Source organism: Nocardioides sp. (assembly GCF_047602075.1).
Lineage (GTDB): Bacteria > Actinomycetota > Actinomycetes > Propionibacteriales > Nocardioidaceae > Nocardioides.
Genome location: NZ_JASGIF010000001.1, coordinates 106026 through 163696, shown reverse-complemented (window position 1 = coordinate 163696; position 57671 = coordinate 106026). Strand labels below are relative to the sequence as shown.

Sequence of the window (57671 nt, the reverse complement as noted above, 5' to 3'; positions counted from 1 at the left end):
ACAGGCCCCGGAGACTGGCGCCGTTGCGACGCAGGAAGGCAGCGATGATCGAGACGATCAACGCGGCTTCGAGCCCCTCCCGGAGGCCGATCACGAACGTGGGTAGCATGCATCCGCTCTCGCCATTGCGGCCGGGCGGCCGCAATCGTCAGGCCCTTAGGCAAGCCTAACCTTCACAGAGCACACTAGCCTACCCGCGGACCGTCCCTGAACCGGCCCGCGGCTGCTGTGAGCGCGCTCACCCGAGAGGTGACCGTCGCTCCCTGGTCAGCAGCGAACGAGCAGCTCACCGTGGAGCACGGCGAACCACCCGTCGGGCTCATCGGCCCAGGCGCGCCAGCCGTCGGCCATCTCCTGCAGCTGGGTAGGCGTCGCACGGCCGGTCTCGAGCAGCTGGTTGCCGAAGGCCGAGTCGAGCAGCCGATCCGCCCACAGGCCGCCCCACCAGGCCCGGTCTGCCGGAGTGGCGAAGGTCCAGGTCGACGAGCTGACCGTGACGTCGTCCAAGCCGGCGGAGTGCGCCCAGGCGAGCAGTCGGCGCCCGGCGTCCGGCTCACCGCCGTTGGCGCGGGCGAGGCCGCGATACAACGCCAGCCATCGATCCAGCTCGGGCGAGACGGGATGCCAGACGAAGGCGGCATAGTCGGAGTCCCGGACCGCGACCACGCCACCCGGTCGGGTGACCCGGGCCAGTTCTCGCAGGGCGCGGACCGGGTCGGCGACGTGCTGCAGCACCTGGTGGGCGTGCACCACGTCGAAGGAGGCGTCGTCGAAGGGTAGGTCGTGTACGTCGCCCCGTCGCACCACAACCTGCTGGAGCCCACGTCGCTCCAACTCAGCTCGCGTCAGCTCGACCGCCTCGGCGGTGTGCTCGAGCGCGGTCACCGGCCCGGGAGCGACCAGTTCGGCCAGATCGGCCGTGATCGTCCCCGGACCGGAGCCCACGTCGAGCAGAGCCTGGCCCGGCTCCAGGTGCGGCAACAGATAGGCGGCAGAGTTGTCAGCCGTCCGCCAGCGGTGTGAGCGCAACACGCTCTCGGCGTGGCCGTGCGTGTAGCGATGCTCCCCCGTCACGACCGGCCTCCCTCGTCTCGCGCCGCAGTCTCAGCGAGTCGCGGTGCCCTCGACGTAGTCGGAGTCGTGGCTCTTCACCCAGGCCATCAGCTTGCGCAGCTCGCGGCCGGTCGCCTCGATCGGGTGCGCCTCGGCCTTGGCGCGCAGCGCCTTGAACTCCGGTGCGCCGGCGTCCTGGTCGTCGATGAACCGCTGGGCGAACGTGCCGTCCTGGATCTCGGCCAGGATCCGCTGCATGTTCTCCTTCACGTGCTCGTCGAGCACGCGGGGGCCGGAGACGTAGTCGCCGTACTCCGCGGTGTCAGAGACCGACCAGCGCTGCTTGGCAATGCCGCCTTCGTACATCAAGTCCACGATCAGCTTGAGCTCGTGGAGGCACTCGAAGTAGGCGACCTCGGGCTGGTAGCCAGCCTCGGTCAGCACTTCGAAGCCGTACATGATCAGCTGCGAGGCACCCCCGCACAGGACGCTCTGCTCACCGAACAGGTCGGTCTCGGTCTCCTCCTTGAACGTCGTCTTGATGCCGCCCGCACGCAGCCCACCGATGCCCTTGGCATACGACAACGCCAGCGGCCAGGCCTGGCCCGTCTCGTCCTTCTCCACCGCCACCAGCACCGGCACACCACGGCCGTCGACATACTCCCGTCGGACCAGGTGACCCGGACCCTTGGGGGCGACCATGAACACGTCCACTCCGGCGGGCGGGGTGATGTAGCCGAACCGGATGTTGAAGCCGTGACCGAAGACCAGCGCCTTGCCCGGCGCGAGGTTCGGCTCGACTGACTCCGCGTAGAGACTGCGCTGGACGTGGTCGGGCGCCAAGATCACGATCACGTCTGCCTCGGCACTGGCTTCGGCCGGCGTCAGCACGCGCAACCCCTCGGCCTCCGCCTTCGCGCGCGACTTCGAACCCTCGGGCAGCCCGACTCGGACATCGACGCCCGAGTCGCGCAGTGACAGCGCGTGGGCATGCCCCTGGCTGCCATACCCGAGGACGGCGACCCGCTTGCCCTGGATCAGGGACAGGTCGGCATCGTCGTCATAGAACATCTCGGCCACGGTGAAACTCTCTTTCTGATACGTGTCCCGCCGTCGGGCGGCGGGATTCTGGAGGGGTCAGGCGCTGGTGGTGGCCACCGGCACGGGTCGGAGGGAGCGCTCGCTGATGGACCGCGGACCGCGGCCGATGGTCACCATCCCGGACTGGACCAGCTCGCGGATGCCGAACGGCTCGATCACGCGGAGGAAGTCGGCGAGCTTGTCGGTGTTGCCGGTGACCTCGATCGTCACCGCGTCCGGCGCCACGTCGACGACTCTGGCCTTGAACAGCTGGACGGCGTCGAGGACCTTGCCCCGGCTGTCGGCGTCGGCCTTGACCTTGACCAGCAGGAGCTCACGGCTCACCGACTGGGCGGGGTCCATCTCCACGATCTTGATCACCTCGACCAGCTTATTCAGCTGCTTGGTGACCTGCTCCAACGGCAGGTCTTCGACGCCGACCACGATGGTCATCCGGGAGATCCCGGGATGCTCGGTCGGGCCGACCGCGAGGCTGTCGATGTTGAAGCCGCGCCGGCTGAACAGGCCGGCGATCCGGGCCAGCACGCCGGGCTTGTTCTCGACCAGCACCGACAGGGTGTGTTTGCTCACCGGTGGTCCTCCCCCGTCCTCACAGGTCGTCCTTGTCGAACTCCGGGGCCAGGTCCCGGGCGTACTTGATGTCGTCGTTGCTGGCGCCGGCGGCCACCATCGGCCAGACCATCGAGTCGCGGTGCACGCGGAAGTCGACCACGACGGGCACGTCGTTGATCTCCATCGCCTTCTCGATGGTGGCGTCCACGTCGTCGGGCGAGTCGCAGGACAGCCCGACACATCCGTAGGCCTCGGCCAGCTTGACGAAGTCGGGGATCCGGCCCGGGGTGTGCGCATGCTGCAGTGTGGTGTTGGAGTAGCGCTCGTTGTAGAACAACGTCTGCCACTGGCGCACCATGCCGAGCGCCTCGTTGTTGATGATGGCGACCTTGACCGGGATGTTCTCGATGGTGCAGGTGGCCAGCTCCTGGTTGGTCATCTGGAAGCAGCCGTCACCGTCGATCGCCCAGACCGTGGAGCCGGGCATGCCGACCTTGGCGCCCATCGCGGCGGGCACGGCGTATCCCATGGTGCCGAGGCCTCCCGAGTTGATCCAGGTGCGTGGGTGCTCGTAGCCGACGTAGTGGGCCGCCCACATCTGGTGCTGGCCGACGCCTGCGACATAGACGGCCTCCGGCCCGACGATCCGGCCCAACTGCTCCAAGACATGCTGTGGGGCCAGGCTGCCGTCCGCCGGGACGTCGTACCCGAGCGGGTAGCGCTGGCGCACACCGACCAGGAACTCCACCCAGGCCTCGTAGTCGCCGGTGTTGCCGGTGGCCGCCTCGGCCTCGAGTGCGACCACGAGCTCGGCGATGACCTCCTTGGCATCGCCCACGATCGGGACGTCGACATAGCGGTTCTTGCCGATCTCGGCGGGGTCGATGTCGGCGTGGATGACCCGGGCGTGGGGGGCGAACGAGTCGAGGTTGCCGGTGACCCGATCGTCGAAGCGGGCGCCCAGGCTGATGATCAGGTCGCTGCGCTGCAGGCCGGCCACCGCGGCGACAGTGCCGTGCATGCCGGGCATGCCGAGGTGCTGGGAGTGGCTGTCGGGGAAGGCACCCCGGGCCATCAACGTGGTGACGACCGGGATGCCGGTGAGCTCGGCCAGCCGCAGCAGCTCCGGCGAGGCGCCGGCCCGGACCGTCCCGCCACCGACATAGAGGACGGGGCGTCGAGACTCCAAGATCAGTCGGGCTGCTTCGCGGACCTGCTTGCTGTGCGGTCGCGTCACGGGGCGATAGCCGGGCAGGCTGAGCTCGGTCGGCCAGTCGAACGTGGTCATCGCCTGCAGCGCGGACTTCGCCACGTCGACCAGCACCGGCCCGGGCCGCCCGGTGGCGGCGATGTGGAATGCCTGGGCGACGGTGCGCGGGATCTCGGCCGGGTCGGTGACCAGATAGCTGTGCTTGGTGATCGGCATCGTGATGCCGCGGATGTCGGCCTCCTGGAAGGCGTCGGTGCCGATCATGGCCGCGCCGACCTGGCCGGTCACCGCCACCATCGGGACCGAGTCCATGTAGGCGTCCGCGAGCGGGGTGACCAGGTTGGTGGCGCCGGGGCCTGAGGTCGCCATGCAGACCCCGACCCGGCCGGTAGCCGAGGCGTAGCCCGACGCCGCGTGGCCGGCACCCTGCTCGTGCCGCACGAGGACGTGCCGGATCTTGCGGGAGTCCATCAGTGGGTCGTACGCCGGGAGGATCGCGCCTCCCGGGATCCCGAAGATGTCGCTGACCCCGGCATGCTCCAGGGACCTGACCAGGCTTTGCGCGCCGGTGATCTGGTCGGCGGCGTCCTGCTCGCTCATCTCTTCTTCCTGTCCTCAGTGGTGCGGCGGTTCGTTGACATCAGCCCAACAAAAAACCCCTCGGCCCCGGGCGGGCGACGAGGGGTGACGCGCAAGCGCGGGAGGGATCTCCCTAACTCACGCGTCGAAGGCGTACGAGGATCTGTGCGCGCATGGACCTACGGTCCCTGTCGGACTCCGGTGGCGTCAAGCCAGTCTGCCACCCGTCTCGAATCATGGGACTCGCGTCTCAGAACGTGTTGGGGGAGCTGGCGCTGAGAGGTCCCGAGTCACTGCAACCCAATCTTGTCCGCCTGACCCCTTTCAGTCGGGGCAACGAAGGTCTATCGTCCCGCCGAGAGGCGTGGTTCCTCGGGCGGCTGCGCTCTCTTCCCATTTTTCGCCCGCCGATTCCTCAGGGAGGAGCCTCGTGCAGCCACGACGACTCAAGTCACGAGCCTGGGCCGGCCTGGTCGCGGTCACCGCCGCAGCCACCGCACTGAGCATCGCCAGTCCCGCGGCCACCGCCGCCGAGAAGAAGGCCGAGAAGGCCCCGATGCTCAACGCCCCCAAGCGGGTGGATGTCCGCGGTCTCGACATCCAGCGCCGCGAGCAGGCGAAGGACGCCCGGGTGGCGTTCTTCGTCCAGTTCGCCGGCGAAGGCGCGGCGGACGCCGCGCGTCGTACCGGAAGCAGCAAGGCGGCCAAGGACCGCCGGGGCGCGGTCTCGTCGCAGGCCAAGACCGCGCTCGCCACCGCTCGCAAGAGCGACTCGAAGGCCACCTCGCTCTTCGTGGTGTCCAACGCACTCCCCGGCATGGGCGTGCGGACCACGACCGACGGCGCCTCGGCGCTGGCGGCGATGTCGGGGGTGGTGAAGGTCTCGCGGATCATCCCCAAGACGGCCACCAACGCGAACACCGCCCAGCTCGTCAAGGCGCTCGACGCCTGGAAGTACGCCGGCGGCACCGGCGAGGGCGTCCGCATCGGGATCATCGACACCGGCATCGACTACACTCACGCCGACTTCGGCGGACCCGGCACCACCGAGGCGTACGACGACGCGCAGGCCAACTCGGCCGACCCCGACTGGCGCGATGCGCTGCCAGCGAAGGGCAAGGCGAAGATCCGAGGCGGCCATGACTTCGTGGGTGACGCCTACGACGCCGACGACCCCACCTCCGTCCCCCAGCCGGACGAGAACCCGTTGGACTGCAACGAGCACGGGACGCACGTGGCGGGCACGGCGGCGGGCTACGGCGTGAAGGCCAACGGCTCGACGTTCAACGGCGACTACGCCGACCTCAGCGGTGACGACTTGATGGACATGGAGGTCGGCCCAGGTATGGCTCCGGAGGCGGAGCTCTACGGTCTGAAGGTGTTCGGCTGCGACGGCACCACCGACGAGGTGATCCCGGCGCTGGACTGGGCCCTGGACCCCAACGGTGACGGCAACTTCGACGACCACCTCGACATGATCAACATGTCCCTCGGCGCGGACTACGGCAACGAGGACGACCCCGAGAACGCCGTGGTGAACAAGCTCGCCAAGTTCGGCGTGCTGCCCGTCATCTCGATGGGCAACAACGGCGACCTCACCGACACCGGCGGCGCGCCCGGCAACGCGATCTCGGCGCTGGCGGTGGCCAGCTCGGTCGACTCCTACCAGTTGCGCGACGGTCTCACCGTGAACGCACCGGGCGATGTGGCCGGCACCAGCGCCGGCCAGATGTCGGTCGCCTACGACTGGGCAGACGAGGCTCCGGTGACCGGTGACGTGGTCGCCATCTCTGAGGCTAACGCGGACGGCTGCGACGTGCTGAGCGGCGACGATGCTGCGACGGTCGCGGGCAAGGTCGCCTGGCTGATCTGGGACGACGACGACGCCACCCGGCGCTGCGGCTCTGCTGCTCGAGCGGCCAATGTGAAGAGCGCCGGCGCGATCGGCGCGATCTTCACCTCGGGTCTGAACGTCTTCGGCGCCGGCATCACCGGTGACGCGGACATCCCGGTCTTCCAGCTTCCGAAGTCCGAGACCGACAAGCTGCAGCCGGCCGTGACGGCTGGCACGCTGAACGTCACCTTCGACGGCGCCCTCCAGGCGAGCATCCGTGACGTCAACCCAGGGATCAGCGACACCCTGTCCAGCTTCAGTTCCCGCGGACCACGCGGGTCGATCGGGGTGGTCAAGCCCGATGTGACGGCTCCGGGCGACACCATCGCCTCGGCCGGGATGGGTTCGGGCGACAAGGTTCTGGTGATCTCGGGCACCTCGATGGCCTCGCCGCTGACGGCCGGCATCGCCGCGATCGTGAAGGCCAAGCACCCCAGCTGGACTCCGTTGATGGTCAAGGCCGCGGTGATGAACAACGCGACCCACGACGTGTGGACCGGTGAGAACCAGAGCGGCACCCGCTACGCCCCGGCCAGGGTCGGATCGGGTCGGGTGGATGCCCTCGCGGCCTCCGATGCCAGCGTGCTGGCCTACGTCAACAGCCCCGCGAACGCCGTCTCGGCATCGTTCGGGCCGGTTCCGGTCCCGGTGACCGCGGGCAAGGTCAGCAGGACCAAGAAGCTGGTCGTCAAGAACACCGGCGCCGATGCGGTGACGGTCAACCTGGCCTACCAGTCGGTGAACTCCTCCCCCGGTGTGAGCTACAGCGTCTCGCCGAAGAAGCTGGTCGTGGGTGCGGGTGCCGAGAAGACGGCGACCATCACGATGACGATCCAGCCGAGGGCGTTGCGGCACACCCTCGACAAGACGATGGACCGCGAGCAGGTGGTCGACATCTTCGGTGCCTCGGTTCCGCGGCAGTTCGTGACCGACTCGTCGGGTCGCGTGGTGGTCACGCCGGTCGACGGATCCGACCTGCGGGTGCCGGTCTACGGCGGCGCGAAGCCCGTCTCGACGACCAAGGCCAAGGTCACCCGCGGCAGGCACAAGGCGGTCAAGGTGACCGGTGCCGGAGTGAAGCAAGGCAGCGGTGCCAGTGCCTTCCGGTCGCTGATGTCGGTGATGCAGCTCGGCGCCAAGAGCGGCAAGCTGCCCACGTGTGGCGCCGGAGAGGACCCGATCGGCTGCACCTCCTCGGCGACCGAGCGCGCTGGCGACATCAAGGAGGTCGGCGCGGGAGCCACCAAGAAGTGGCTGTGGTTCGGTGTCTCCACGCGAAGTGACTGGCCCAACATCGGCAGCGTGTTGAGCCCGGATGTCTACTACGACGTCAACGGTGACGGCACTCCTGACTTCGACACCTATGTCGGGCTCAGGCCGGGCACAGATGTCCCGTTGGCCTTCACCTTCGATATGGAAAGCGGCGACCTGGTGGACGCCGAGCCGATCAACTTCAACTTCGGCGACGTGGACACCAACGTGTTCGACAACAACGTGGTGTTGCTGCCGGTGTGGAAGGACGCGATCGGCCTGAAGGGCAAGAAGAAGGCCCAGGTGAGGTATTCCGTCGGCATGTGGTACGGCTACACCGGCGACTACATCGACTGGGTCGACGTGCCCGGCAAGTTCAACGCCGGCAAGCCGGCTGTCGCCACCGGCAGCCCGCTCTGGCTCGACAGGCGCGGCAAGATCAAGCTGACGTCGGCCACGCCGAAGGCGAAGGCGCTGGTGTTCCATCTGCACGGTGCCAGCGGCAAGCGGAGTCAGGTGCTGACCGTTCCGAAGAAGTGACGGCCTAGCGGCAAGCAGGCAGCGAGCCTCGACGCGTCAGCGTCGAGGCTCGCTGTTCGTGCGGTCGGTCAATGCCGAGAGCGGCTGCACCTGGCCACCGTCGTCGTCGAAGTTGTCCGGGGACAGCCACGCGTCGTACGCCGCCCGCAGCCGTGGCCATTCCGTGTCGATGATGGAGAACCAGTCGGTGTCGCGGTTGCGGCCCTTGACGACCAGGGCCTGCCGGAACCTGCCTTCGTAGCTGAAGCCGAGTCGGCGCGCGGCGGCTCGGGAGGGCTCGTTGAGGCTGTCGCACTTCCACTCCAGCCGTCGGTAGCCGAGCTCGTCGAAGACGTACGTCGCGATGAGCACCAGCGCCTCTGTGGCTGCCCTGGTCCGCTGCAGTTGTCGCGACCACATGATGCCGCCGATCTCCAGGCATCCGTTGGCCGCGTCGAGGCGCATCAGGGAGACCAGTCCTTGCGCGTGCTGGTGGCCCTCGGGGAGGACCACGAAGGTCACCCCCGGGGTCTGGTCCGACAACGAGTCCACCAGGGCGGTCACCTCGGACCGCTCCACCGGCCGGGGCACCGAGCGATAGGTCCACAACGACTCGTCCTCCTCGGTGCAGACCGAGCCCAGCAGCCCGTCCACGTGCGCCGGGCCAACCGGCTCCAGCCGGACGTAACGGCCGGTCAGGGACACGCACGCCGGAGCGGACCGAGCCACCCAGCCCTCGACCGGGTCCCCCACGGGCTGACCCAGCTCGTTGGCCCAGCTCACCCGAGCCCGGCCAACTCGTCACGCACCGCTGCCATCCCCTGATGCACCTCGGTGAAGCTCGTGGAGAGCGGCGACAACCCGATCCGCAGTCCGTGCGGGTCGCGGTAGTCGGGGATCACGTCCTGCTTCCAAAGCCGGGCGGTGACCTCACGCATCCCGGGATGCAGCAAGGTGACGTGGCCACCCCGGGTCGCCTCGTCGGCGGGCGAGCCCACCGTGACACCCAACGGCGCAAGCCAGGCCTGTGCCAGCTCGAGCGCATAGCCGGTGAGCCGCAGCGACTTGGCCCGGATGGCGTCCATGCCGACCTCCTCGATCAGGTCGAGCATGTCCTGCATCGGCAGCATCCCGGTGATCGGCGGGGTGCCGGAGAGCAGGCTGCGGATCCCGGGCGAGGGATGGAAGCCGGGGCCCATCAAGAACGGGTCCCGGTGCCCCATCCAACCGGTGATCGGTTGGGCGAGCAGGGCGTGGTGACGCGCGGCGACGTACCCGAAGGCTGGCGAGCCGGGCCCGCCGTTGAGGTACTTGTAGGTGCAGCCGACGGCCAGGTCGGCCGCCCACTCGTCGAGGGCGAGCGGCACCGAGCCGACCGAGTGGGACAGGTCCCAGAGGACGAGCGCACCCGCTTCGTGGGCGAGCCTGGTCAGCCCCGGGCCGTCGGCGACGAATCCCGAGCGGTAGGCGACGTGGCTGAGCCAGACCAGCGCGGTCTGCGGACCCAGCGCCGGTGCGAGCAGGTCGGCCGTCACTCCGGCTGCCGGGTCGACCTCCACCCAGCGCACGGTGAGGCCCCGTTCGGCGGCGATCCCTTCGGCGAGGTAGCGGTCGGTGGGGAAGTTGTCGGTGTCGATGACGATCTCCCGACGGGCGGGGTCCGCCCGCACCTGCGCGTCGACGGCCGCCCGGGCGGTCTTGTAGAGCAGCACGGTCGTGGAGTCGCCGACCGCGGTCTGGCCGGGCGCCGCACCGAGCACCACGCGACCGAGCCGGTCGCCGAGCACCAAGGGCTGCTCGTACCACTGCTCGTCCCAGCCGCGGATCAGCCGGCCGCCCCAGTCGTCCGCGACGAATCGGGCGAGTCGGTCGGCCGTCGCGCGCACCGGTCTGCCCAACGAGTTGCCGTCGAAGTAGACCAGCGGGGTCTCGGCACCGACGAACCGATCGCGGTAGGACCCCAGTGGGTCGGTCGCGTCGAGTCGGTGAGCCGTCTCCGGGGTGGTGTTGTCCTCGGTCACGGCCCATGTCTATCGCAGGACCGGACTCTCCGCGAACCGTGCCTCGAGCGCGTCGACGAATGCGGATGCGGTCCCGATCGGCGCCGCGCTGGCCAGACCGCATCGGGAGGCCTGGTCGCGGATCCGGTCGGCGAAGACTCCCGGCGCGACCAGGTGGGGGACGACCAGGGCATCGGGCCGGGCGAGCGCTAGCAGGGGAAGGTCGGCGAGATTGGTGACGGCGTACGCCGATCCGGGGCGCTCGGCGGCCCACTCGGCCACGAAGTCGGCCACGTGTGCGCGCGCCTCGGGCCGCGACGAGCCCGCGGTCACGACAGCGATCGGCGTGTGGGCCGTGCCGCCTGTCGCCGCGATGATCTCGTCGAGGGCCGCATGCAGCCAGCGACCCGAGCCGACGACCCCGCGGTCGGTGACGGTGACTGCGGAGGGGACCTGCGCGAGCAGTCCCGGAAGGTCGACCCGAGCGTGGTAGCCGGGTGCGAGCAGCAGTCCCAACGCGGTGACGTCTTCCTCGACGTCTGCCAGCCAGGTCGCAGCCCGGGGCAGGTCGTGCTCGAGGAAGGCGACCTCACAAGCGGGGCCGCGATCGGTGACCGCGGCCGCAAGGGTTCGGACGAACGTCGCGTGCCGGGGGTCCGGCGAGCCGTGCGCGAGCAACAGGTGGCGAGTCACGCCGACCAGACCTCGGAGGGCACCGTGGCGAGCTCCACCACGTCGCCGATCACGATCACCGCCGGGTTGGCCACGGACCGCTCCGCGGCGATCTCGGCGATGGTGGCCAGGGTGCCGGTGGTCACCCGCTGGTCGGGCAAGGTGCCGCGCTCCACCACGGCCACCGGCTCGTCGGGGCGACGACCGTGACCGACCAGCTCGGCGGCGATCTCGCCGAGCCGAGCCACTCCCATCAAGAACAGCAGCGTCCCTTCCAGGGCCGCCAGGGTGGCGAAGTCCAAGGGCCCGTCGTGGCCGGAGATCACCGTGAACCTGCTGGTCACGCCGCGCGCCGTGACCGGGATGCCTGCGGCGGCAGGCACTGCAAGGGCGCTGGTGACACCGGGCACGACCTCGACATCGATCCCGGCTGCACGGCAGGCCCCCGCCTCCTCGCTGCCCCGTCCCAAGACGTAGGGGTCGCCGCCCTTGAGCCTGACCACCCGCAGCCCAGCCGAGGCTCGGTCGACGAGCACCCGGTTGATGTCCTCCTGGGCCAGCAGGTGCCGACCGGGTGCCTTGCCTGCCTCGACGACCTCGACGTCCGGGTCGAGCTCGTCGAGCAGCGCCCTCGGCGCGAGTCGGTCGACTACAACGACGTCGGCCTGAGCCAGCAGCTGACGCCCCCGCAGGGTGATCAGGCCCGCGGCACCGGGTCCGCCGCCGACGAGCGCGACGTGACCCTGCCCGGTGCGCGCGCGGCGCAGCGGCAACTCACCGCTGGCCAGCCGCTCCGCCACGGCGTTGCGCAGTCGGGCCGCTCGGCGTGGGTCGTCGCCCGCGTTGACACCGACGACGACGTCTCCGACGCGAGCGACCGCCGGCGTGCGCGCCGTGCCCTCTCCAGCCCTGTCCGCACGGACGCACCAGACCCTGCGCTCCTCCGCGGCCGTCGACACCGCCTCGTCACAGAGTCGGTCGCCGGTGGCGGTGTGCACCAGCCAGGCCTGGTCCAGGTCTGTGGGCTCGAACTCGCGCAGGTGCAGCACCAGGCGACCAGCCTCGGCGTGCTCCCAGATGTCCTCGCAGGCATACGGCGCGATCACGTGCACGTCGGCCCCGGCCTCGAGCCAGGCATCGAGCCGGCGGGCGGTCACCGGGCCGCCACCCACGGCGACCACGCGTCGACCGTGCAGATCGAGCAGCAGGGGGGTCAGGTCGGTCACAGATGGATTCCGCACTCGGTCTTCTGGGCTCCCGACCAGCGTCCGGCTCGCTCGTCCTCGCCCTCGCTGACCGGGCGGGTGCACGGCCAGCAGCCGATCGAGGCGTAGCCGATCTGCTTGAGCGGGTTGACGATGATGCCGTGCTGGGCGGCGTAGAGCTCGACGTCGGCCGAGGTCCACCGAGCGATCGGGTTGACCTTCACCTTGCGTCGCCGGGGGTCCCAGGCCACCACGGGGGTCTGCGCGCGAGTGGCGCTCTCGTCGCGGCGCAGGCCGGTGACCCAGGCGCGGTACGGCGCGAGCAGGCGGCCGAGCGGCTCCACCTTGCGGATCGCGCAGCACAGGTCGGGATCGCGCTCCCAGAGTGCCGGGCCGAGCTCCCGCTCCTGGTGCTCGAGGCTGACCGCCGGCCTGGCCGAGATCACGTTGATCGGCAGAGTGGCGGCGATGGCGTCTCGGGTGCCGAGGGTCTCGACGAAGTGCAGGCCGGTGTCCAAGAAGCCCACGTCGACGCCAGGAGCGGCTCGACCGGCCAGGTTGGCGACCACGCCGTCGGCCATCGAGGCGAGCACGACCAGCCGGCTGTCGAAGGTCAGCCGGGCCCAGGCGAGCACGTCCTCGGCGGAGGCCTCCTCGAGCCGGTGACCGGCGTCGGTGGCGAGCTGCTCGAGCGCGTCGTCGTCGAGTGAGGCGGCTTCGGTGACGACCAGGCCGTAGGCGTCCTCGAGGTCGCGGGCGTCCTTGATCGTGGTGGCGTCGGGTGCGGTCCTCATGCCAGATCCGCCTCCTCGGCGCGGCGGGCCCAGGCAGCGAACGTCTCGTCGTCGGCGCGCTGCTCGTCGTAGCGGCGGGCCAGCCTCTCGACGTAGTCCGGCAGGTCGGCGCTGGTCACCTTCAGCCCCCGCGGCTTGCGGCCGACCTGGTCGTCGGGGCCGAGCTCGCCGCCGAGGTGCACCTGGAAGCCCTCCACCTGGTTGCCGTGATCGTCGGTCACGATCTGTCCCTTCAAGCCGATGTCGGCGACCTGGATCCGGGCGCAGGAGTTGGGGCAGCCGTTGACGTGCAGGCTGAGCGGGTTGGCGAAGTCGGGCAGCCGCTCCTCCAGCTGCAACACCGCGCGGCCCGCCACCTCCTTGGTCTCGGTGATGGCAAGCTTGCAAAACTCCAGCCCAGTGCAGGCCATCGTGCCGCGACGCCACTCGCTCGGCGTCGGATCGAGACCGAGCTTCCGCAGACCGGTGCACACCTGGTCGACCTTGTCCTCGGGCACGTCGAGGACCAGCAGCTTCTGGTGGGTGGTCAAGCGGATCCGGTCGCTGCCGACCGACTCGGCAAGGTCGGCCAGTCCGGCCAGGATCTTGCCGCTCACCCTGCCGACGACCGGAGCCGCGCCGACGTAGAAGCGACCGTCCCGCTGCTGGTGCACGCCGACGTGGTCGCGCCGGCCGCTCGGCGGCGGCGGTGCGGGACCGTCGGTGAGCCGACGATGCAGGTATTCGTTCTCGAGGACCTCGCGGAATCGCTCGGCACCCCAGTCGGCCATCAGGAACTTCAGCCGGGCCTTGTTGCGGAGCCGCCGATAGCCGTAGTCGCGGAAGATCTCCACGACACCGCACCAGACCTCGGGCACCTCCTCCAGCGTCACGAAGGCGCCCAGTCGCTGGGCGAAGATCGGGTTGGTCGACAGCCCGCCGCCGACGAAGACGTCGAACCCGGGGCCGAGCTCGGGGTGCACCACCCCGACGAACGAGACGTCGTTGATCTCGTGGGCCACGTCTTGGGAGGGCGACCCGGAGACCGCGGTCTTGAACTTGCGCGGCAGGTTGGACAGCGCGGGGTCGCCGACGAAGCGCCGCACGATCTCCTCGATCGCCGGAGTGCCGTCGATGATCTCGTCCTCCGCGACACCCGCCACCGGCGAACCGAGGATCACCCGCGGGGTGTCGCCGCAGGCCTCGGCGGTGGTGAGGCCGACCTCTTCGAGGGCGGCCCAGATGGTCGGCACGTCCTCGATGCGGATCCAGTGGTACTGGATGTTCTGCCGGTCGCTGATGTCGGCGGTGTCGCGGGCGTACGTCGAGGAGATGTCGGCCAGCGTCCGCAGCTGGGCGGCCGAGAGCCGTCCACCGTCGCAGCGCACCCGCATCATGAAGAACTCGTCCGACAACTCGTGCGGCTCCAAGCTGGCGGTCTTGCCGCCGGGGATGCCCGGCCGTCGCTGGGTGTAGAGCCCCCACCAGCGCATCCGGCCGTTGAGGTCGGTCGGGTCGATGGAGGCGAAGCCGCGCCGGGAGTAGATGTTCTCGATCCGGGCCCGCACGTTGAGTCCGTTGTCGTCGTTCTTGACCCGCTCGTTGGCGTTGAGCGGCTCGCGGTAGCCGAGCGCCCACTGGCCCTCGCCCCGCGCCCGCCCGCGCGGTTGGCGCCGGGCCGGCCGGGTGGCCGCCTGCGTGGCTGCGTCAGCAGTCATGGGAGTTCCTCGAGATCGGTGGTGGATGGCATCGCGACAGGGCAGCCGGCCGAAAACTCACTCGCGGCACCCGGCGGACACAGAGAAGTGCCCCGTCAGGCGCAGTCGGCCGGCCTCAGCGGGCCGGACACATGCTGCAGCCGTAGACGCGCATCAAGTCGACGTGGCGTCGGACCACGAGGACGACGGCGGTGGCTGGCATGGGTGAAAGCCTGACACGCTCACCCCCGCGCCGTCCGCGAATCTCGCGATATGGACATGTGTCTCGAATGTCGGACGTGCAGACGCTTGTCGGGGTCTACTGAAAGCTGACGAAGCGCACCTTGGGTCGGATGGCGTGCACGGCGACCGGACCCATCCGATGGATGTCCTCGTCGTAGAAGAGCTTGAAGCCGGGGATCAGGAGGTGGGGGCGGAGCACGGCGTGGTAGGTGTCCAGCTTCTGCCCTTGGGTGCCGAAGCCGTCGACGTGTTGCACCATGGCGAGCTCCGGGTGGGTGCGCAGGTCGCCGATGTCGCGAATCATGCTGGTCCGGAACTGGTGGAGCAGGAGCAGCTTCTGCGGCAGCCGCTCCCGCCGGGTCAGCGCGGCCAGCCAGGCGGTGGTGCGATTGATCTCGCGTGCGCTCACCGAGCCGATCACGCGGGCGGGCACCTGGTGTGGGCCCATCCGCCACTCCGGGTCGAGCGCGAGCCCCACCCAGGGGTCGCGCAACGCCCACTCCCACCGCTTGGCGACGGCGAGGAAGTGACTGCGCCCGGGCTGGAGGTCGAGCACGACCAGGGCGCCGTGCCGGTGCGCGGCACGGATGTAGCGGCGCACCTGGTCGCGGGCGATGTCGTGACTGTAGGAGCCGTCCTTCCCGGGATAGGCATCGGCCACGGTGACGATCAGCTCGTAGACCAACTGTATCGGTTGTCCGGGTCGCCGGAAGGGTGCCGCCGCCCGCGCCAGCCGTCGGGTCGCGGTGTCCGGGTCGGTCTCGCCGAGGACACCGAGCGCTCCGGTGCCCGCCGTGCCGTAGTAGGCGACCAGGAACCGGTTGCCACCGAAGACTCGATGTCGGCCCCCGGGCAGGAGGGCCGGCTTCGGTGGCGGGGACTCGGTCACCGGCTCCAGCGAAGGTCCGAGCGTCGGCCCCGTCGACGGGTCGGCCGTGCCGGTTGGGCTCGTCGAGCCGCTGTCGACGGACGCCGGTCCGGTGGCGCTAGGCGCGCTGACCGACGGGTGGGCGCCGATCCGATCACCGGCAGTCAGCGCCGTGGTGACGGCGAGTCCGGTCACGGCAACGACGACCATCACGGCCCAGGGCCGACGTACCCGATGCAGCACGGATCCCCCAATCCGAGTGACGCCGAAGGTCAGCCGCAGACGGCGCCGTGCGCCGCCGACTGGACCACCTGGGCGTACTTGCCCAGCACGCCGCGGGTGTACTTCGGTGGCAGTGGCGTCCAGCCCTCGCGGCGCGCGTCCAGATCGGGCATGTCCACCTCGAGCAGGCGGTTGGCGACGTCGAGGGTGATCTGGTCACCGTCTTGGATGAAGGCGATCGGGCCGCCGTCGACGGCCTCCGGCGCGATGTGACCCACGCACAGGCCGGTCGTCCCGCCGGAGAACCGGCCGTCGGTGATCAGCAGCACGTCCTTGCCGAGTCCGGCACCCTTGATGGCGCCGGTGATGGCGAGCATCTCGCGCATGCCCGGGCCGCCCTTGGGGCCTTCATAACGGATGACCACCACGTCGCCGGCGGTGATCCGGCCCTCCGCAAGCGCATCGAGCGCCGCGCGCTCGCCGTCGAAGACGCGTGCGGTGCCGGTGAAGACGGTGTCGTCGAAGCCGGCGGTCTTCACCACCGCGCCCTCGGGGGCCAGCGAACCCTTCAAGATGGTGAGTCCGCCGGACTTGTGGATCGGCGCGTCCAGGGAGCGGATGACGGTGCCGTCGACGTACGGCGGTGCGAGCTCGTCGAGGTTCTCCGCCAACGTCTTGCCGGTGACGGTGAGCGCGTCGCCGTGCATCAGCCCCGCATCCAGCAGGGAGCGCATCACCATCGGGATGCCACCGACCTTGTCGACGTCGTTCATCACGAAGCGACCGAAGGGCTTGAGGTCGCCGAGGTGCGGCACCTTGTCGCCGATCCGATTGAAGTCGTCGAGGTCGAGCGGCACCTCGGCCTCACGGGCGATGGCCAACAGGTGGAGCACGGCGTTGGTGGAGCCGCCCAGCGCCATCACCACGGCGATCGCGTTCTCGAACGCCTCCTGGGTCATGATCTGGCGGGCGGTGATGCCCTGGCGGAGCAGGTTGACCACCGCCTCGCCCGACCGGTGTGCGAAGCCGTCGCGGCGGCGGTCCACCGCGGGCGGCGCGGCCGAGCCGGGCAGGGACATGCCGAGGGCCTCGCCGACGGAGGCCATCGTGTTGGCGGTGTACATCCCGCCGCAGGCACCCTCGCCGGGACAGATCGCCCGCTCGATCCGGTCGACCTCGTCCCGCGTGATCTTGCCGGCCAAGCAGGCGCCGACGGCCTCGAAGGCGTCGATGATCGTCACGTCGTGGCCGTCGACCTGACCGGGCATGATCGAGCCGGCATAGAGGAAGACCGCGGCCAGGTCGAGTCGGGCCGCCGCCATCAGCATGCCGGGCAGCGACTTGTCGCAGCCGGCCAGCAGCACCGAGCCGTCGAGCCGCTCGGCCATCATCACCGTCTCGACGGAGTCGGCGATCACCTCGCGGGAGACCAGCGAGAAGTGCATCCCCTCGTGGCCCATCGAGATGCCGTCGGACACCGAGATGGTGGCGAACTCGAGCGGGTAGCCGCCGGCCGCGTGGACACCGTTCTTGACCGCCTTCGCAAGCCGGTCCAGGGACAGGTTGCAGGGGGTGATCTCGTTCCAACTGCTGGCCACACCGATCTGCGGCTTGGCGAAGTCCTCGTCCCCCATCCCGACAGCGCGCAACATGCCGCGCGCCGCGGCCTTCTCCAGGCCGTCGGTGACGTCGCGGGACCGGGGCTTGATGTCGTGCTCGGGCATGACAGCGAGGGTATCCCCCAGGCCGTCGCGGCTGGTCAGGAGATCCTTCCCGCGGGACGCCCAGCCAGCGTCAGGCCTCGGCGAGTGACTTCAGTCGACCCAGCCCCTTGTCGAAGTCCTTGGCGATGTACTTCTCCATCGAGAAGACCTTGGCCACCACGCCCACCAGGCCCTTCTGCTCACCTGCCATCGCCCAGGACACGTCCGCACCCTCGGCGGCCGGGACGATGTCGAAGGTGACTCGGTTCTCGGACCGGAAGGGCTTGAGGAAGTTCACCCTGATCGCGACCCGCTCCGGCGAGGATTCGGTGATCTCCATGCTGCCAGCGCCGGCCTTGCGGTTGCCCGACCAGCGGTACGTCGCCCCGACGCCGCTGTCCGGACCGTCGTACTCTCGGTTCAGGTCAGGGTCCAGGTCCTCCCACGGTGACCACTCCCGCCAGTGGCGGAAGTCGTTGACGAGGTCGTGGACCCGGGCCGGGTCGGCGGAGATCTGGGCGCGACGGACGATCTCGAAGGCTGACACGGGGGCATCGTCTCATCAGGCCGCGATTCACACCATGGTTGCCGCGACCGCCCGACTGAGCCTGCTCATCTACATTGAGCCGGTGCACCAGGACCAGCCACGGATCTCGCCGATCTGGCTGGTGCTCGCCGGGATCTTGTCGGTGCAGTTCGGTGCGGCGGTCGCGAAGGGCCTCTTCGACGTGGTGGCGCCGACCACCATGGTCTGGCTGCGGCTGGTGTCCAGCTCGATCGTGCTGGTGGCGATGGCCCGGCCCCGGCTGTCGGGACGATCCCGGTCGGACTGGCTGGTCGCCGTCGGCTTCGGGCTCACCCTGGGGGCGATGAACTGGGGCATCTATCAATCCTTCGCCCGCATCCCGCTCGGTCTGGCGGTCACGATCGAGTTCGTCGGCCCGCTCGGCCTGGCCGTGCTCGGCTCGCGGCGGCCCCGTGACTTCGCCTGGGTCGTGCTGGCCGGGGTGGGGGTGTTGCTGCTGGGTCTGTCACCCGGGGAGGTGACCTGGGCCGGAGTCGCGTTCGCCCTCGGGGCCGGTGTGGCCTGGGCGGGCTACATCGTGATGTCGGCCCGGACGGGCGCCCGCTGGCCGGGGCTGGCAGGGCTTGCGGTCGCCAGTGTGGTCGGTACGGCGGTGCTCGCGCCGTTCGCGCTCGTGGTGGGCGGCTCCGACCTGCTCGATCCGAGGATCCTTCTGCTGGGCTCGCTGGTCGGTCTGCTCAGCTCGGTCGTGCCCTACTCCTTGGAGCTGATGGCGCTGCGGCGGATCAGGCCGTCGGTCTTCTCCATCCTGATGAGCCTGGAGCCGGCCGCGGCGGCGCTCGCAGCCGCGATCGTGCTGCGGGAGTTCCTCACTCCCCTGCAGCTGCTGGCGATGGCCTGCGTGGTGGCCGCCAGCATCGGAGCGACTCGCTGGTCGGCCAGCGCGCCGATCAGTGAGCCGGCGCCGGACTGATGCTGACCCGGCGCGACGCACGGCGCAGCGTCGCGAGCACGGCCGGCCCGAGCACGATGATCGCGACGGAGTTGGTGATCGCCCTGCCGGTGTCCCAGCTTCCGGTGGAGGTGAGCAGGGTGTACGCCGCGAACCGCTTCAGGTTGTCCCACACCGGATCAGCGGGGACGAACGACAGCGCACCGCCGTGCCCGGGCACCTCGATGCCCACCAGGAACGGCCAGCCGGAGAGGTTCATCAAGATGCCGAACGCATACGCCGCCACGATGCCGTAGCCCACCAGCATCGCGATCTCGGCGCGGCCGGTGACCCGACGCGGCAGCAGCCCTGCACCCAGCCCTACCCAGCCCGAGGCGAGCATCTGGTAGGGCAACCAGGGCCCGACCCCGGCGGTCAGCAACGCGGAGGCGAACAGCGAGAGGCAGCCGAGGGCGAAGCCGAAGCCGGGGCCGAAGACCCGTCCGGCGAGGATGAGCAGGAAGAAGACCAGCTCCACGCCGGCGACACCCGCGCTGAGCCCGCGCAGCACGGCGTTGATGGCCGCGAGCACCCCCAAGATGGCCAGCACGCGTGCGTCCATGCCGCCTTCGCTGAGCTCAGCGAGCACCACCACGATGACCAGGGGCAGCAGGGCGAGGAAGAGGAACGGCGGCGCGATGACCTGGGCGGAGTCGGGCACCCGGACCAGCAGCGGCCAGACGAACATCATCAGGCCGGCCAGCGACCCGAGCGCCAGCACCGCCAGCGAGCGTGGCCGCAGCGGGACGACGGGTGGGTTCATCGCGCGACCTCCGCGACCGTGAGCCAGCCGGGCCCGAGCACCTTGGTGACCTGGGGCGCGAAGGCCGGTGACTCGGTCACCACACGTCGGGCCGGACCGGCGGAGACCACATCACCCTCGGCCAGCACGACTGCTCGGTCGGCCGATTCGGCGACGAACTCCACGTCGTGGGTGGAGACCAGCACCGCTCGGCCGTCGCCGGCGAGGTCGCGGAGGATGCCTGCGAGCGCCCGCTTGCCGGCGTAGTCCAGGCCGCGGGTGGGCTCGTCGAGCAGGAGCACCCGTGGCTGGGTGGTCAACACCACCGCGAGGGCGAGGGCCAGCCGCTGGCCCTCTGACAGGTCCCGTGGGTGGGTAGCCGGATCGATCCCGCGCACGAGACGGTCGAGCAACGTGGCACACGATCCCGGGTCGGCCTCCGCGCTGGCGTCGGCTGCCTCGCACTCCGCAGCCACCGTCTCCAGATAGAGCAGATCTCCCGCAGTCTGCGGGACCATGCCGACCAGTGCACGCCGGCCGGCGTCGTCGAGGGCCGCCGTGTCCTGACCGTCGACGAGCACCCTGCCGGAGCGACGCGGACCGCTGCCTTGCAGCGCCCACAACAGCGACGACTTGCCCGAGCCGTTGCGTCCCATCAGGGCGGTCACGGTCCCGGCCGCAAGCGAGAGGTCGACCTCGCGCACCGCCACCGCATTGCCGTAGGTCACCGTCACCCGGTGCGCCTCGAGCAGTTGGTCACCGATGGGGGACTCGGCGAGAGCTGGCGGAGGTGGCAGATCGATCTGCCGGGCGCGCTTGCGCGCGTCCCGAACGCTCAGCGGCAGCGGCGTCCAGTCGAGCAGCCGACCGAGCTCGATCAGTGGGGGCACCAGAGGCGCATCGACCAGCAGGTCCTCCGGTGGGCCCATCTGGAGCGTGCCGTCCCCGCGCAGCAAGCAGAGCCGATCGGCGAACGGGAGGACGCGCTCGAGCCGGTGCTCGGCGAGCACGACTGAGAGGCCGAGGTCGTGGACGAGCCTGGTGACGGTGGCGAGCACGTCCTCGGCAGCGGTCGGGTCGAGCGCGGAGGTGGGCTCGTCGAGGACCAGCACCCGTGGGTGCATGGTCAGCACCGACCCGAGCGCCACTCGTTGCTGTTGGCCGCCCGAGAGGGTGCGCAGGTCGCGGGCACGCAGCTCGGTGATGCCGAGCAGGTCCAGCGTCTCCTCGACCCGGCGGCGCATCGTGTCCGGTGGCAGGCCGAGCTGCTCCATGCCATAGGCCAGCTCCTCCTCCACCGTGTCGGTGACGAAGCCCGCCAGCGGATCCTGCCCGACATAGCCGACCAGGTGAGCCCGCTCCCGCGGTGGCCGGTCGGTCACCGACTCACCGTCGACCCGCACGTCGCCGCTCAGTCGACCGCCGCTGAAGCGTGGGACCAGGCCGGCGATGATGCCCAGCAGCGTGGACTTGCCCGAACCGGTCGGCCCGGAGACCAGAACCAGTTCACCCTCGTCGACACTCAGGTCGACATCGACGAGCACCTCCTCGTCGTCGTACCCGAAGCTGACCTGGCGCAACTCGATCATGTCGGGACCCCCGCCTTGGATCGTGGCGGCGCAGGCTGCGAGGACGGTGGCACGGCCCTGCGGGCAACGGCCAGCGCCGGCCGCGCTGGTGGCGGAGTGAGTAGGGCGGGAGCGGCGCCGACCAGCACGGCCACCAGCAGGCTCAGGGTCATCGTGGGTGGGGCGTCGACGCCCGGGTAGGCCAGTGCGATGTGGTCGCGGGCCACGACCCAGGCGCTCCAGGCGACGACGAGCCCGCAGGCGACCGTGGCGAGCTCGGGCAGTCGCCACCGGTCGGGTCGATAGCGGGTTCGGGTGACCCGCCGACCCGCGCTCCACAAGCCGACCAGGGCGAGCGCGATCCCGGCGAGCAGCATCGGTCTGGCCAACAACCGGGGAGCGGTCTGGTCGAGGATCGCGTAGACGCCGACGGAGATGCCGACCAAGCCGGCGAGCAGGAGGGCGCCGGTGGTTCGGCGCTCGAGGCGCGATGCGCCGGGCGCGCGGCCGTAGCCGCGGGTGTCCATCCCAGCGGCCAAGGCGAGGGACCGTTCGAGGGCGTCCTCCAAGACGGGCACCAGGAAGCGCCGCACCCGTGCCACGCGGCCGGTTGGTCCCCCGCGCAGTCGCTGGGCGGCCCGCACGCGCCGAACTGCGTCGGCGAGTTGCGGGATGATGGTGACCGCGACCACCAGCGCGGTGCCCATCTCGTAGAGCGCGGGCGGCAACGACTTCAACAGGCGCTTCGGGTTGGCCAGTGCGTTGGCGGCGCCGACGCAGATGATCAGGGCGGCCAGCCGGAGACCGTCGTACAGTCCGGACAGAAGGCCCTCCACCGTGACCGGCCCGAGAAGCTGGACACCGGCGACCCAGCCCGGCAGCGGGATCTCGGGCAACGAGATCAGCACCGTGCCTCCCTGGGGGCCAGGGAAAACAATCCGGAAGCCGACCCGGATGACCACGATCGCCAGCGCCATCCACAGGTAGATCCGGAACGCCTGTGCCCACGGATGCTCAGCGCGGCGGGCCACCACGACCAGGATGGCCACGGCCATGATCAAGAGCAGGGTAAGCGGATTCGTGGTCAGCGAGGCAGCCATCGCCAGCCCGAGCGCCCAGCACCACCACGCGACCGGATGCAGGTCTCGGGGCAGGCGGCCGGCGAGGACCCGGGCCGGCAGGGTCACCGCTGGTGCTCGCCTCGGGTGTGGCGAGCGGCCATCACACCTCCGGCCGCCCCGAGGAGCAGCACCAGCACTACCGGCACGACCCAGCCAGGCAGCCCACCGTCGTCGGTGGCCTCTGCCGAGGCAGGCTCGACCTCGGTGCTCGTCGGCGAGGCCGATGCCGTCGAAGATTCGGCGACCACGATCTGGCTGTGGTTCTCGCGGGGCTTCTTGGTTGCCTTCTCGGTGGGCGAGGCGCTGCCGCGGTCGTTGGCACTGTCGGACGCGGAGGGTGCGGCGGTCGAACTGGTCGACGAAGGCGAGGCGGCATGCGATCCGTCACCGTGTCCGCCGGAGTGGCTGGGTGACAACGATGGGGTCGGCGTCGAGCTGCTGTGCGCCTTGGGGGTGAGGCCGGGCAGGGTGCGGCCCTTGCCGCTCTGCCAGGAGAAGGCGACATAGCCGCCGTCGGGAACCTTCAGCGAGGCCGCCCCGGTCGAGGAATAGCTCCACTTGCCGGACTTGCCGTCGGACCAGAACAGCCCCCAGTAGGCGTCTGCGGGAGGCGTGTTGACGCAGGGATCACTGGCCGGTGCGCCGTTGATCCGGCAGACGAACCCGGGTTGCCGTTGCACGTAGGTCAGTGCGAATCCGTTGTTCGTGAACAGGGTCGTCGCCTTCGTGCCACCTCCGTCGGAGTCGCACACCGACTGCAGGCCGCCGCCGAGCTGGTGGGGGTCGACGACCACCGTGACACCGTCGGCCGAACCGCACGCTGCCGCAGCGGCTGGCGCAGCGCCAGCCAGCACACCGCCGGCTGTGGCGACCACGAGGGTCACTACAGCCAGCAGCGCGCCCGAGACCCTGCGAACATTCACTCTCGGTCAGAACTTCCGGCAGGACTTCACGGTCAGCAGACCCATCGCCGGTGCGGCCTGAGCGGTCGCCCGTCGCCACTGGTCCTGGGTCGCGACCTTGATGCCCTTCTTCATGCCCTTCCTCAGCGCCGGCTTGTCGTAGGCGATCGCACCCCGCTGGCCCGCGAGCGGCGTACCGGCCACCTTGACGACCTGGAACTTCGTGGTCCAAGCCGCCGCAGCGACGGCCGCCTTGCACTGGTTCGCACCAGCGAGCGCCCACGCGGCGAGCCCGGTGCTGTTGGTGTTGGGCTTCTCGGTGGACTTGCCGCCGCCGAAGCTGCCGTCCTTCCGTTGGGCCTTGACCAGCCAGGCGTTCGCCATCTTGACGGCCTTCTTGACCTTCGCGGACTTCTTGTCGATCCCCTGGAGGTTGATCACCGTCAACGCGGTCGCGTCGGTGTCCGGAGCCGAAGTGGAGCCCTTCTTGCCACCGTCGCAGGTCTGGTCGGCGGCCGTCTTGTCAGCCGTGAAGTTGAGCCGGAAGTAGCCCGCCTTGCACTGCTGGGCCAGCAGGAACGAGGTGACCGCCTTCGCCTTCGGAGACTTGGCGTTGGCCAGCCCCCGAGCCGCGAAGGACTGGCCCAGCACGTTGGCGCTGTCGCCGAACGTGCTCACGTCGACGATCCGGCCCTTGGTCGGAGCAGTCGTGCTGACCGTTCCCTCCAAGGTGCTGACCAGATCGACGCCGCCGAAGGAGGTGGGGTTCTTCTCGGCGACCTGCGCGAGCACGATCGCCTTGCCCGTCGGGCCGGCATACGTGCTGCCGGTGTCGCCGAACGCCTCGCCGGTGATGTAGTCGTTGACGTGACTGGCGACCGCGCCGCCGATCTGCTCGACCGTCTTCTTGTGGCCGCCGATGGCGTCCAGCGCGAACGCGGTGTCGATGGAGAGGCCGTAGTCGTCGAAGTCGAACTGGTTGTTGTGGATCAGGCCGCCGGTGAGCTGCTTGCTCAGCCAGGTGGCGCTGAGCTGCTTCGGCGAAGTCTTGGCGGCGTGCGCCGGGGCCACCAGGGTGCCGATCGTCACCGCGGTGGCGACGCCCAGGAGAGCGGTCCGGCGCAGGGTAGCCAGACCAGGGTGGTGCGACATGTCGTTCCTTCCCGCTGCTGCGGCGGGATCACTGGGCGCAGTCTCGACGGCTGCGGCCGGCTCACCCGCTGCGTCCCTCGACAGCGATCGTGTGAAGTGGCCGCACAGTGAGTGCTCCGGCTCGCCCAGACGGCGCCCGAGTGGCGCCTGGGCCTACGGTTGCGGGTCAGCGCCGGATTTCGACCGGCTTCCCCCAGCTGTGGGCGCATATGGATGTGTGCCCGAGCACGGTACCAGCGTCGTACGCCGACAGCGGTGCTGGCCAGGCCACCGGGCCGCCGTCTCGACGTCGGCTCGGTCGTCATCTGCTCAACCCCCGGTGAGCTTCTCCAAGATCAGCTCCCGCACCCGGGCGGCGTCGGCCTGACCGCGCATCTGCTTCATCACCGCACCGATCAGAGCCCCCGCGGCAGCGACCTTGCCGTCACGGATCTTGTCGGCCACATCGGGGTTGGCGGCGATGGCGTCGTCGACGGCGGCGCTCAACGCGCCGTCGTCGGAGACGATCGCCAGACCTCGGGCGGCGACGATGTCGGCCGGCGAGCCCTCCCCGGCGAGCAGTCCGTCGAAGACCTCGCGGGCCAGCTTGTCGTTGAGGGTCCCGGCGTCGACCAGCGCCTGCACCTCGGCCACCTGCACCGGCGTCACTCCGAGGTCGGCCAGCTCGGCCTCGCTGTCGTTGGCACGCCGGGCCAGCTCGCCCAGCCACCACTTGCGCGCTGCCTGCGGGGCTGCCCCGGCGGCGATGGTCTCCTCGACCAGGCCGAGCGCCCCCGCACCAACCGTGTCGCGCATCTCCAAGTCGGAGAAGCCCCAGGCCGCCTGCAGCCGAGCCCGCCGCTCACGGGGCGGCTCGGGGAGCTCGGCGCGCAGCTGCTCGACCCACTCGCGCGCGGGTGCGACCGGGACCAGGTCGGGCTCGGGGAAGTAGCGGTAGTCCTCCGCGTCCGACTTCTCCCGGCCCGAGGTGGTGATACCGGTGTCCTCGTGCCAGTGCCGGGTCTCCTGCACGATCTTCTCGCCGGCCGACAGCACCGCCGCGTGCCGCTGCATCTCGTAGCGCACCGCTCGCTCGACCGAGCGCAGCGAGTTGACGTTCTTGGTCTCGGTGCGGGTGCCCAACAGGCCACTGTCAGACGGGGCGAGCGAGAGGTTGACGTCGCAGCGCAGCGAGCCCTGCTCCATCCGGACGTCGCTCACGCCGAGGCCCAACAGCAGCTCGCGCAGCTGAGCGACGTACGCCCGCGCCACGTCCGGAGCCTTCGCGCCCGTCCCCAGGATCGGCTTGGTGACGATCTCGATGAGCGGGATCCCGGCCCGGTTGTAGTCCACCAGGGAGTAGTCCGCGCCATGGATGCGTCCGGTCGTCCCGATGTGGGTGGACTTGCCGGTGTCCTCCTCCATGTGGGCGCGCTCGATCTCGATGCGAAAGACTTCGGCTCCGTCGTCGGTGTCGACCTGGACGTCGGTCCACCCGTTGAAGCAGATCGGCTCGTCGTACTGACTGGTCTGGAAGTTCTTCGGCATGTCCGGATAGAAGTAGTTCTTCCGAGCGAACCGACACCACTCCGCGATCTCGCAGTTCAGCGCCAACCCGATCCGGATCGCCGACTCGACGGCCACCCGGTTGACCACCGGCATCGAGCCGGGCAGGCCCAGGCAGGTCGGACAGACCTGGGTGTTCGGTGCGGCCCCGAAGACGGTCGAGCAGCCGCAGAACATCTTCGAGGCAGTGTTGAGCTCGACGTGCACCTCCAGTCCGAGCGCGGGGTCGTACGACGCCAGCACGTCGTCGAAGCTCAGCAGGGTGTCGCTCATGCCGACGCTCCTTCCAGCTCCGGGGCCTGAGCCAACAGCGGCCCGCCCCAGCCGCGCTGCAGCAGTGCTTCGGCCGCCGCACCGACTCGGTAGAGCCGCTCGTCACCCAGCGCGGGAGCGAGGATCTGCAGTCCCACCGGCAGCCCGTCTTCCTCGGCGAGCCCGGCCGGCACCGAGATGCCCGGCACACCGGCCAGGTTGGCGGGGATGGTGGCCAGGTCGTTGAGATACATCGCCAGCGGATCGTCGAGCTTCTCCCCCAGCCGGAAAGCAGTGGTCGGCGCGGTCGGCGAGACCAGCACGTCGACCCGCTCGAAGGCCGCCTCGAAGTCGCGGCTGATCAGGGTCCGCACCTTCTGGGCCTGGCCGTAGTAGGCGTCGTAGTAGCCACTCGACAGGGCGTAGGTGCCCAAGATGATCCGGCGCTTGACCTCGTCGCCGAAGCCGGCGTCACGCGTCGCCCGCATGACCTCCTCGGCCGACGGGTCGACCACGCCCTCGGGCAGCACCCGGATGCCGTAGCGCATCGCGTCGAAGCGGGCCAGGTTGCTCGAGCACTCCGCCGGGAGGATCAGGTAGTAGGTGGCCAGGGCATGCACGAAGTGCGGACACGACACCTCGACGACCTCGGCGCCAGCGGCCACCAGGGTCTGCACCGCCTCGTCGAAGCGGGCCTGGACTCCGGGCTGGTAGCCCTCGCCGCCGAGCTCGGTGACGACGCCGACGCGCACTCCGGACAGATCGCCCCTCGCGCCCTCCCGTGCGGCTTCCGCGAACGAGGGCCACTCGTGCTCGAGGCTGGTGGAGTCGAGCGGGTCGTGGCCGCCGATCACGTCGTGCAACAACGCGGAGTCGAGCACGGTGCGGGTGACCGGGCCGACCTGGTCCAGCGAGTTCGCCAGCGCCACCAGGCCGTAGCGGGACACACCGCCGTAGGTCGGCTTGACGCCCACCGACCCGGTCACCGCGGCGGGCTGGCGGATCGAGCCGCCGGTGTCGGTGCCGAGGGCGAGCGGAGCCTGATACGACGCCACCGCTGCCGCCGAGCCCCCTCCGGAGCCGCCAGGGATCCGGTCCAGGTCCCAGGGGTTGTGAGTGGGGCCGTAGGCCGAATGCTCGGTCGAGGAGCCCATCGCGAACTCGTCCATGTTGGTCTTGCCCAGGATCGGCAGCCCGGCCGCCTTGATCCGGCCGACCACCGTGGCGTCGTACGGCGGCACCCAGCCCTCCAGGATCCGCGACCCACAGGTGGTCGGCAGCCCCTTCGTGGCCAGCACATCCTTGACCGCGATCGGGACACCGTCGAGTGGTGACGCAGGGCCATCTGCGGATCGGCGTGCGTCTGATGCCGCCGCCTGCGCGAGCGCGCCCTCGGCGTCGACTTCGAGGAACGCATGCACCTGCCCGTCGGTCTCCGCGATCCGGTCGAGCTGCGCCTTGGCCAGCTGCACCGAGGTCACCTCGCCTGTGGCCAGGGCAGCGGCTTGCTCGGCTGCGGTCCGCCTGGTCCAGTCGATGTCGCTCACTGCTCGTCCCCCAGGATCCGCGGCACGCTGAACCGCTGCTCCTCGGTGGCCGGTGCCCCGGAGAGCGCCTCCTCGGGGGTCAGCCCGGGCACCACGACGTCGTCGCGGAAGACGTTGGTCAGCGGGATCGCGTGTGAGGTCGGCGGGATCTCTTCCGAGGCGACGGCGCTGATCGACGCCACCGACTCGAGGATCACCGTCAGCTGCGGGGCCAGATGATCCAGCTCCTCCTCGGACAGGTCGATCCGGGCCAGGTCGGCCAGGTGCGCGACCTCGTCGCGGGTGATTTCAGGCATGGGCAGAATCCTAGGCGGGTCACCGGGCCGCTCCCTCTTCCACCCAACCAAACCGGCACCACACGGCATCTATCAGGCTGAGGAGCACACCGGTGAAGATCACGGCGGGGCGAGGAGACACGATGACCAGCACGCGGAGGCCGCCCTCCGATGCCGAGTTCGCCGAGTTCGTCCATGCGACCTGGTCAGGGCTCTACCGCACCGCCTATCTGCTCGTCGGCGAACCATGGCTCGCCGAGGATCTGGTGCAGACGGCACTGGTCAAGACCTACGCCAACTGGTCGAAGGTGCGCGATCTGTCGGCGGCCCCTGGCTATGCCAGGACCACGCTCGTGCACACCGCGGGGAGCTGGTTTCGCAAGCGATCCTGGCGCAACGAAAACCCGACGCCGGAGCTGCCGGAGCGGCCGATCGACCAGGATCTCGAGGACCGCTCGCTGCTGATGGGTGCCCTCGCCCAGCTGCCGGCGAGGCAACGCGCCGTGGTCGTGCTCCGCTTCTACGAGGACCTCTCGGTGGCGGTGACCGCGCAGACCCTCGGTTGCAGCGAGGGCACCGTCAAGAGCCAGACCTCGGCGGCATTGCACCGGCTGCGTCAGCTGCTCGGCGACGCCGTCGTCCCCCACGAGCTAGGAGCGAACCATGACTGAGCGCCTCAGCCAACTGCTACAGACCGAGGCGGCCAACCTCCGCATCCCCCCGCCGCCGTCGGCGGAGGTGCTGGAGACGGGTCATCGGGTCCGAGCCCGTCATCGCGCCGTCACGGGCGCAGCCGCCGCGGCTGCGCTGCTCGTCATCGGCGGCACGACCGCGGGCCTGTGGTTGACCACCGGCCACGACGCGACGCAGGGTGGCGTGGCCGCAGAGACCGCCTCCCCGCCCGCGTTCGGCATCGGGCCGACGGTGTTCGTCGGCGACCTTGTCGCCTCGGTCCCAGGCTCGGTGCACTCGCTGTCCTACACCTCGGTAGGCGTGCTGGTCCGCAGCAACGCCCACGAGGGAGCCTCCGACGGCTCGGGGCCGGAGAGCCTGACGTTGGTGGGGTACGACGGCACGACCCACAGCCTGGGCACGATCCCCGAGGGAGTCGGCCCCGCCACGGACCCGACCCAGCCCTACTACGCCCTCGCCAAGCGTGCCGGCGATGGCTTCGTCGCCGTGGTGCGCGATGCGGAGACCGGCGCCGAGGTCGCCACCGTGCCTCTGCCCAAACGCCCGATGAGCTACTGGCCGGTGCCACCACTCGCGCTCAGCGGCGACAACCTGTTCGTGGGCTATCGGCACACGGTCGAGGTCGTCGACTGGCACACGGGAGACGTCAAGACAGCGCCTGACCTGTCGGGCGGTTTCCCGGAGGTGTCCGGCGGACGCACCGTGCTGCCAGGTCAGGGCGGCTTCCGGGTCGTTGACGCCGCGACGGGCGACGAGCTTGCCACGATCCCGTTCCCCGAGCGCAGCACCGAGGACCCCGCCGGCAGCTATGGCCGTGGCGTGACCTTGTCCCCCGACGGACGGTTCGCGCTGACGTTCTACAGCGGCCAGAACGACGTCCAGGTCTACGACATCGCGACCGGCGCGGACGTCACTTTCACCCCACCCGATGAGTATCCGGAGGACCCGCTCGACTTCGGCTGGACCGCCGACGGCAACGTCTTCTGGGTCCAGGGCAGCACGGTGACCACCTGCGACTCCCAGCAGGGCACCTGCACCGACTCACCGACCACGGCACGGGTCCGACCCGACACCGACGTCCGACCCGGCGGGGTCATGTTCGAGAGCTGACCCGGTCAATCCGGCCCGCCGAGCGCACCTGCCGTTGGCGATGGCCCGAAAGTATTTCTGGATAGTGTCCAGATTGTGGGACAGCAGGGCTGTTTCGGGGTGGTTGTGTCGGTGGTCAGGTGTTGGCTTACTGGTATGAGCCAGACCGTGCACCAGCCGCCGACGCCGGGGTCTCCCGACGCGGTGCTGGCCTCGGTCCGCGCGGCTCGGCACGCCGAGCTGGCTGCGACCGCACGGGTGCTGGCCGATGCGGTGGAGTGGGCCGGGATGCACGAGGTCCCGGCCGGCGACGGAGACGTGTTCTCCTGGTGCGGCAACTCGATCCCGTTGGCCGGTGAGGGCGCTCCGGAGATCGCCGAGCACGCGGTGGCGGAGTTCGCGACCGTGCTCGGGGTCTCCACCGACGCCGGCCGGGCTCTGGTGGGGCAGGCGTTGGAGCTGGCCTACCGGTTGCCGGAGACCTGGAAGGGCGTCCAAGCCCTGTCGATCCCGGCGTGGGTGGGGCGTCGGGTCGCCGACCACACCATCGCACTGTCCCAAGAGGCGGCCGGGTTCGTGGACCGTCAGGTCGCCGCGGTCGCCGGGAAGATCGGCCCGGTCCAACTGGACAGGTTGATCACCGAGGCGCGGGCGCGGTTCATGGCCGAGACGCTGCCGGCCGATGAGTACGACTGCCCCGACCGGCGGCACGTCAGCATTGATGCCGACCGGGTGTCCTTCGACGGCACCGTGGAGATCCGGGCCGAGGTCGACCTGCCCGACGCGCTGGATCTCGACCAGGCCTTGGCGGTGACAGCTGGCCAACTCAAGAACCTCGGCTCGATCGAGTCACTCGATGCTCGCCGGGCGGCCGCGTTGGGTGAGATCGCCCGCAACCAACTCGCCCTGACCTACCCCACCGACCCGACCGGGCGGGCCGAGCCGACGGCGGATGCGCTCGATGAGGCCCAGCCGGTCGGGACCCGGGCTGAGACTCCGACGCGCCGTCCCGGCCGCCAGTCACGGCCGGTGACCCTGTTCCTCCACCTATCCGATGAGGCCGTCGCCAGTGCGGGCGGTGTGGGACGGTGCGAGAACACCCGCACCCCGATCAGCATCGAGGCGATCCGGGACTGGTGCGGCAACCCCGACACGGTCGTCACGATCCGCCCGGTGCTGGACCTCGAAGACCATGTCCACGTCGAGGCCTACGAGGTGCCCGACCGACTCCAAGCCCAGGTCGACCAACGAGACCTGACCTGTGTGTTCCCCTGGTGCACCCGACCCGCCCGAGGCTGTGACCACGACCATGTCATCCCGCACGCCGGCGGCGGCACGACGTGCAGCTGCAACCTCGCCGCCCTATGCAGGCGGCACCATCGGTTGAAGACGCACACGCCGTGGCGCTACGTGATGCCCGAACCCGGGCTCTATGTGTGGACGTCCCCGCACGGGTATGTGTTCCTCCGCGACCACACCGGCACCACCGACGTCACCCCACCCAGCCTGACCGCCATCCCCGGCTGCCAGGCCCCGTCCGACACCGACCCACCCGACCAGTAGCCATCCCGCCCCACACCCCACCGACCACGGTGGGGTCCTCGGCATGCCCGGCATGCGGCGGCCAGGGCCAACGTCGGCCGACCGACGCGCCACTCCTAGTCCCAGCCGCGACCAGCGCGGCTCCTCGCTCCACAATCAGAGCCCCTCCGGCCCGCTCTCCAGCAACGCCTTGAACCCATCCTCGTCCAGGATCGAGACGCCGAGTTGCTCGGCCTTGTCGGCCTTGGAGCCGGCGTTGTCGCCGACGACGACGTAGTCGGTCTTCTTCGACACCGAGCCGGCGGCCTTGCCGCCGCGGCTGACGATGGCCTCCTTGGCGGAGTCGCGGCTGAAGTGGACCAGGGAGCCGGTCACCACGATGGTCAGCCCCTCGAGCGTCCGCTCGACCGACTCGTCGCGCTCCTCGGTCATGGTCACGCCGGCAGCAGCCCACTTGTCGACGATCGCGCGGTGCCACTCGCTCTCCTCGCCGTCGAACCAGCGGCGCACGCTAGCGGCGATCGTTGGCCCGACCCCCTCGGCCGCGGCGAGCGCCTCCTCCGACGCGGCCTGCACGGCCTCGAGCGAGCCGAACTCCGTGGCGAGTGCACGGGCGGCGGTAGGGCCGACGTGGCGGATCGACAGCGCCACCAGCACCCGCCACAGCGGGACCTGCTTGGCGTGGTCGAGGTTGGCCAACAGCCGTTCGCCATTGGCCGAGATGACCCGATCGTCCACGGCCACCTCGGCCTCGGCCTTCTTCGCCGCCCGGGTGAACAGCTCGGTGCGCATCAGCTTGTCGTGGTCGAGGTCGAAGACATCACCCTCGTCCTCGATCACACCCGCGTCGAGCAGCGCGGCGGCCGCCTCGACGCCGAGCCCCTCGATGTCGAACGCGCCTCGTCCGGCGACATGGAAGATCCGGTCGAGCAGTTGTGCCGGACAGCGGCGGTGGTTGGGGCAGCGTAGATCCTTGTCGCCCTCCTTCTCCTCCACCAGCGTGGTGCCGCAGGCCGGACAGACCGTCGGCATCATCCACTCCGCGAGTCCCTCGGGACGCAGCGCCAGCACCGGCCCGAGGATCTCCGGGATGACATCGCCCGCCTTGCGCAGGATCACCGTGTCTCCGGGACGGACGTCCTTGCGCTTCACCTCGTGGGCGTTGTGCAGGGTCGCTCGCTCGACGGTCGACCCGGCGACCTTGGTCGGCTCCATCACACCGAACGGGGTCACCCGGCCGGTGCGGCCGGTGTTCACCTCGATCGAGAGCAGCTTCGCGTTGACCTCCTCGGGGGGATACTTGAACGCGATCGCCCAGCGCGGCGCCCTGCTGGTCGACCCGAGCCGGCGCTGCAAGAGGACCTCGTCGACCTTGACCACGACCCCGTCGATCTCGTGCTCGACGTCGTGGCGATGCTCACCGTAGTAGGCGATGTAGTCCCGCACGGCACTCAGGTCGGGCAGCACCCGGACCCGGTCGCTGGTGGGCAGCCCCCAGGCACGCAGGGCGTCGTACGCCGTGCTCTGCGACGTCGGCTCGAAGCCCTCCCGCGCGCCGATGCCGTGGCAGACCATGCCGAGCGCACGCGACGCAGTGACCCTGGGGTCCTTCTGGCGAAGCGAGCCGGCAGCGGCGTTGCGCGGGTTGGCGAACATCGGCCGACCGGCATCGGCCATCGCGTCGTTGAGCCGCTCGAAGGCCTCCACCGGCAAGAAGACCTCACCGCGCACCTCGACCAGAGCAGGCACGGCGTGCTCGTCGCTGGCCCGCAGGCGGTGCGGCACCGTGGAGATCGTCTTCACGTTGGGGGTGACGTCCTCACCGGTCCGACCGTCGCCGCGGGTGAGCGCCCGCACCAGCCGGCCGTGCTCGTAGAGCAGGTTGATCGCCAGCCCGTCCACCTTGAGCTCGCACAGCAGCTCCGGGTCCTCGACGCCCTCGCGGGCGAGGCGGGAGTGCCACGCGTCCAACTCCTCGTCGGAGAAGGCGTTGTCCAACGACTGCATCGGCTCGAGGTGGTCGACCGCGGTGAACTCGGTCGAGACAGCCCCGCCGACCTTCTGGGTCGGTGAGTCGGGGGTGCGCAGCTCGGGAAACTCCTCCTCTAGGCTCTCCAGCTCGCGCAGCCGCTGGTCGAAGTCGGCGTCGGAGAGGGTCGGGTCGTCGAGCACGTAGTAGCGCCAGCGGGCCTCCTCGATCTCCTCGCTGAGCAGCCGGTGTCGCTCCTTGGCCTCCGCCGGCGCCGCCATGGGTTCGCTCATGAGGTCATCTTGCCCGCCGACACCGACTGCGGCAGTCTCGGGCTCGCCGAGTCAGAGCTCGCGGGCGGCGCGGGCGACCCTGGCCAGTGCCTCACGCACCCAGACCGGGCTGGCTCCTGCCAGTCCGCAGGCCGGCGTGACCACCAGCCGATCACCCACGGTGTCGGGATCCAACCCCAGCATGCCCAGCCAGCGCTCGACGGCGTCGACCGCCTGCCCCTCCCCCGGCCTCGGCTCCGGGTCGACCGCCGGCACCACCCCGAGGGCCACCGTGCCACCCGCCTCGAGTGCCCGGGCCAGCTCGTCGTGGTCCGCGGCGACCAACATGGCGAGGTCGACGGAGAGACCGCGGGCGCCGGCACCGCGGACCAGGGCGTACGGCGTCCCGGGCGCGCACGAGTGCACCCACGGCTCCGCACCGGCGTCCTCGATCGCCGCCAGCACCCAGCCGAGTGCCGCGGAGGCCTCCGGCAGGTCGACCGCCCGATGACGGCCGAAGCCGGACGCGGTGGGAACCTTGGCGGCGAGCACGGTCGCCAGCGCCGGTTCGTCCACCTGGATCACCAGCCGATCCACCTCCGGCAGCCGACGACGCAGGTCCGCCACGTGGTGGACGACCCCCTCGGCGAGGGCCTGAGCCAACTCGCGGCGGGCGCCGTGGTCGGCCAGCACCTTGTCGCCACGCGGACGCTCCACCGTGGCCGCCAGCGTCCACGGCCCGACGATCTGGGCCTTGACCGCTCCCGCGTAGCCCTGGGCCTGCTCCTCCACCCGGTCGAGGTCTTGAGCCAGCAGCGAGCGAGCCCGGCGCTGGTCGATGCCGGCGGCATCGGTGAGTCGCCAGCCGGCGGGCTGCAGGTCGGCCCCGAGCTCGCTCAGCACGGCGACGCCGCGTCCGGTGATCGAGGCGATCGCGCCACGCCCCGGCAGCTCGGGAACATGCGGCAGGTCGGGCAGCTCCCCGAAGACCAACCGCACCACCTCGACGTAGTCCCGGTCGTCGGAGCCTGGATAGGAGCCCACCGCGGTCGCCAGCATGAGACCGATTGTGCCGGGCGGTCGCTAGGCCGTGGAGGGCCACCTACTGCGCGTCGCGCTCCGCGGTGGAACCGTGCGTTGGCGGGTTGCTGGTCGCTGGTGGTGCTGGCCGACAGGGCAGCTACCGCTCGATGAGCGCCGCTCCTGGTCGGGACCGCTGGCCGGGTTGCTGGCCACCTTTGGTCACCACCGAGAGGGCAGCTACGCCGGGTCAGCGCCGCCGGTGGTCTTGGTTCTCTGCCGGGTGCTGGTGCTGCCCGGCCGCGCGCGGTGGGCGTCTGCTGCGGTCTTCTTGCGTCTCCCGCGCCCCTATGGGTGCTGAGTGCCCGGTCTACTGGACACTCAGCACCCACAACCCCGCACCAGATGGGTCCGGGTGCAGTTTCGGTCCAACCGGTGTGCGGTTTCGGAACAATCGGTGCACCCCGACCGGCCAGGATCTGGCTACTGGTGCGTACGTCACATATGCCGTTCGTACGCACCAGTAGCCGGCGTCTGGCATGTTGTTTTGGAACAATCGACGCCCCCAGCGGACAAAAGGGGGCGGGACGCGGGGTTTGGGCAGAAACGACACATCGATCGGACCGAAACAACAGCCAACCGTTCCCGGGAGGCAGCCGGCCTGCAGTTTCAGCACACACGGCGAACCGAAGACCACCGCGACCCGGCAAGCAGCCAGAACCCGAGGACCGCTCCCCCGGGCAGCTGCCCTGTCGGCGAGCACCTCAGGCGACCAGAACCCGGAGAGCAGCCAGAACCCCGACAGCGACCCCCTCCCGGCTAAGACGCGTTGATCGCGCCCTTGGCCGCCTTGTCGAGGACCCGTTTGTCGGTCACCAGGCCTAGGCCGCGGTCCCGAATGGCGAAGCGCAACCATCCGTGGAAGCCGGACGCGCGCATCGCCGCCTTGCGCCCCTCCGGAACCGGGCCACCCACCAGCCGCAGCGCCACGGTCACCCGGTCGCGCCGCTGGGTCACCCAGACCACCCCGGGTCTAGCACCATGCGCGGGCCGCCACAAGAAGTGGATCGGCCGCTGGCGAGGGCCGGTGCGCACGCAGTGCCCGGCGAACCGATCGCCGCGGCACGGGCGCCGCAAGAAGTCGGGCGCGCGGCGTGCCGCCAGCGCATCGATCGTCGTCGGATCCATCGCCCATCCCCTGACATGGACGACCCGACCGCCGACGGCGTCCGGACCGAACCGGTGCCGCAGCGGGGAGCGCCTGGCGTCAGCCCAGCGACCTAGGCTCCCCCAGGCCACCGGCAGTGCGTAGGCCTGGCCCAAGTCGGTCTGCGGCAACCGCTGGTAGGAGTACGGATCCGGCTGGCCACCTCGCCAACGAGGCACCGCCTTGCCAGCATCGACGACCTCCTGCGTGGTCATCAACCGGAGCCGATCGTCGGTGACCAGGGCACGCATCGTCTCGACCGAGATCGGCAGATCCATGGTGCGCGGGTCGCGCGTGATGTCGGGACCGGCGTACAACGCCAGCATCGTCACGCCGGGGTGGTTGACCCAGACCGCGACCAGGCCGGGGTCCTCCTCCGGCTCGACGACGGCCCAGTTGAGGAAGACCGGATCTCCGTCGTCGTCACCGAGAGAGACACATCGTGCCTGACCATCACAGTCCTGCGGCTTGCTCGTCGGCCACGCCTCGACGGCGAGCAGATCACCGTCATCCTCGCCGTCTGCGTGGTAGCGGAAGTCGGCCCCGCGGAAGCCCACCGGCTTGCTCCGGTCGAGATAGCTCGCTCCCACGTGCGAGTAGTCCGACGGCAGGTAGTCCAAGGCGATCGCTGCCATGCCGCGCTGGGTGAGCGGCACGTCGGCCGGCTCCGCCCCTGATGTGCCCACGCTGGTCCCGACGAGCAGCAGGGCGGCCACGGCCAGCAGCGCCAGCGGCCGTCCTAGCAGTCGTTGCCCCGTCACCGCTTCGACCATGTCTCCCCATCGTCTCGCTGGTCAGCCTATCCATGTCGCCGGCGAGCGCACGGATCGCCCGAGGGTGGCCAGCATCACGTCGCCGTCAGGAATCGCGGATGGGGTGCCAGACGTCAGAGAATAGGACTCTTCCAACAAGCCAGAGAAAGGTGATGCTGCACCATGCCCGCCCGCGTCCCCGACGACACCCGCGCCGTCGCCACCGAGAAGTCCCAGCCTCGGCTCGGCATCAGCACCGCGCAGGTGGCCGGTTCGGCATTGGCCGCAGTGTCGGGCGCCGTGCTCGCATCCTGGCTCGGCGTGGCCGGCACCCTGGTCGGAGCGGCCCTCGGCAGCATCGTCGGCACGGTCGGCGCCGCCACCTACACCTACTCCCTCCAGGCTGGCCACGAGGCGGTCAAGCGGACCTATCCGCTACGCAAGGACGACGAACCCGAAGAGCCGGTCGGCCCGGAGGAGGCGGCGTCCTCGCGCGAGGAGGCGGAAGCCGAATCGGCCGCGGCAGCCCGACGGCATTGGTGGCAGGACATCCAGTGGTCCCAGATTCCGTGGCCCCGGGTGGCGGTCGCGTCCGGCACGGTGCTGCTCATCGCCCTGGCGGCCCTGACCGCGTTCGAGCTCGCCACCGGCGAGCCGGTCTCCTCCTTGACGGGGGGCAAGTCCGGCTCCGGCACCACCATCTCCAACCTCGGCAACCGCGGCTCCGACTCCGACGACCAGCAGGACCCGACCGATCCGACATCGTCTTCCACAGGCACCTCCAGCCCGTCGCCGAGCAGCTCACCGTCGAGCTCGCCCTCCAGCTCTCCGTCGTCGTCGCCGTCGGAGTCGCCGTCGACCTCCGAGAGCAGCAGCCCCACCTCGGAGCCGACCCCGAGCGAGTCACCCAGCACCGGCGCCTCCCAGGGCTCAGCGGCAGCCCAGTCGCCACCGGCCAACCCGAGTGAGAGTCCGGGCGGGAGCAGCTAAGGCGTCCCTCTAAACCGCCTGCGAGACACGGTGGGCTGCGGCGATCGTGGCCGAACCCACCACGCGGCTGCCGTCGTAGATCACAGCCGCCTGGCCCGGGGCAATGCCCTGGGCGGGGTCGACCAGCTCGACCTCGATCCCGTCGCCCACCACGGAGACCACCGCACGATGCTCACCGCCGTGTGCGCGCAGCTGGACCGTGGCCTCCAGCGGCCCGGTCGGGGCCCGACCGCACCACCGAGGCCGGACCCCGGTGATCCGATCCACGGTCAGCTCCTCACGGGGGCCGACCCGCACCGTCCCGGAGACGGGCTCGATGTCCAGCACGAACCTCGGGCGACCATCCGGAGCCGGGTGTCCCAGCCGCAGACCGCGCCGCTGGCCGATGGTGAACCCGAAGGTGCCGGCATGCCGGCCGAGCACCTCACCGGTGGCGTCGTCGACAATGTCGCCACCCCGATTGGGGGCACGGTCGCCCAGCTTCTCGCGGAGCCAGCCGGCGTTGTCGCCGTCGGCCACGAAGCAGATGTCGTGACTGTCCGGCTTGTCTGCCACCAGCAGCCCCCGGCGCGCGGCCTCACGGCGTACCTCCGGCTTGGGCGTGTCACCGAGCGGAAACATAGAGTGCGCCAGCTGGTCCTGGGTGAGCACGCCGAGGACATAGGACTGGTCCTTCGCGGCGTCGGCCGGCCGGTGCAGCTCCCACAGCCCGTCGGGGGCGCGCTCGAGCCGCGCGTAGTGGCCGGTGGCGACGGCGTCGAACCCGAGCGCGAGCGCCCGGTCCAATACGGCGGCGAACTTGATCTTCTCGTTGCAGCGCAGGCAGGGATTCGGGGTCCGGCCGGCGGCGTACTCGGACATGAAGTCCTCCACGACGTCCTCGTGGAACCGATCGGAGAGGTCCCAGACATAGAACGGGATCCCGATCACGTCCGCCGCGCGGCGCGCGTCGTTGGCGTCCTCGATCGTGCAGCAGCCACGGGCGCCGGAGCGGTACGACGCGGGGTTGCGCGACAGCGCGAGGTGGATCCCGGTCACGTCGTGGCCCGCTTCGACCGCACGCGCGGCAGCCACGGCAGAGTCCACGCCACCGGACATCGCGGCGACGACCTTCACGCGGTCGCCTTCCGGGTGCTGGTGCCTCGGGCCCGCTCGACGACCGGTCCGATCGCCTCCACGAGTGCGTCCACGTCGGCCGTGGTGCTGGTGTGCCCGAGCGAGAAGCGCAGCGAGGAGCGGGCGAACTCCTCCGAACAGCCCATCGCCAGCAACACGTGGGAGGCCTGCGGCACGCCCGCCGAGCACGCCGACCCCGTCGAGCACTCGATGCCGCGCGCGTCGAGCAGCATCAGCAGCGAGTCACCCTCGCAGCCGGGGAACTTCAGGTGCGCGTTGCCGGGCAGGCGGTCGACCGGGTCACCGTTGTAGATCGCGTCGGGGACGGCCGCTCGCACCCGCTCGACCAGCTCGTCGCGCAGGGCGCCGATCCGGGTCGCATAGTCGGCCTGGTGCTTGACCGACAGCTCCACGGCGGCGGCGAATCCCGCGATCGCCGGCGCATCCAAGGTCCCGCTGCGGATGTCGCGCTCCTGGCCGCCGCCGTGCAGGAGCGGCGTGACCGCCACCTCACGACCCACCAGCAGGGCGCCGACGCCTAGCGGGCCGCCGAGCTTGTGCCCGGTCAGGGCGAGTGCGTCGACCCCGAGCGCGGCGAAGTCGACCGGCAGCTGCCCGACCGCCTGCACCGCGTCGGTGTGCACCGGGATCCCGTGCGCCGAGGCCAGCTCGGTCACCTCGGCAACCGGCTGGACCGTGCCGACCTCGTTGTTGGCCAGCATCACCGAGATCAAGGCCACCGAGGCCGGGTCGCGCTCGACCGCCTCGCGCAGCGCCTCCATGTCGACCCGAGCCTGCCGGTCCACCGGCACGAGCTCGACCTGCGCCCCCTCGTGGTCGGCCAGCCAGCCGAGGGCATCCAGCACGGCGTGGTGCTCGACCGCTGTGCTGAGCACTCGGGTCCGCGTCGGATCGGCATCGTGGCGCGACCACCAGAGCCCCTTGAGCGCCAGGTTGTCGGCCTCGGTGCCCCCGGAGGTGAACACCACCTCACCGGGTCGGCAGTTCAGCGCCTGGGCGATCTGCTCCCGCGACTCCTCCACCACGCGGCGTGCCTGCCGCCCCGAGGCGTGCAGTGAGCTCGCGTTGCCGGGGTGGGCGAGATGCGCCGTCATCGCGGCCACCGCGTCCGGCAACATCGGCGTGGTGGCAGCGTGATCGAGGTACACACTCGGGCGCTGGTCAGACATGGCGTCATCCAGGGTACGGCGCCCGCCCGCCGTGGGCGAGTCGGTGGGTCACCGCCTCGCCACTGTGGCGATCACGACGGCATGATCGGTGCCCGAGATGGTGACGGTGCTGGTCGACAAAGCGGTGAGCCGAGGCCCGACCAGGACGTGATCGATGGCGACCGCGGGCGGGATGGCGATGCCGAGCACGCGGAACTTGCCGTTCTCGGGCCAGGTCGGCTGCCAGCCGGCGTTGGTGAGCTCGGCGGCGTCGCTGAATCCTTCGTCCTCGAGCCGTTGGATCGGGGCGTGGTCGAGGGTGGCGTTGAAGTCGCCGACCATCAGGTCGACGCCGTCGGCCGCCCGCAGCAGCGTCGCCTGGTCCAGACGCCAGCGAGTGACGTTGGTCGGAGGTGACGGGTGCACAGCCAGCAGCCGCAGATCGCCACCCGGCGCCGAGACCGTGACGTCCCACGACGCGAACCGGGTCCGCACCGCGGTCGGCTCCCCGAGCGGGTAGCGGGAGAAGACCATGGTGCCCTCGGGCCCCGTGCCGGGATCGCCGATCCGATAGGGCCAACCGTCCGCGAGCCCGGCGGAGTCCATCATCTTCACCTGCTGCTCGGTGACCTCCTGTGCCACGATCACGTCGGCACGGCGGTCCGAAGCGGTCTGCACCAGCCCCACGGCGTCGATGCCGCCGCGCTTCGCATTGGAGGTGAGCACGGTCAGTGGCTCGGTGTCGGCAGCCGCGGTCGGTGCCGAACCGAGGTACATCGGCGCGAGCCACCAGGCGTGCAGAGTGAGGGGTACGACGACCGCGGCGGCCAATCCGGCCCAGATCGGTCGACGCCAGCCCGCGCCGGGCGACAGCACCCGGAGCAGCAGCACCAGGAGGACGACGAGGTAGAGCACGCCGGCGACCGGGGTGAAGGCCACCAGCTGGACCCAGAGCGCGCCCCCGGGCTGGAGGATCCGCGCCGCCGTGACGACGGCGGCGGCGCCCGACGGGACGAGCAGCACCAGCCAGAACACCGCCCGTCGCACGGGCCTGAACCTACCCGCCGGAGCCTGCTGATCTGCGGAGCAGCACCAGGTCGTCGCGGTGGACTAGCTCACGTTCGTAGGGCGCCCCCAGCTCACGTTTGAGCTCCCGCGAGGATCGGCCGAGCAGTTGCGGCAGCTCGCCTGCGTCGAAGTTCACCAGGCCCCGGGCGACGACGACGCCGTCGGGCGTGGCGAGATCGACCGGATCGCCGGCCACGAACGAGCCGGCCACGCCGGTGACGCCCGCGGCCAGCAGCGACGCACGCCGGTCCACGACCGCCCGCACCGCGCCGTCGTCGAGAGTGAGCGTGCCCTTGCCCTCGGTCGCGTGCGCCAGCCACAAGAGACGGGTCGGGCGGCGTCGGCCGGTGCTGTGGAACAGCGTGCCGATCGGCTCGCCCGCGAGCGCCGGACCGGCGTTGGCCGCCGACGTGAGCACGACGGCGATCCCCGCACCGGTCGCGATCCGGGCCGCTTCGAGCTTGGTCTGCATGCCGCCGGTGCCGATGTGGGACGCACTCGCCTTCGCGATCCGGACGCCGGCCAGGTCGGCTTCGGAGCGCACCTCCGGCAGGAGGGAGGCTCCAGGGGCGCCCGGCTTGTCGTCGTACAGCCCGTCCACGTCGCTGAGCAGCACCAGCAGGTCGGCGTGCACCAGGTGGGCGACCAGGGCGGCCAGTCGGTCGTTGTCGCCGAATCGGATCTCCGTGGTGGCGACGGTGTCGTTCTCGTTGACGATCGGGAGCACGCCGAGCTCGAGCAGCTTCGCGAAGGTCTGGTAGGCGTTGCGATAGTGCGAGCGCCTGGTGACGTCGTCCGCGGTGAGCAGCACCTGTCCGGCGATGATGCCGTGGCTGGCCAGCTCGCGTGTGTAGCCGTGCACCAGCAGCCCCTGGCCCACCGACGCTGCCGCCTGCTGCGCGGGCAGGGCGCGGGGCCGGCGGCGCATACCCAACGGAGCCAGTCCGGCGGCGATCGCCCCGGAGGAGACCAGCACGACCTCGACGCCGCGAGAGCGTACGTCGGCCAGCACACCCACCAGGTCCCGCATCCGGTCGGGGTCGATGCCACCACCGGCGGTGGTCAGCGAGGACGAGCCCACCTTGACGACGACCCGCTTGGCCGTCGTCACCGCCGGCCGGGTCATTGGCCGTCGCCCCCATCCTCGACGGCCCCATCCTCGGCTGCGCTGTCGATCCGGCGGGCGACGTCGGCCCGGGCCTCGCCCTCGGCGCGGTCGGGCATCGCCTCCACGATGGCCCGCCGGCGCCGCGCGGCGGGCCGCTCCTCGTCGAAGCGGGGATCCTCCCCACGCCGACCGAGCGAGCCTGCGCCGGCGTCGACGGCCGGCCGGAAGTCGAACACGACGGCGTCGTCAGGGTCACCGATGAGCACGGTGTCCCCCTCCTCCGCCCCGAGCTCGAGCAGCCGGGTCTCCACGCCGAGTCGGTTGAGTCGATCGGCCAGGAAGCCGACGGCCTCGTCGTTGCCGAAGTCGGTCTGCCGGACCCACCGCTCGGGCTTGTCACCCCGCACCCGCCAGCCACGCCCACCGGGCTCGAACGTCGGGTCGCTGATCTGCCGCACGGTGAACTCGTCGCCACCGTCCACCGACGGCGGCCGCAGCACGATCCGCTGGGTCTGCGCGACGGGCTGGCTGCGGCGCGACTTCTCGACCAGACCGGCCATCGCATAGGTCAGCTCGCGCAGTCCTGCTCCGGACGCGGCAGAGACCGGGAAGACCCGATAGCCGCGCTCCTCCAGGTCCGTGCGGACGAAGTCGGCGATGTCGCTGCCGTCGGGGACGTCGACCTTGTTGAGGGCGACCAGGCGCGGGCGGTCCTCGAGGCCGCCGTACTCCCGCAGCTCGCGCTCGATGACCTCCAGGTCGTCCTCGGGGTTGCGACCAGGCTCGATGGTGGCGGTGTCGACGACGTGCACGATCGCGGCGCAGCGCTCGATGTGGCGCAGGAAGTCGTGACCGAGACCGCGACCCTCGGCCGCACCCTCGATCAGACCGGGCACATCGGCGACGGTGAAGGTGGTGTCCCCGGCCGTGACGACGCCGAGGTTGGGCACCAGGGTGGTGAACGGGTAGTCGGCGATCTCGGGTCGCGCGCGGGAGATCGCGGCGATGAGCGAGGACTTGCCGGCGCTGGGGAAGCCGACCAGCCCAATGTCGGCGACCACCTTCAGCTCCAGGTGGATCTCGCGCTCCTCGCCCGGCTCGCCGAGGAGTGCGAAGCCCGGAGCCTTGCGCTTGGCGCTGGCCAACGCGGCGTTGCCGAGGCCACCACGGCCGCCGGCGGCGATCACCAGCTCGGTGCCGGCGCCGACCAGGTCCGCCAACACGTTCCCACGTGCGTCGGTGACCACGGTGCCGTCCGGGACGGGCAGCACCAGGTCGGCGCCGTGCGCCCCGTTGCGATGGCCGCCGGCGCCGTGGCCCCCGTGCTCAGCCTTGCGCCGCGGACCGTGGTGGTAGTCGATCAGCGTCGTGACGCCGGGGTCCACCCGCAGGATCACCGAGCCCCCGGGGCCGCCGTTGCCGCCGTCAGGGCCGCCCAGGGGCTTGAACTTCTCCCGGTGGACCGAGGCGATGCCGTTGCCGCCGCGACCGGCGCTGACGTGCAGCGTCACCCGGTCGACGAAGGTCGGAACTGCCATGAGGACTCCAGGAGAACGGCGAAAGGGCGCCCCCAGACCAGTTGACCAGACCAGTTGACCGGATCAGTGACCTAGCCAGGGACGCCCTCGCGAAGGATGGTGGCTGCTACCGGAGCGTCACTCCGCAGCGGCCGGAACGATGTTGATCACGCGGCGACCGCGCTTCTTGCCGAACTCGACGTTGCCGGCAACCAGCGCGAACAAGGTGTCGTCCCCGCCGCGGCCGACGCCGCTGCCGGGGTGGAAGTGGGTGCCGCGCTGGCGGACGATGATCTCGCCAGCGTTGACCAACTGGCCGCCGGACCGCTTGACGCCGAGGCGCTGGGAGTTGGAGTCGCGGCCGTTCTTGGTGGACGCCGCGCCCTTCTTGTGTGCCATGTCTGTCTCGTCCTCTTGGTTGCGTGGCTTGCTTCGGCTCCGCTCACTGCGGAGAAGGCGGTCAGCTCGTGATGTCGGTGACCTTGACCTGGGTGTACTTCTGGCGGTGGCCCTGGCGCTTCTTGTAGCCGGTCTTGTTCTTGTACTTCTGGATGACGATCTTGGGGCCCTTGGTGCCGCCGAGCACCTCGGCAGTCACGGCGGCCTTCTCCAGACCGGTCGCGGTGACCTTCTCGCCGTCGACGAGCATCACCACGGGCAGGGTCACCGTCTCGCCGACCGCAGTGTCCACGCGGTCGATCTCGATGACGTCGCCCACGGCAACCTTCTGCTGCTTGCTGCCACTGCGCACGACGGCGTACACCGCGCTCACTCTCCTCGTCGACTTCGGCTGGGTCCGGTGTCCACGTGCACGCACGCCACGACCGATGATCGACGGGACGGGAGCATGAGCACCAGAGGGTGTGCCGGGCACACCAAGGGTCAATGGTACGGATCGCCCCGCCGCACCGCAAAACCGCGCCGGGCTGCGAGCCCTCCGATGAACGTCAGGGCTGGCCGACTAGCGTCTAGCACCATGGGCGCAGGGCACTCCCACGGACATGGCGCACATCGTCATGCCGGGGCTGACGACGAACCGGTGCGAACCTCGTCGGTCGCGACGGCCACCTTGTTGATCGTGCTGGTGCTGGCGGCGGTCGGCACCGTCGTCGGCCTGGTCCGGTTGTGGCCCACCGAGCACGTCGAGCCCGGCGACAGCACGGCGTACGCCGCTCCGGGCGTCAGCTTCCCGCATGCCCGGATCGACAAGGTGTCCTCGGGCTGTGGGAGCGGCAGTGGCGCCGATCAAGGGGCGGACCAGGGCGCGGACCAGCAGACCGACCCTGCTGCCGACGGCAGCGGCTGCGCAACCCTGCACGCCGTCCTCACCAGCGGCACGGCCAGCGGCGATCGGATCGAGGTGACCGTGCCCAGCCAGATCGCTGACAGCGGTCTGCGCTCCGGGGACCGCATCCAGGTGGTGCGGGTGCCGGCCCAGGACGGCGGCGACGCCGTCTACCAGTTCTTCGCGGTCGACCGCGCCCACGGCCTGGGACTCCTGCTGCTCGCCTTCGTGGTCGTGGTCGCCGTGGTCGCCCGGCTGCGCGGCCTGCTGGCGATGGTCGGCCTGGCGGTAGCCGGCGTCGTGCTCACGAAGTTCATGCTGCCGGCGCTCCTGACCGGACATCAGGCGGCCTGGGTGGCGGCGATCGGCTGCGCGGCGATCATGTTCGTGGTCCTCTATCTCGCCCACGGTCCGTCGATTCGGACGAGCACGGCGCTCGTCGGCACTCTGTGCGGGATCGCCCTGACTGCCGTGCTCGGGGAGTACGTCGTCGGCGTGACGCGGCTGAGTGGCTTCGACGAGACAGCGCAGTACCTCGCCGGCCTCCGTCCCGACCTGGACTTCCAGGGCCTGCTCACTGCGGCCGTGATCCTGGCCGGGCTCGGTGTCCTCAACGACGTCACCATCACGCAGGCCTCGGCGGTGTGGGAGCTGCGGAGCGCGGCGCGGGCGTTGCCTCGACGCTCGATCTTCAGCCGGGCCATGCGGATCGGCCGCGACCACATCGCGTCGACGATCTACACCATCGTCTTCGCCTACGCCGGCGCTTCCCTGGCGACGTTGCTGCTGCTGCAGATCTTCGACCGCCCCCTGCTCCAGATGCTGGGCACCGAGGAGATCGCTACCGAGGTGGTCCGCACCCTGGTCACCGCGATCGGTCTGGTGCTGGCCGTGCCCATCACCACCGCCATCGCCGCGGTGATGGTGCCGCCGACCGAGGACTGACCTCGGCTCACCCGTGGGCAGCGCTCGGGTTCTGGCTGCTGGCTGTGGTGGCTCCGACCCATCTCCCGCGGTGCTGTAGTGGCTGAGGACCCCGTATACGAGGCGCTTTGCCACTACAAGACCGCGGCAGACGACAGGCTCAGCGCTTGCGGGACCTGCGCTTGATCGGCACGTGCTCGACCGCGTGGGCCTCCTCGACCGGATCCTCCGTGTCCTCCGAGCCCGGAGCAAGGTCGACCACAGGGTCCGCGTCCACCTCGGGCTGGGGCTCGGCCACCGCCGGCGGGCCCGCCGGCCGGGTGGCGCTGCGGCGCCGGGAGCGACTGGTCACCTTCGGGGCGGTCTGAGCAGGCTCGACAGGCGCCTCGACCTCCGCCGACTCGACGACATCGAGCTCAGCCGCCGCTTCGGCCGGCACCGTCTCCGCAATCTCGGCCTCTTCGGGCTCGGCGCCGACCACCTCGGCTTCGGTCTCCGCGCTGGCTTCGACCTCCCCAACAGCTTCGGTCTCGGGCTCCGGCTCCGCCGCGGGCTCGATGTCGGCGGTGATCTCCTCTACGTCGTCTGGAGCCTCGGGCGGGGTCTCGGCCGGAGCTTCCGGCCGAGCGACGGCGGCGAGGTCCTTGGGCGAAGGTACGGCGGGCTTCGCTGGCGCGGACTGACCGCCACCGGAGCTGTCCGAGCCCCGCCCGCGACGGCGGCGGCCGCGGCGCGGCTCGTCGTCGGCCCGACGGGTCTCGACCGGGACATCACGAATGGTCAGCCCGCGTCCGCCGCAGTGCTCACAGGTCTCGCTGAAAGCCTCGAGCAGGCCGGTGCCGATGCGCTTGCGGGTCATCTGGACCAGGCCCAGCGAGGTGACCTCGGCGACCTGGTGGCGGGTCCGGTCCCTGCCGAGGCATTCGACCAGGCGACGCAGCACCAACTCGCGGTTGGACTCCAGCACCATGTCGATGAAGTCGATGACGATGATGCCGCCGATGTCACGGAGCCGGAGCTGCCGGACGATCTCCTCGGCCGCCTCGAGGTTGTTCTTGGTGACGGTCTCCTCGAGATTGCCGCCGGAGCCGGTGAACTTGCCGGTGTTGACGTCGACGACCGTCATCGCCTCGGTGCGGTCGATGATGAGCGAGCCTCCGGAAGGGAGCCAGACCTTGCGGTCCAGTCCCTTGGCGATCTGCTCGTCGATCCGATAGGCGCCGAAGACGTCCACGCCCGACTCCGGGGTCTGGTAGCGCTCCAGCCGGGTCTCGAGATCCGGCGCGACGTGTGCGACGTACCCCTGCACGGTCTCCCAGGCGTCGTCGCCCTCGATGACGAGCTTGGCGAAGTCCTCGGTGAACAGGTCGCGGACCACCTTGAGGGTCAGGTCCGGCTCGCCGTACAGCAGCTGCGGCGAGTTGCCCTTGCCGGCCTTGGCTTCGATGTCCTCCCAACGCGCCTTCAACCGCTCGACGTCTCGGGTGAGCTCGTCCTCGGAGGCGCCCTCGGCGGCCGTCCGGACGATCACGCCGGCGGTGTCCGGGACGATCTCCTTGAGCAGCGTCTTGAGCCGGTTGCGCTCGGTGTCGGGCAGTTTGCGCGAGATCCCCGAGGTGGTGCCGTCGGGCACGTAGACCAAGAAGCGGCCAGCCAAGCTGATCTGGCTGGTCAACCGGGCGCCCTTGTGGCCGACCGGGTCCTTGGTCACCTGGACCATGACCGCCTGGCCGCTGGAGAGGACGGCTTCGATCTTGCGCGGCTGCCCCTCCGGGTGACCCAGCGCGCTCCAGTTGACCTCACCGGCGTAGAGCACGGCGTTGCGGCCCCGGCCGATGTCGATGAAGGCGGCCTCCATCGAGGGCAGCACGTTCTGCACCCGGCCCAGGTATACGTTGCCGATCAGCGAGGTCTGCGACTCCCGCGCGACGTAGTGCTCGACGAGGACCTTGTCCTCCAAGACGGCGATCTGGGTCAGACCCTGCCGCTCTCGGATCACCATGACCCGCTCGACAGACTCCCGACGGGCGAGGAACTCGGCCTCGCTCACGATCGGGGCGCGCCGGCGTCCCGACTCACGGCCCTCGCGGCGTCGTTGCTTCTTCGCCTCCAGTCGGGTCGACCCGGAGACGGCCGTGATCTGGTCCTCCGCGGAGCGGGTCTGGCGGGCCCGGTTTCCTGTCTTCCCGCTGTCGTCGGAGGCGTCCGCGCCGTCCTCTCCTGACCTGCGGCGGCGACGACGGCGCCGCGACGACGACGTCTCCGTCGACTCCTCGTCAGCGTCGGCACCCTCTCCCTCACCTGCCGACTGCGATCCGCTGGCCTCGGTCGACTCCGCGGCGTCGGGTGCCTCAGCCAAGTCACCGGGCTTGCGACGACGACGACCACCGCGACGACGACGACGACGGCTGGGACCCTCGCCCTCCGCGTCCTCCGCCGGGGCGGCTCCGCTGGCCTCCTTGTCCGTCGGCTCGGACGCGTCGGCGGAGTCCCCCTTGGTCGGCCCGCCGCCCTCGGCCGCTTCGGGAGCCTCGGTCGGCTCGGGAGCCTGGAAGAGCACCGCCGGGGCCGGGGCTGCGTCCTCGCCGGTCGCCTTCTTGCTGGCGGCCTTCTTGGTGCTGGCCTTCTTGGCGCCGGCCTTCTTGGTGGTCGACTTCTTGCTGGTCGCAGCCTCCTCGACCGAGGCCTCCGTGTTGGTCGCCTGCTCGGGCACTGCCTCCGCGCTGGCGACCTTCTTGCTTGGGGCCTTCTTCGCCGCGGCCTTCTTGGCGGTCGACTTCTTGGCGGTCGACTTCTTGGCCGCCGACTTCTTGGCGGGGGGCTCCTCGGCCGCTGCAGTGGCCCTCTTCCGAGGGGCGCGCTTCTTCGCCGCCTTCGGCGCGTCGGCCTGAGGTTCGGGCTGGAGGGCTTCGGGTGTGCCGGGTTCTTCGTCGAGCATGCTGCTCCTTCGACGCGACGCCCGTGGACATCGCGTGATGTCGGCGTCGACCGGCGTCACAGCCCGTGCGGGCCGCGGTGCTCGGTGACGCTAAGCCTTCTGGTGGCGGCGGCGCCCTCCGCGTCACGCGTCGGCAGCATCGGTGTCACCGACCGCGGTCGCCGGGCCGGTAAGGGCCGCGTCGCGGTCGGGTGACGAGCCTCGTCTACCGTGCCGATGCCACGTGGGACACCGGCGAGAACGTCGTCGGATCGAAGCGTGATCGGCAACCCCGCCTCAACCACGGTGAGTATGGCACAGGAGCGACTCCGACACCCCATTCTGACCAATAGAACTGCGTGAGATTCTCAGGCCAGTGGATCTTGGAGACCGTCGGCGCCTAACAGACCCTGTTCCAGGCGAGTCAGCAGCGGCGGCGCGGACGGCGTCAGGCCGGCCACTCGAGACAGTGCGGCGAGCACGTCGTCGGGCCGAACGGCGGGCTCGGTGTGACGCAGGAGCAGGTCCAGAGTGCTGCCCCCGGGCCAGGCCGCAACCGTCAGCGACATCACCGCAACTCGGGCGTCGAACTCGCGCATCCCCTTCTTGGTCATCCGTTGGACCAGCACGGTCTCGGCGGCAAGGAACTGATCGGCGGCGGCGGCGGACTCCTGCGGCGAACAGTCCAGATCGAGACGCCAGCGACTCCCGGTGAGCTGGTCAGCCAGCGCACCCCCGGGCGACTCGACCACGCGCACGACGTCGAGCCCATCGGGCAACGCGGTCGCCAGCACCTCGCCCACCCAGCCTGGGTCCGTGCGCTCGGCCAGCGCGATCTCGAGATACTCCGCCTCGCTGGCCGCCCCGGTGGGCGCCGCGCCCGCATACGAGATCCGCGGGTGCGGGTTGAAGCCGGAGGAGTAGGCCATCGGCACCCTGGCCCGGACGACCGCGCGCTCGAAGGCACGGGAGAAGTCTCGATGGCTGGCGAACCGCAACGGCCCCCGCTTGGCGTACTGGATTCGCAGCCGCTGGACCGGCGGGGCCTGCTGCTCGGGCTGGTTGCGCACCGCGCCACCGTAACGCCACCGGCTGACGGGTCATGCCTCCCGGGCCCGTCGCATCGCGACGGAGACGTAGATCGGGAACACCGCGACACCGTCGAGCCACTCGGTGAGCCGGTCCGCCTCGGCCGCCAGAGCGGCCCGGCCCTCCGCGTCGACATCCTCCAGCAGCGTCATCTGCACCCGACCATCAGCGTCCTGCACCCAGCAGCCGACCGCACGGCCATCCCACCAGGCCGTCGTGCCCGCGTTGCCGACGGCGTCGAACAGCTCCCGCTCGTGGTCGCCGAGGTAGAAGTCACGAGCCTTCCACCCCATCACGGTTGGGTCGAGCACGGGCAGTAGCGCCGCCCATGGCTCGACCGGGTCGACCGGCTCGAGGTCGTCGGGGAGCACCCAGCCTGTCGCACCGCCGTCGAGGCCCACCTCGACCGCCTGCACGTCGGCCAGGGCGGTCTTGACTGCGGCGACGGTCGAGCCGAGCCACCACTTCAGGTCGGCTGTCGTGCCTGGCCCGAAGGTCGTCAGCCAGCGGCGTACCAACTCGGCATAGCCGTCGCGCTCGAGCTGGGGCACGGGTTCCTCGCCGAGCCAGTTCTCCATCGAGGTCCATTGCGGCCGCGAGACGCGCCAGTGCCCGCCGTTGCGGCCCCGCACGATGTGGGCCTCCAAGGCGAGCTGCGTGAGCACGCGGGGCGCGATCGACACTGGTCCGCCGTACGACTTCCCCGGCGCCAGGTCTACCTTGCCTTCGAGCTCAGGGAGCACCTCGCGTAGTGCCTGCGCCGAGTGCTCCGAGCCGTCCGCCAGCCGGGCCACCACGGCAGCACGGGCGGCTGCCAGCCAGGCGGCGCCATCGGCGGCCAGGCCACCCAACTCGACGTCCTTGGCGAGCCTGGCGGCATGCTGACCCGCCACCCTCTTGCTCGCACTCCCCCAGGCGGCAGGCAGCAGGTCTCGCGGGAAGACGAAGAGGGTGCGTCGCATGGCGAGCTGCTTGATCAGGTTGCGCTCGTCGTAGAGCGCCTTGTCCACGTCAGCCACGGTCAGCCCGTCCGCCCGTGCCCTCAGCGACAGATAGACCGTCGGCGGCTCGGTCGCGTGCAGGACCGTCATCGCCCGCGTCGCAGCCTCGGCATCATCGGCCCGCCAGGCAGGGTGCAGCGCATGTCGCCGTGCCAGCCGCGCTCGCCGCTCCGCATCGTCGATGTGCCGCATGGCTCATCACCCTACGAGTCGGCACCGACAACCTGGACGGACGTCATTTCCGAATCTGCTTCACTTGGCTCGATGCGACCAGACCGCGCAGGTCCGAGCATGGGGGCGTGATGTGCCGATCATCGAGGTGACAGTTGGTCCGCACGTCACCGACGACCAGCTCCGTCAGATCGCCGCGGTCTTGCCCCACGCGGCCTCGGTTGCGGTCGAGTGCCCGGAGGAGCCGTACGACGGACAGCTGGGCCCGGTGACGTCGAAATCCGCTTCATCCGCCTCGGCCCACACGACGTGAGCGGTCTGGACGTCGTCGCCGAGGTTCGCTCCAAGTGGTTTCCGAGTCGAGCCGAGAACCGCCAGGAACGGTGCGACAGTCTGCGCGACGCGATCACCAAGGCGGTCCCCGGCCTGAGCGTGGGCGTCTATCTGTCGTTGCCGGTCGCCTCGTGGTCACAGTCCGATCCAGCATGAGCTCACCCGCTTGACCCCGCTGGGTGAAACTGGTGCGCCTCGCATCCCAACCTGGGATGCAATAGGTATCGTGGCGGGCATGAGCACTCAGATCGCGGTCCGCCTGCCCGACGAGATGGTGGCCTTCCTGGACCGCACCGTAGCCACCGGCAAGGCTCCTAGCCGGGCCGCGCTCGTGGCGGCGGCCGTGGAGCGCGAGATGCGTCGGCTGGCTGCCGAACAGGATGCCCAGGTTCTGCGTGAGCGCGGCCCCGACGACGACCTAGACGACCTGGTGCAGTGGACCAGCACCCGCCTCGAGGTCGAGGACTGATCAGTGCGCGAGATCTGCCTGGTGCGTCTCGACCAGACTCGACCAGCTCTCGTCTTGACACGCGAGGCAGCGCGGGCGGCGATGACCAAGGTGACTGTCGCCCCGGTCACGACGACCATCAAGGGTTTGTCCAGCGAAGTCCTGGTCGGACGCGAGAACGGGCTATACCTCGATTGCGCCGTCGCACTAGACAACGTCCTCACGGTCCCGGTGAAGCTGCTCGGCCGCACCGTCGGGTACCTCAACGCCGAACAAGAAGCTCAACTGTCACGGGCCGTCGTCTTGGCCTACGACCTCGAACTGCCCCTGCTCGAATGACCGGAACCTCACATGAGTGACCCACAGCGGACCCAAGCCACGAGCAGCGAGCGCGTGTACGCCAACGGCTGGTTCTCCATCCGCGAGGACGTCATCCTCGACCTGGTCGGGGACTCGAGCAAGTACGCCCCCTCGAGGGACCCGATATCGCTCTTACTATCCGCTGGCGGGCGATCGGCTTCAGCTGGTCAATCAGCACCGGCATCCCGTCGGTGGCCGCCGCTGGGAGTTCCCTTCCGGAAGCATCGAGAGCCGGGACGCCGACCCAGCGACCACCGCTGCACGGGAGCCTCCGGGAGGAACCTGAACTGAGGGCAGGGGCCCTGACTCCCCTCGGTGCGCTGGAGATCCTGCCGAGCACCTCGACTCAGACCTGTTGGGTCTTCCTCGCAACTGATGGTCCAGGGTCCGCAGTCGCTGGACCCGGAAGAAGCGGACCTGCGGACAGAGTGGTTCACCCGCCCTGAGATCGAGCAGATGATCGCCGAGGGTCAGCTCACCGATGCGAGAACGATCGCGGCCTACGCCCTTCTGATGTTGCACGAAAGAGGGCGGCCAACGCGTGAGCGTGCGCCTCGGTTGGTCACTCATATCGCGCGTACACGCACATCTGGTCTGGGCCTACCTGGGCGCTCATGACCCAAGTTTCCGGCTCATTCACCACGACGAGGCCCGGATAGAAGCTTCGAAAGCCCTGGGCATTTGCGGCCACTCGTGAATAGTGGCGGGTGGTCCCATCTGGTCCGACGACTGTGACTTTCGCGCGAGCATGGACGCCGGCGCGCCGAGTACCGACCCAGACCTTTTCCTTCTTCGAGGCCGTGATCACCAGCGCACTCCCTTCGAACGGACCATCGTCAGGGGCCCTGCGAGACCGAGGCCTGACCAGTCCCCGGAGCGCAGGAGTCAGGGACTCGCGGTGGCTGCCTCTGAGGCGACTGGGAGCGTCCGGCCGTCGGCGCTGAGCCGGGAGCAGACGAACACCCCGTGGCAACCACCGCAACGGCGACTGCCCCGGCGACCCTCCATCGGGACCCGTGCGTCCTTCCTGACGCCATTTCGCGACGACAAGCCTTCGATCCGCTCATCGACAGACCTCATGTCAGCGGCGTGAGTGCGTTTCGCGACCGGGTGAGCGCTTCCAGATCGAAGTCGCCACGTGGACAGGCTGCATACGACGCATGGAGGGCGCTGCCCCTTCCCGACGGGTCCTCGGTGGATGAAGTTGATGAGGCGCACGCGGACTTGCCAACTGGGATGCAATGACAGCCGAGGTCGTCGTCCCGATGGTCGGGCGTGCCAGCGGCTACGACTCGCCCAGCACCGATTCTCCACAGGGCAGCACCGCCACCATGGCTGGTGATAACGTTGTGCGTTATGTTGGAGGATGATTCAGTCCTTCGCCCACTCGACAGCAAGGCTGGTCTGGGAGCGACGACATGTTCCGAAGCCTCGGTTCCGACATCCAGCGCTCGGCGTACCGAAAGCTGCTGATGCTCAACCGTGCGCGAGACCTCAACGATCTCCGAATCCCACCCGGGAACCGACTTGAGAAGTTGGCCGGTGATCGCAGGGGACGACATTCGATCCGGATCAACAGCCAGTTTCGGATCTGTTTCACGTGGACGCCGAACGGCCCGGCCGACGTAGAGATCGTCGACTACCACTGAGAGGAGGCACCCGTGCCAGACGAAGCGATGCCGCCGATCCATCCGGGAGAAATCCTGCTTGAGGAGTTCCTCAAGCCGATGGGAATCTCCCAGTACCGCCTAGCGAAGACGATCGGCGTTCCACCACGACGTATCAACGAGATCGTTCATGGCACTCGCCGCATCACGCCGGAGACCGGCATCAGGATCTCCAGGGCGTTCAACATGAGCGAGCAGTTTTGGGTCGGTCTCCAGATCGACTACGACATCGAGGTGGAGAAGGACAAGCACCGCGACGAGCTCGACGCCATCAAACCCCTCAAGTCCGCGTAGCTCCGCGGCACGAACACAGTCGGGGACGCCGTGCTGACCATCAGACGACGCTGAGGGCAGCTCACTTCAGCCGGTAGGCTCGACTGGATATCTGTCCCAGTTCAAGGCCAACTCAACACGTGGGGCGCAGCGGCATGAGCGTGCGTCTCGGTTGGTCACTCATATCGCACGTACACGCACATCTGGTCTGGGCCGACGTGGGCCCTCATGACCCAAGTTCCCGGCTCATCCACCACGACGAGGCCCGGATAGAAGCTTCGAAAGCCCTGGGCATTCGCGGCGGCTCGTGAATAGTGGCGGGCGGTCCCATCTGGTCCGACGACTGTGACTTTCGCGCGGGCATGGACGCCGGCGCGCCGAGTACCGACCCAGACCTTTTCCTTCTTCGAGGCCGTGATCACCAGCGCACTCCCTTCGAACGGACCATCGTCAGGGGCCCTGCGAGACCGAAGCCTGACCAGTCCCCGGAGCGCAGGAGTCAGGGACTCGCGGCGGCTGCCTCTGAGACGGCTGGGAGCGTCCGGCCGTCGGCATGGAGCCGGGAGCAGACGAACACCCCGCGGCAACCGCCACGACGGCGACTGCCCCGGCGACCCTCCATCGAGACCTGTGCGTCTCTTCCGACGCCACGCCGCGACGATAGACCTTCGAACCGCTTATCGACAGACCTCCATGTCAGCGGCGTGAGCGGACGCTACTGGACTACTCGGCGAAGGACGCCTCTGGGCCGCGCCGCTTCATGCGGACGCCTTGCGCAGTCACCGCGATGACGACCGCCAGCATCACCAACGACGGGGCACTGGAGATCAGCAGGTGACGTCTTAGGGCCCGGCCACAGTCCGATCCCCAATCGACGCTGAGGTCCGGGTTATCTCCCCAAGCATCAATGAGGCACACGGCTCCTTCTGGATCCTGAGCGATCGGAACCGTGACGGACTGCCCGACTGTGAAGAACGTCCACAGTCCGGCCCCGATGGCAGCCGCGATCAGCAGTAGGAGCCACGGCGAAGTGAGCTCCGTGCGACGCACCACAACCAACACCAGCGAAACGACGAGAAGGGCCATCAGCATCAGCATCACGAGGTAAGCCCAAGTGACACCAAAGGGACTCATCGCGTCGAAGGCCATGGCTGACATTGTGAGCCTTGGCTCCACTCTGGCGTGATACTTCGTGCATAACTGGCAGCAGGCAGTAGGCAGCCACCGACCTCACCCGTGGGGCGCCGGACGACATGCATCCGGGTCGCCCGGGCGACTGAGTGCGCGACGGGCTCACACGACGCTGAGGGGCAACAGCCTCTGGCCCGTGGGGCCGATCTGGGTCTCGGTGCCGAGTTCGGGGCAGACGCCGCAGTCGTAGCAAGGCGTCCAGCGGCAGTCCTCGACCTCGACGCCGTCGGGGTCGATGGCCTCCTGCCAGTCCGCCCAGAGCCAGTCCTTGTCGAGGCCGGCGTCGAGGTGGTCCCAGGGCAGCACCTCGTCGTAGTCCCGCTCGCGCAGGGTGAACCAGTCCAGGTCCACGCCGGTTCCAGCCAAAGCCCGACTAGCGCAGGATTCCCAGCGCTCGTAGGAGAAGTGCTCGCTCCAGCCGTCGAACCGGCCACCGTCGCGCCAGACCGCCTCGATCACCGCACCGACCCGGCGGTCACCTCGCGACAGCAGGCCCTCGATGATCCCCGGCTTGCCGTCGTGGTAGCGGAAGCCGATCGCCCGACCGTAGCGGCGGTCTGCACGAACGGTCTCGCGCAGCTTGGCGAGTCGCTTGTCGGTGGTCTCGTGGTCGAGTTGAGCGGCCCATTGGAACGGGGTGTGCGGCTTCGGCACGAAGCCGCCGATCGACACGGTGCAGCGGATGTCGTTGCGGCCGGTGGCCTCCCGCCCCGTGGCGATGACCTTGGTCGCCAGGTCGGCAATCTCGAGGACGTCGTCGTCGGTCTCGGTTGGCAGCCCACACATGAAGTAGAGCTTGACCTGTCGCCAGCCGTGGGAGTACGCCGTCGCGACGGTGCGGATCAGATCCTCCTCCGACACCATCTTGTTGATCACCCGACGCATCCGCTCCGAGCCGCCCTCGGGCGCGAAGGTCAGCCCGGACCGGCGGCCGTTGCGGGAGAACTCGTCGGCCAGGGTGATGTTGAAGGCGTCCACCCGGGTGGACGGCAGCGACAGCGAGACGTTGCTGCCTTCGTAGCGGTCGGCCAGGCCGGTGGCCACATCGCCGATCTCGGAGTGATCGGCCGACGACAGTGACAGCAGCCCGACCTCCTCGAAGCCGGTCTGGCGCAACCCGGTGTCGACCATGGACCCGATCGTCTGCAGCGAACGCTCGCGGACCGGGCGGGTGATCATGCCGGCCTGGCAGAAGCGGCAGCCCCGGGTGCAGCCACGGAAGATCTCGACCGAGAATCGTTCATGCACCGTCTCGGCGAGAGGCACGATCGGCTTTGCTGGGTAGGGCCAGGCATCCAGGTCCATCAGGGTGTGCTTGCGGACCCGGTCCGGGATGCCCGGCCGGTTGGGCAGCACGGTCTCGATCTGGCCGTCCTCGGCATAGGTGACGTCGTAGAACTTCGGCACGTAGACCGCGCCACTCACGGCCAGCCGGCGCAGCAACTCGTCGCGGTCGGGTTCGCAGCCCGCCGCAGCATCCTGGCGCTCGGCCTTCCACTCCCGGACAACCTCGGAGATCGCCAGCACGACCTCCTCGCCGTCGCCGAGCACAGCGGCGTCCACGAAGCAGGCGATCGGCTCGGGGTTGAAGGATGCATGTCCACCGGCGATCACGATCGGGTCGTCCGGGCCACGGTCGACCGCATGCAGCGGGACGCCGGCCAGGTCGAGCGCGGTCAGCAGGTTGGTGTAGCCCAGCTCGGTGGCGAAGCTGACCCCGAGGAGGTCGAAGGCGCGCACCGGCCGGTGGCCGTCGACGGTGAACTGCGAGATGGCATCGGAGCGCATCACAGTTTCGAGGTCGGGCCAGACCGCGTAGGTGCGCTCGGCGAGGATCCAGTCCTGTTCGTTGAGCACCTCGTAGAGGATCTGGACGCCCTGGTTGGGCAGGCCGACCTCGTAGGCGTCGGGATACATCAGCGCCCAGCGGACGGTCGGCACCTCACCGCCGCAGTGCCAGTCCTTGACCACCGAGTTGAGCTCGCCGCCGACATACTGAATCGGCTTCGCGACCCCGGGCAGACGGGGTTCGAGCAGGGGGAACACCGAGTCGGGCGCCTGGGCGAAAGGCACTGGCTGACCTCACTGGTCGGGGACGAGACAACGGCCCAGGGTACGTCGAAGTGCGGCCGTGGTGGAATCCGTCAGCGCCCGACCAGCACTCGAGGAGGAGCGAGGAGCCGGCCCTCGGCCGCCACCGTGCGCAGGTGCAGGTTCTGCAGCAGGCCGACGGCCAGCATGGTTGCGAACAGTGATGACCCGCCGTAGGACACGAACGGGAGGGGCACGCCGGTCACCGGCATGATGCCCAGGCACATGCCGATGTTCTGGAACGCC

General features: G+C 69.9%; 49 protein-coding genes and 1 riboswitch (2 of these 50 cut by a window edge). Of the genes, 11 read left to right on the top strand and 38 right to left on the bottom strand.

What is annotated here, in order from left to right; all coding sequences use genetic code 11:
• The 5 genes from efeU to QM714_RS00935 all read right to left on the bottom strand — a co-directional run.
• Window positions 1-109, bottom strand: the start of a protein-coding gene (gene efeU / locus QM714_RS00955; RefSeq protein WP_415096722.1) for an iron uptake transporter permease EfeU. The gene continues 1439 nt to the left of window position 1, outside the view; only the first 109 of its 1548 coding nucleotides appear in the window; it begins with the start codon at window positions 107-109; its stop codon lies off the left edge, out of view.
• A 158-nt stretch (window positions 110-267) separates the two neighbouring features.
• Complete coding sequence (locus tag QM714_RS00950; RefSeq protein WP_415096720.1) at window positions 268-1074, bottom strand: methyltransferase domain-containing protein; 807 nt, start codon at window positions 1072-1074, stop codon at window positions 268-270.
• Window positions 1075-1104: 30 nt separating this feature from the next.
• On the bottom strand, window positions 1105-2133 hold the full coding sequence (ilvC, locus tag QM714_RS00945) for a ketol-acid reductoisomerase (protein ID WP_415096718.1): 1029 nt from the start codon (window positions 2131-2133) through the stop codon (window positions 1105-1107).
• A gap of 57 nt (window positions 2134-2190) precedes the next feature.
• The gene (gene ilvN, locus QM714_RS00940) at window positions 2191-2724 is read right to left on the bottom strand and encodes an acetolactate synthase small subunit (protein ID WP_415096716.1); all 534 of its coding nucleotides are present in this window, start codon (window positions 2722-2724) and stop codon (window positions 2191-2193) included.
• Window positions 2725-2743: 19 nt separating this feature from the next.
• Window positions 2744-4516 (bottom strand): acetolactate synthase large subunit, encoded by a 1773-nt coding sequence (locus tag QM714_RS00935; protein WP_415096714.1) that lies wholly within the window; start codon window positions 4514-4516, stop codon window positions 2744-2746.
• A 409-nt stretch (window positions 4517-4925) separates the two neighbouring features.
• On the opposite strand from QM714_RS00935, the gene QM714_RS00930 reads away from it, so the two are divergent.
• Window positions 4926-8180 carry a S8 family serine peptidase gene (locus tag QM714_RS00930; protein WP_415096712.1) on the top strand — a complete coding sequence of 1085 codons (3255 nt, stop codon included), beginning with the start codon at window positions 4926-4928 and terminating at the stop codon, window positions 8178-8180.
• 36 nt (window positions 8181-8216) lie between these two features.
• Here QM714_RS00930 and QM714_RS00925 read toward each other — a convergent pair whose 3' ends face one another.
• The 9 genes from QM714_RS00925 to QM714_RS00885 all read right to left on the bottom strand — a co-directional run bounded on the left by QM714_RS00925 (window position 8217) and on the right by QM714_RS00885 (window position 18089).
• Entirely contained in the window at window positions 8217-8942 is a 726-nt protein-coding gene (locus QM714_RS00925; protein ID WP_415096710.1) for a GNAT family N-acetyltransferase, read from the bottom strand.
• The gene (locus QM714_RS00920; protein ID WP_415096708.1) at window positions 8939-10180 is read right to left on the bottom strand and encodes a kynureninase; all 1242 of its coding nucleotides are present in this window, start codon (window positions 10178-10180) and stop codon (window positions 8939-8941) included. The genes QM714_RS00925 and QM714_RS00920 overlap by 4 nt, the downstream gene beginning before the upstream one ends.
• Window positions 10181-10189: 9 nt before the next feature.
• Complete coding sequence (locus tag QM714_RS00915; RefSeq protein WP_415096706.1) at window positions 10190-10852, bottom strand: sirohydrochlorin chelatase; 663 nt, start codon at window positions 10850-10852, stop codon at window positions 10190-10192.
• Window positions 10849-12057, bottom strand: coding sequence for a uroporphyrinogen-III C-methyltransferase (gene cobA / locus QM714_RS00910; RefSeq protein ID WP_415096704.1), 1209 nt, complete (start codon window positions 12055-12057; stop codon window positions 10849-10851). The genes QM714_RS00915 and cobA overlap by 4 nt, the downstream gene beginning before the upstream one ends.
• Entirely contained in the window at window positions 12054-12830 is a 777-nt protein-coding gene (locus QM714_RS00905; RefSeq protein ID WP_415096702.1) for a phosphoadenylyl-sulfate reductase, read from the bottom strand. Before QM714_RS00905 ends, cobA begins: the two co-directional genes overlap by 4 nt.
• Complete coding sequence (locus tag QM714_RS00900) at window positions 12827-14527, bottom strand: nitrite/sulfite reductase (RefSeq protein ID WP_415096700.1); 1701 nt, start codon at window positions 14525-14527, stop codon at window positions 12827-12829. The genes QM714_RS00905 and QM714_RS00900 overlap by 4 nt, the downstream gene beginning before the upstream one ends.
• A 298-nt stretch (window positions 14528-14825) precedes the next feature.
• On the bottom strand, window positions 14826-15860 hold the full coding sequence (locus QM714_RS00895) for a hypothetical protein (RefSeq protein ID WP_415096698.1): 1035 nt from the start codon (window positions 15858-15860) through the stop codon (window positions 14826-14828).
• Between the two features lie 29 nt (window positions 15861-15889).
• Window positions 15890-17563, bottom strand: coding sequence for a dihydroxy-acid dehydratase (gene ilvD / locus QM714_RS00890; protein ID WP_415096696.1), 1674 nt, complete (start codon window positions 17561-17563; stop codon window positions 15890-15892).
• Between the two features lie 70 nt (window positions 17564-17633).
• Window positions 17634-18089, bottom strand: coding sequence for an SRPBCC family protein (locus QM714_RS00885; protein ID WP_415096694.1), 456 nt, complete (start codon window positions 18087-18089; stop codon window positions 17634-17636).
• A 34-nt stretch (window positions 18090-18123) separates the two neighbouring features.
• Here QM714_RS00885 and QM714_RS00880 point away from each other — a divergent pair, with 34 nt between their 5' ends.
• The gene (locus tag QM714_RS00880; protein WP_415096692.1) at window positions 18124-19041 is read left to right on the top strand and encodes an EamA family transporter; all 918 of its coding nucleotides are present in this window, start codon (window positions 18124-18126) and stop codon (window positions 19039-19041) included.
• Here QM714_RS00880 and QM714_RS00875 read toward each other — a convergent pair.
• The 8 genes from QM714_RS00875 to gatC all read right to left on the bottom strand — a co-directional run bounded on the left by QM714_RS00875 (window position 19019) and on the right by gatC (window position 28184).
• The gene (locus tag QM714_RS00875; protein ID WP_415096690.1) at window positions 19019-19822 is read right to left on the bottom strand and encodes an ECF transporter S component; all 804 of its coding nucleotides are present in this window, start codon (window positions 19820-19822) and stop codon (window positions 19019-19021) included. The genes QM714_RS00880 and QM714_RS00875 overlap by 23 nt on opposite strands.
• On the bottom strand, window positions 19819-21390 hold the full coding sequence (locus QM714_RS00870; RefSeq protein ID WP_415096688.1) for an ABC transporter ATP-binding protein: 1572 nt from the start codon (window positions 21388-21390) through the stop codon (window positions 19819-19821). The genes QM714_RS00875 and QM714_RS00870 overlap by 4 nt, the downstream gene beginning before the upstream one ends.
• Complete coding sequence (locus QM714_RS00865; RefSeq protein WP_415096686.1) at window positions 21387-22556, bottom strand: energy-coupling factor transporter transmembrane component T; 1170 nt, start codon at window positions 22554-22556, stop codon at window positions 21387-21389. The genes QM714_RS00870 and QM714_RS00865 overlap by 4 nt, the downstream gene beginning before the upstream one ends.
• Complete coding sequence (locus QM714_RS00860) at window positions 22553-23365, bottom strand: hypothetical protein (protein ID WP_415096684.1); 813 nt, start codon at window positions 23363-23365, stop codon at window positions 22553-22555. Before QM714_RS00860 ends, QM714_RS00865 begins: the two co-directional genes overlap by 4 nt.
• Before the next feature lie 54 nt (window positions 23366-23419).
• Window positions 23420-24544 (bottom strand): hypothetical protein, encoded by a 1125-nt coding sequence (locus QM714_RS00855; protein WP_415096682.1) that lies wholly within the window; start codon window positions 24542-24544, stop codon window positions 23420-23422.
• An 88-nt stretch (window positions 24545-24632) separates the two neighbouring features.
• A riboswitch (cobalamin riboswitch) is annotated at window positions 24633-24761 on the bottom strand.
• Between the two features lie 92 nt (window positions 24762-24853).
• Window positions 24854-26362 carry an Asp-tRNA(Asn)/Glu-tRNA(Gln) amidotransferase subunit GatB gene (gene gatB, locus QM714_RS00850; RefSeq protein ID WP_415096680.1) on the bottom strand — a complete coding sequence of 503 codons (1509 nt, stop codon included), beginning with the start codon at window positions 26360-26362 and terminating at the stop codon, window positions 24854-24856.
• A complete protein-coding gene (gene gatA / locus QM714_RS00845) occupies window positions 26359-27879 on the bottom strand; it encodes an Asp-tRNA(Asn)/Glu-tRNA(Gln) amidotransferase subunit GatA (protein ID WP_415100925.1) in 1521 nt (506 codons plus the stop codon). Before gatA ends, gatB begins: the two co-directional genes overlap by 4 nt.
• A 5-nt stretch (window positions 27880-27884) precedes the next feature.
• The gene (gatC, locus tag QM714_RS00840; RefSeq protein ID WP_415096678.1) at window positions 27885-28184 is read right to left on the bottom strand and encodes an Asp-tRNA(Asn)/Glu-tRNA(Gln) amidotransferase subunit GatC; all 300 of its coding nucleotides are present in this window, start codon (window positions 28182-28184) and stop codon (window positions 27885-27887) included.
• A gap of 122 nt (window positions 28185-28306) precedes the next feature.
• Here gatC and QM714_RS00835 point away from each other — a divergent pair, with 122 nt between their 5' ends.
• The 3 genes from QM714_RS00835 (at window position 28307) to QM714_RS00825 (ending at window position 31508) form a co-directional block, all read left to right on the top strand.
• Window positions 28307-28834, top strand: a complete 528-nt coding sequence (locus QM714_RS00835) for a SigE family RNA polymerase sigma factor (protein ID WP_415096676.1) — start codon at window positions 28307-28309, stop codon at window positions 28832-28834.
• Entirely contained in the window at window positions 28827-29966 is a 1140-nt protein-coding gene (locus tag QM714_RS00830; RefSeq protein WP_415096674.1) for a YncE family protein, read from the top strand. The genes QM714_RS00835 and QM714_RS00830 overlap by 8 nt, the downstream gene beginning before the upstream one ends.
• Window positions 29967-30101: 135 nt before the next feature.
• Window positions 30102-31508 carry an HNH endonuclease signature motif containing protein gene (locus QM714_RS00825; protein WP_415096672.1) on the top strand — a complete coding sequence of 469 codons (1407 nt, stop codon included), beginning with the start codon at window positions 30102-30104 and terminating at the stop codon, window positions 31506-31508.
• Between the two features lie 135 nt (window positions 31509-31643).
• Here QM714_RS00825 and ligA read toward each other — a convergent pair whose 3' ends face one another.
• The 3 genes from ligA to QM714_RS00810 form a co-directional block, all read right to left on the bottom strand.
• Window positions 31644-33749, bottom strand: a complete 2106-nt coding sequence (ligA, locus tag QM714_RS00820) for an NAD-dependent DNA ligase LigA (protein WP_415096670.1) — start codon at window positions 33747-33749, stop codon at window positions 31644-31646.
• Window positions 33750-33800: 51 nt separating this feature from the next.
• Window positions 33801-34787, bottom strand: coding sequence for a methionine synthase (locus tag QM714_RS00815; protein WP_415096668.1), 987 nt, complete (start codon window positions 34785-34787; stop codon window positions 33801-33803).
• Between the two features lie 780 nt (window positions 34788-35567).
• Window positions 35568-36728, bottom strand: a complete 1161-nt coding sequence (locus QM714_RS00810; protein ID WP_415096666.1) for a hypothetical protein — start codon at window positions 36726-36728, stop codon at window positions 35568-35570.
• Window positions 36729-36890: 162 nt separating this feature from the next.
• Between QM714_RS00810 and QM714_RS00805 the strand changes: the two genes are divergently transcribed.
• Window positions 36891-37697 (top strand): hypothetical protein, encoded by an 807-nt coding sequence (locus QM714_RS00805; RefSeq protein ID WP_415096664.1) that lies wholly within the window; start codon window positions 36891-36893, stop codon window positions 37695-37697.
• Between the two features lie 9 nt (window positions 37698-37706).
• Here the strand turns inward: QM714_RS00805 and mnmA are convergent, their stop codons facing one another.
• From mnmA to rplU, 7 genes are all read right to left on the bottom strand, one after another.
• Window positions 37707-38813, bottom strand: a complete 1107-nt coding sequence (gene mnmA, locus QM714_RS00800) for a tRNA 2-thiouridine(34) synthase MnmA (protein WP_415096662.1) — start codon at window positions 38811-38813, stop codon at window positions 37707-37709.
• Window positions 38810-40003 carry a cysteine desulfurase family protein gene (locus tag QM714_RS00795; protein ID WP_415096660.1) on the bottom strand — a complete coding sequence of 398 codons (1194 nt, stop codon included), beginning with the start codon at window positions 40001-40003 and terminating at the stop codon, window positions 38810-38812. Before QM714_RS00795 ends, mnmA begins: the two co-directional genes overlap by 4 nt.
• 48 nt (window positions 40004-40051) lie before the next feature.
• The gene (locus QM714_RS00790) at window positions 40052-41029 is read right to left on the bottom strand and encodes an endonuclease/exonuclease/phosphatase family protein (RefSeq protein WP_415096658.1); all 978 of its coding nucleotides are present in this window, start codon (window positions 41027-41029) and stop codon (window positions 40052-40054) included.
• Window positions 41030-41039: 10 nt separating this feature from the next.
• Window positions 41040-42176 (bottom strand): glutamate 5-kinase, encoded by a 1137-nt coding sequence (proB, locus tag QM714_RS00785; protein ID WP_415096656.1) that lies wholly within the window; start codon window positions 42174-42176, stop codon window positions 41040-41042.
• Window positions 42173-43696 carry a GTPase ObgE gene (obgE, locus tag QM714_RS00780; RefSeq protein WP_415096654.1) on the bottom strand — a complete coding sequence of 508 codons (1524 nt, stop codon included), beginning with the start codon at window positions 43694-43696 and terminating at the stop codon, window positions 42173-42175. Before obgE ends, proB begins: the two co-directional genes overlap by 4 nt.
• A 117-nt stretch (window positions 43697-43813) precedes the next feature.
• Window positions 43814-44074: a 50S ribosomal protein L27 gene (gene rpmA / locus QM714_RS00775; protein WP_415096652.1), complete on the bottom strand. Its 261-nt coding sequence runs from the start codon at window positions 44072-44074 to the stop codon at window positions 43814-43816.
• 61 nt (window positions 44075-44135) lie between these two features.
• The gene (rplU, locus tag QM714_RS00770) at window positions 44136-44438 is read right to left on the bottom strand and encodes a 50S ribosomal protein L21 (RefSeq protein ID WP_415100923.1); all 303 of its coding nucleotides are present in this window, start codon (window positions 44436-44438) and stop codon (window positions 44136-44138) included.
• A gap of 276 nt (window positions 44439-44714) precedes the next feature.
• Between rplU and QM714_RS00765 the strand changes: the two genes are divergently transcribed.
• The gene (locus QM714_RS00765) at window positions 44715-45905 is read left to right on the top strand and encodes a YibE/F family protein (protein ID WP_415096650.1); all 1191 of its coding nucleotides are present in this window, start codon (window positions 44715-44717) and stop codon (window positions 45903-45905) included.
• A 139-nt stretch (window positions 45906-46044) separates the two neighbouring features.
• Here QM714_RS00765 and QM714_RS00760 read toward each other — a convergent pair whose 3' ends face one another.
• The 3 genes from QM714_RS00760 to QM714_RS00750 form a co-directional block, all read right to left on the bottom strand.
• Window positions 46045-48822 (bottom strand): Rne/Rng family ribonuclease, encoded by a 2778-nt coding sequence (locus QM714_RS00760; RefSeq protein ID WP_415096648.1) that lies wholly within the window; start codon window positions 48820-48822, stop codon window positions 46045-46047.
• Between the two features lie 347 nt (window positions 48823-49169).
• Window positions 49170-49871 (bottom strand): TIGR03936 family radical SAM-associated protein, encoded by a 702-nt coding sequence (locus QM714_RS00755; protein WP_415096646.1) that lies wholly within the window; start codon window positions 49869-49871, stop codon window positions 49170-49172.
• Window positions 49872-49901: 30 nt separating this feature from the next.
• Window positions 49902-51083: a winged helix DNA-binding domain-containing protein gene (locus QM714_RS00750; RefSeq protein WP_415096644.1), complete on the bottom strand. Its 1182-nt coding sequence runs from the start codon at window positions 51081-51083 to the stop codon at window positions 49902-49904.
• A 547-nt stretch (window positions 51084-51630) separates the two neighbouring features.
• Here QM714_RS00750 and QM714_RS00745 point away from each other — a divergent pair.
• The 4 genes from QM714_RS00745 to QM714_RS00730 all read left to right on the top strand — a co-directional run bounded on the left by QM714_RS00745 (window position 51631) and on the right by QM714_RS00730 (window position 54164).
• Window positions 51631-51864, top strand: a complete 234-nt coding sequence (locus tag QM714_RS00745; protein ID WP_415096642.1) for a ribbon-helix-helix domain-containing protein — start codon at window positions 51631-51633, stop codon at window positions 51862-51864.
• 3 nt (window positions 51865-51867) lie between these two features.
• The gene (locus tag QM714_RS00740; protein ID WP_415096640.1) at window positions 51868-52182 is read left to right on the top strand and encodes a type II toxin-antitoxin system PemK/MazF family toxin; all 315 of its coding nucleotides are present in this window, start codon (window positions 51868-51870) and stop codon (window positions 52180-52182) included.
• Between the two features lie 1439 nt (window positions 52183-53621).
• Complete coding sequence (locus QM714_RS00735; RefSeq protein WP_415096638.1) at window positions 53622-53852, top strand: type II toxin-antitoxin system RelE/ParE family toxin; 231 nt, start codon at window positions 53622-53624, stop codon at window positions 53850-53852.
• Between the two features lie 12 nt (window positions 53853-53864).
• Entirely contained in the window at window positions 53865-54164 is a 300-nt protein-coding gene (locus QM714_RS00730; RefSeq protein ID WP_415096636.1) for a HigA family addiction module antitoxin, read from the top strand.
• Window positions 54165-54866: 702 nt separating this feature from the next.
• Here QM714_RS00730 and QM714_RS00725 read toward each other — a convergent pair.
• The 3 genes from QM714_RS00725 to rodA all read right to left on the bottom strand — a co-directional run.
• Window positions 54867-55292 (bottom strand): hypothetical protein, encoded by a 426-nt coding sequence (locus QM714_RS00725; protein ID WP_415096634.1) that lies wholly within the window; start codon window positions 55290-55292, stop codon window positions 54867-54869.
• A gap of 144 nt (window positions 55293-55436) precedes the next feature.
• On the bottom strand, window positions 55437-57407 hold the full coding sequence (locus QM714_RS00720; protein WP_415096632.1) for a TIGR03960 family B12-binding radical SAM protein: 1971 nt from the start codon (window positions 57405-57407) through the stop codon (window positions 55437-55439).
• Between the two features lie 71 nt (window positions 57408-57478).
• A protein-coding gene (gene rodA / locus QM714_RS00715) for a rod shape-determining protein RodA (protein ID WP_415096630.1) crosses the window boundary here: on the bottom strand, window positions 57479-57671 show its 3' portion. It continues 950 nt past the right edge of the window; only the last 193 of its 1143 coding nucleotides appear in the window; the start codon falls outside the window, past its right edge — the gene reads right to left on this strand; it ends in the stop codon at window positions 57479-57481.

What these genes read in the sequence shown, in the direction of transcription:
- QM714_RS00935 (WP_415096714.1), bottom strand. Translation starts at nt 4,516, where the DNA reads ATGAGCGAGCAGGACGCCGCCGACCAGATCACCGGCGCGCAAAGCCTG.
- QM714_RS00905 (WP_415096702.1), bottom strand. Translation starts at nt 12,830, where the DNA reads ATGAGGACCGCACCCGACGCCACCACGATCAAGGACGCCCGCGACCTC.
- QM714_RS00900 (WP_415096700.1), bottom strand. Translation starts at nt 14,527, where the DNA reads ATGACTGCTGACGCAGCCACGCAGGCGGCCACCCGGCCGGCCCGGCGC.
- ilvD (WP_415096696.1), bottom strand. Translation starts at nt 17,563, where the DNA reads ATGCCCGAGCACGACATCAAGCCCCGGTCCCGCGACGTCACCGACGGC.
- QM714_RS00880 (WP_415096692.1), top strand. Translation starts at nt 18,124, where the DNA reads ATGGTTGCCGCGACCGCCCGACTGAGCCTGCTCATCTACATTGAGCCG.
- QM714_RS00875 (WP_415096690.1), bottom strand. Translation starts at nt 19,822, where the DNA reads ATGAACCCACCCGTCGTCCCGCTGCGGCCACGCTCGCTGGCGGTGCTG.
- QM714_RS00870 (WP_415096688.1), bottom strand. Translation starts at nt 21,390, where the DNA reads ATGATCGAGTTGCGCCAGGTCAGCTTCGGGTACGACGACGAGGAGGTG.
- QM714_RS00855 (WP_415096682.1), bottom strand. Translation starts at nt 24,544, where the DNA reads ATGTCGCACCACCCTGGTCTGGCTACCCTGCGCCGGACCGCTCTCCTG.
- gatB (WP_415096680.1), bottom strand. Translation starts at nt 26,362, where the DNA reads ATGAGCGACACCCTGCTGAGCTTCGACGACGTGCTGGCGTCGTACGAC.
- gatC (WP_415096678.1), bottom strand. Translation starts at nt 28,184, where the DNA reads ATGCCTGAAATCACCCGCGACGAGGTCGCGCACCTGGCCGACCTGGCC.
- QM714_RS00835 (WP_415096676.1), top strand. Translation starts at nt 28,307, where the DNA reads ATGACCAGCACGCGGAGGCCGCCCTCCGATGCCGAGTTCGCCGAGTTC.
- QM714_RS00830 (WP_415096674.1), top strand. Translation starts at nt 28,827, where the DNA reads ATGACTGAGCGCCTCAGCCAACTGCTACAGACCGAGGCGGCCAACCTC.
- QM714_RS00825 (WP_415096672.1), top strand. Translation starts at nt 30,102, where the DNA reads ATGAGCCAGACCGTGCACCAGCCGCCGACGCCGGGGTCTCCCGACGCG.
- ligA (WP_415096670.1), bottom strand. Translation starts at nt 33,749, where the DNA reads ATGAGCGAACCCATGGCGGCGCCGGCGGAGGCCAAGGAGCGACACCGG.
- QM714_RS00815 (WP_415096668.1), bottom strand. Translation starts at nt 34,787, where the DNA reads ATGCTGGCGACCGCGGTGGGCTCCTATCCAGGCTCCGACGACCGGGAC.
- QM714_RS00810 (WP_415096666.1), bottom strand. Translation starts at nt 36,728, where the DNA reads ATGGTCGAAGCGGTGACGGGGCAACGACTGCTAGGACGGCCGCTGGCG.
- QM714_RS00805 (WP_415096664.1), top strand. Translation starts at nt 36,891, where the DNA reads ATGCCCGCCCGCGTCCCCGACGACACCCGCGCCGTCGCCACCGAGAAG.
- QM714_RS00795 (WP_415096660.1), bottom strand. Translation starts at nt 40,003, where the DNA reads ATGTCTGACCAGCGCCCGAGTGTGTACCTCGATCACGCTGCCACCACG.
- proB (WP_415096656.1), bottom strand. Translation starts at nt 42,176, where the DNA reads ATGACCCGGCCGGCGGTGACGACGGCCAAGCGGGTCGTCGTCAAGGTG.
- obgE (WP_415096654.1), bottom strand. Translation starts at nt 43,696, where the DNA reads ATGGCAGTTCCGACCTTCGTCGACCGGGTGACGCTGCACGTCAGCGCC.
- rpmA (WP_415096652.1), bottom strand. Translation starts at nt 44,074, where the DNA reads ATGGCACACAAGAAGGGCGCGGCGTCCACCAAGAACGGCCGCGACTCC.
- QM714_RS00760 (WP_415096648.1), bottom strand. Translation starts at nt 48,822, where the DNA reads ATGCTCGACGAAGAACCCGGCACACCCGAAGCCCTCCAGCCCGAACCT.
- QM714_RS00750 (WP_415096644.1), bottom strand. Translation starts at nt 51,083, where the DNA reads ATGCGGCACATCGACGATGCGGAGCGGCGAGCGCGGCTGGCACGGCGA.
- QM714_RS00745 (WP_415096642.1), top strand. Translation starts at nt 51,631, where the DNA reads ATGAGCACTCAGATCGCGGTCCGCCTGCCCGACGAGATGGTGGCCTTC.
- QM714_RS00735 (WP_415096638.1), top strand. Translation starts at nt 53,622, where the DNA reads ATGTTCCGAAGCCTCGGTTCCGACATCCAGCGCTCGGCGTACCGAAAG.
- QM714_RS00725 (WP_415096634.1), bottom strand. Translation starts at nt 55,292, where the DNA reads ATGGCCTTCGACGCGATGAGTCCCTTTGGTGTCACTTGGGCTTACCTC.